Source organism: Tetzosporium hominis, from assembly GCF_002265435.1.
GTDB lineage: Bacteria > Bacillota > Bacilli > Bacillales_A > Planococcaceae > Chryseomicrobium > Chryseomicrobium hominis.
Genome location: NZ_NOKQ01000342.1, coordinates 1 through 57290 on the forward strand (window position 1 = coordinate 1; position 57290 = coordinate 57290).

At 45.2% G+C, this 57290-nt stretch carries 59 protein-coding genes, 1 rRNA gene, 1 pseudogene and 1 riboswitch (1 of these 62 running past the window's edge); of the genes and pseudogenes, 40 read left to right on the forward strand and 21 right to left on the reverse strand.

Going from position 1 to position 57290, the window contains the following annotated elements:
* Positions 1–113: ribosomal RNA gene (gene rrf, locus CF394_RS14190) — 5S ribosomal RNA — on the forward strand; the annotation flags it as partial.
* Between the two features lie 772 nt (positions 114–885).
* Here rrf and CF394_RS14195 read toward each other — a convergent pair.
* Positions 886–1086, reverse strand: coding sequence for a CsbD family protein (locus CF394_RS14195; RefSeq protein ID WP_094944455.1), 201 nt, complete (start codon positions 1084–1086; stop codon positions 886–888).
* Between the two features lie 163 nt (positions 1087–1249).
* Between CF394_RS14195 and CF394_RS14200 the strand changes: the two genes are divergently transcribed.
* From CF394_RS14200 to CF394_RS14220, 5 genes are read left to right on the forward strand one after another with little or no spacing between them, the layout of a single operon-like run.
* Entirely contained in the window at positions 1250–1453 is a 204-nt protein-coding gene (locus CF394_RS14200) for a PLD nuclease N-terminal domain-containing protein (protein WP_094944456.1), read from the forward strand.
* Positions 1450–2352: an ABC transporter ATP-binding protein gene (locus CF394_RS14205; RefSeq protein WP_094944458.1), complete on the forward strand. Its 903-nt coding sequence runs from the start codon at positions 1450–1452 to the stop codon at positions 2350–2352. The genes CF394_RS14200 and CF394_RS14205 overlap by 4 nt, the downstream gene beginning before the upstream one ends.
* Positions 2349–3131, forward strand: a complete 783-nt coding sequence (locus CF394_RS14210; protein WP_094944459.1) for a DUF2705 family protein — start codon at positions 2349–2351, stop codon at positions 3129–3131. The genes CF394_RS14205 and CF394_RS14210 overlap by 4 nt, the downstream gene beginning before the upstream one ends.
* Before the next feature lie 9 nt (positions 3132–3140).
* Complete coding sequence (locus CF394_RS14215) at positions 3141–3857, forward strand: CBS domain-containing protein (RefSeq protein ID WP_094944461.1); 717 nt, start codon at positions 3141–3143, stop codon at positions 3855–3857.
* Between the two features lie 36 nt (positions 3858–3893).
* Positions 3894–4697: a metallophosphoesterase gene (locus CF394_RS14220; protein WP_094944463.1), complete on the forward strand. Its 804-nt coding sequence runs from the start codon at positions 3894–3896 to the stop codon at positions 4695–4697.
* A gap of 11 nt (positions 4698–4708) precedes the next feature.
* Here CF394_RS14220 and CF394_RS14225 read toward each other — a convergent pair whose 3' ends face one another.
* The 4 genes from CF394_RS14225 to putP form a co-directional block, all read right to left on the reverse strand.
* On the reverse strand, positions 4709–5308 hold the full coding sequence (locus tag CF394_RS14225) for a response regulator transcription factor (RefSeq protein ID WP_094944465.1): 600 nt from the start codon (positions 5306–5308) through the stop codon (positions 4709–4711).
* Positions 5305–6435, reverse strand: coding sequence for a sensor histidine kinase (locus tag CF394_RS14230; protein ID WP_094944467.1), 1131 nt, complete (start codon positions 6433–6435; stop codon positions 5305–5307). Before CF394_RS14230 ends, CF394_RS14225 begins: the two co-directional genes overlap by 4 nt.
* Before the next feature lie 111 nt (positions 6436–6546).
* The gene (gene desA, locus CF394_RS14235; protein ID WP_094944469.1) at positions 6547–7566 is read right to left on the reverse strand and encodes a Delta(5) desaturase DesA; all 1020 of its coding nucleotides are present in this window, start codon (positions 7564–7566) and stop codon (positions 6547–6549) included.
* A gap of 135 nt (positions 7567–7701) precedes the next feature.
* A complete protein-coding gene (gene putP, locus CF394_RS14240; protein ID WP_094944471.1) occupies positions 7702–9192 on the reverse strand; it encodes a sodium/proline symporter PutP in 1491 nt (496 codons plus the stop codon).
* A gap of 134 nt (positions 9193–9326) precedes the next feature.
* Between putP and CF394_RS14245 the strand changes: the two genes are divergently transcribed.
* From CF394_RS14245 to CF394_RS14275, 7 genes are all read left to right on the forward strand, one after another.
* Complete coding sequence (locus CF394_RS14245) at positions 9327–10472, forward strand: exonuclease SbcCD subunit D (protein WP_094944473.1); 1146 nt, start codon at positions 9327–9329, stop codon at positions 10470–10472.
* Positions 10472–13519, forward strand: coding sequence for an AAA family ATPase (locus tag CF394_RS14250; protein WP_094944475.1), 3048 nt, complete (start codon positions 10472–10474; stop codon positions 13517–13519). Before CF394_RS14245 ends, CF394_RS14250 begins: the two co-directional genes overlap by 1 nt.
* 11 nt (positions 13520–13530) lie before the next feature.
* Positions 13531–13983: a YaiI/YqxD family protein gene (locus CF394_RS14255; RefSeq protein WP_094944477.1), complete on the forward strand. Its 453-nt coding sequence runs from the start codon at positions 13531–13533 to the stop codon at positions 13981–13983.
* Between the two features lie 63 nt (positions 13984–14046).
* The gene (gene trhO, locus CF394_RS14260) at positions 14047–15003 is read left to right on the forward strand and encodes an oxygen-dependent tRNA uridine(34) hydroxylase TrhO (RefSeq protein WP_094944479.1); all 957 of its coding nucleotides are present in this window, start codon (positions 14047–14049) and stop codon (positions 15001–15003) included.
* Positions 15004–15182: 179 nt separating this feature from the next.
* Positions 15183–15536, forward strand: a complete 354-nt coding sequence (locus CF394_RS14265; protein ID WP_094944481.1) for a hypothetical protein — start codon at positions 15183–15185, stop codon at positions 15534–15536.
* A 118-nt stretch (positions 15537–15654) separates the two neighbouring features.
* Positions 15655–16299, forward strand: a complete 645-nt coding sequence (locus CF394_RS14270) for a PAS domain-containing protein (protein WP_094944482.1) — start codon at positions 15655–15657, stop codon at positions 16297–16299.
* A 35-nt stretch (positions 16300–16334) separates the two neighbouring features.
* On the forward strand, positions 16335–16448 hold the full coding sequence (locus CF394_RS14275) for a hypothetical protein (RefSeq protein WP_243370910.1): 114 nt from the start codon (positions 16335–16337) through the stop codon (positions 16446–16448).
* 39 nt (positions 16449–16487) lie between these two features.
* Here CF394_RS14275 and CF394_RS14280 read toward each other — a convergent pair whose 3' ends face one another.
* On the reverse strand, positions 16488–16922 hold the full coding sequence (locus CF394_RS14280) for a peptidylprolyl isomerase (protein WP_094944485.1): 435 nt from the start codon (positions 16920–16922) through the stop codon (positions 16488–16490).
* Positions 16923–17007: 85 nt separating this feature from the next.
* Between CF394_RS14280 and CF394_RS14285 the strand changes: the two genes are divergently transcribed.
* Both CF394_RS14285 and nhaC read left to right on the forward strand, forming a co-directional pair.
* Complete coding sequence (locus CF394_RS14285; protein ID WP_094944487.1) at positions 17008–18105, forward strand: amidohydrolase; 1098 nt, start codon at positions 17008–17010, stop codon at positions 18103–18105.
* Positions 18106–18215: 110 nt separating this feature from the next.
* Positions 18216–19628, forward strand: coding sequence for a Na+/H+ antiporter NhaC (gene nhaC, locus CF394_RS14290; RefSeq protein ID WP_094944488.1), 1413 nt, complete (start codon positions 18216–18218; stop codon positions 19626–19628).
* Between the two features lie 32 nt (positions 19629–19660).
* On the opposite strand, the gene CF394_RS14295 is transcribed toward nhaC, so the two are convergent.
* The gene (locus CF394_RS14295) at positions 19661–20890 is read right to left on the reverse strand and encodes a hypothetical protein (protein WP_094944490.1); all 1230 of its coding nucleotides are present in this window, start codon (positions 20888–20890) and stop codon (positions 19661–19663) included.
* An 84-nt stretch (positions 20891–20974) separates the two neighbouring features.
* On the opposite strand from CF394_RS14295, the gene CF394_RS14300 reads away from it, so the two are divergent.
* The 6 genes from CF394_RS14300 (at position 20975) to CF394_RS14325 (ending at position 26889) form a co-directional block, all read left to right on the forward strand.
* The gene (locus CF394_RS14300) at positions 20975–22096 is read left to right on the forward strand and encodes a mandelate racemase/muconate lactonizing enzyme family protein (RefSeq protein WP_094944492.1); all 1122 of its coding nucleotides are present in this window, start codon (positions 20975–20977) and stop codon (positions 22094–22096) included.
* Positions 22096–22758 carry a GNAT family N-acetyltransferase gene (locus CF394_RS14305; RefSeq protein ID WP_094944493.1) on the forward strand — a complete coding sequence of 221 codons (663 nt, stop codon included), beginning with the start codon at positions 22096–22098 and terminating at the stop codon, positions 22756–22758. The genes CF394_RS14300 and CF394_RS14305 overlap by 1 nt, the downstream gene beginning before the upstream one ends.
* Before the next feature lie 72 nt (positions 22759–22830).
* On the forward strand, positions 22831–24711 hold the full coding sequence (locus CF394_RS14310; RefSeq protein ID WP_094944495.1) for a putative bifunctional diguanylate cyclase/phosphodiesterase: 1881 nt from the start codon (positions 22831–22833) through the stop codon (positions 24709–24711).
* 95 nt (positions 24712–24806) lie between these two features.
* Complete coding sequence (locus tag CF394_RS14315) at positions 24807–25610, forward strand: squalene/phytoene synthase family protein (RefSeq protein ID WP_094944628.1); 804 nt, start codon at positions 24807–24809, stop codon at positions 25608–25610.
* Positions 25607–25813 carry a hypothetical protein gene (locus CF394_RS14320; protein ID WP_094944497.1) on the forward strand — a complete coding sequence of 69 codons (207 nt, stop codon included), beginning with the start codon at positions 25607–25609 and terminating at the stop codon, positions 25811–25813. Before CF394_RS14315 ends, CF394_RS14320 begins: the two co-directional genes overlap by 4 nt.
* Positions 25810–26889 (forward strand): AI-2E family transporter, encoded by a 1080-nt coding sequence (locus tag CF394_RS14325; RefSeq protein WP_094944499.1) that lies wholly within the window; start codon positions 25810–25812, stop codon positions 26887–26889. The genes CF394_RS14320 and CF394_RS14325 overlap by 4 nt, the downstream gene beginning before the upstream one ends.
* Positions 26890–26918: 29 nt before the next feature.
* Here CF394_RS14325 and CF394_RS14330 read toward each other — a convergent pair whose 3' ends face one another.
* The 9 genes and pseudogenes from CF394_RS14330 to CF394_RS14370 form a co-directional block, all read right to left on the reverse strand.
* Positions 26919–27329, reverse strand: coding sequence for a VOC family protein (locus CF394_RS14330; protein ID WP_094944501.1), 411 nt, complete (start codon positions 27327–27329; stop codon positions 26919–26921).
* Between the two features lie 11 nt (positions 27330–27340).
* Entirely contained in the window at positions 27341–28015 is a 675-nt protein-coding gene (locus CF394_RS14335; RefSeq protein ID WP_094944502.1) for a hypothetical protein, read from the reverse strand.
* Between the two features lie 368 nt (positions 28016–28383).
* A pseudogene (locus tag CF394_RS14340) lies at positions 28384–28737 on the reverse strand (efflux RND transporter permease subunit); the annotation flags it as partial.
* The gene (locus CF394_RS14345; RefSeq protein ID WP_094944505.1) at positions 28725–29306 is read right to left on the reverse strand and encodes an efflux RND transporter permease subunit; all 582 of its coding nucleotides are present in this window, start codon (positions 29304–29306) and stop codon (positions 28725–28727) included. The gene CF394_RS14345 and the pseudogene CF394_RS14340, both read right to left, overlap by 13 nt.
* Positions 29307–29319: 13 nt before the next feature.
* The gene (locus tag CF394_RS14350) at positions 29320–29874 is read right to left on the reverse strand and encodes a TetR/AcrR family transcriptional regulator (protein ID WP_094944506.1); all 555 of its coding nucleotides are present in this window, start codon (positions 29872–29874) and stop codon (positions 29320–29322) included.
* An 85-nt stretch (positions 29875–29959) separates the two neighbouring features.
* Entirely contained in the window at positions 29960–30916 is a 957-nt protein-coding gene (locus CF394_RS14355) for a DMT family transporter (RefSeq protein ID WP_094944507.1), read from the reverse strand.
* Between the two features lie 18 nt (positions 30917–30934).
* The gene (gene pepT, locus CF394_RS14360; RefSeq protein WP_094944508.1) at positions 30935–32158 is read right to left on the reverse strand and encodes a peptidase T; all 1224 of its coding nucleotides are present in this window, start codon (positions 32156–32158) and stop codon (positions 30935–30937) included.
* Between the two features lie 19 nt (positions 32159–32177).
* The gene (locus CF394_RS14365) at positions 32178–33017 is read right to left on the reverse strand and encodes an STAS domain-containing protein (RefSeq protein ID WP_094944510.1); all 840 of its coding nucleotides are present in this window, start codon (positions 33015–33017) and stop codon (positions 32178–32180) included.
* Positions 33018–33114: 97 nt separating this feature from the next.
* Positions 33115–34815 (reverse strand): M3 family oligoendopeptidase, encoded by a 1701-nt coding sequence (locus CF394_RS14370; protein WP_094944511.1) that lies wholly within the window; start codon positions 34813–34815, stop codon positions 33115–33117.
* Positions 34816–34988: 173 nt separating this feature from the next.
* A riboswitch (SAM riboswitch) is annotated at positions 34989–35103 on the forward strand.
* Between the two features lie 99 nt (positions 35104–35202).
* On the opposite strand from CF394_RS14370, the gene CF394_RS14375 reads away from it, so the two are divergent.
* Entirely contained in the window at positions 35203–36501 is a 1299-nt protein-coding gene (locus tag CF394_RS14375) for an O-acetylhomoserine aminocarboxypropyltransferase/cysteine synthase family protein (protein ID WP_094944513.1), read from the forward strand.
* Positions 36502–36623: 122 nt separating this feature from the next.
* Positions 36624–37610, forward strand: coding sequence for a homoserine dehydrogenase (locus tag CF394_RS14380; protein ID WP_094944514.1), 987 nt, complete (start codon positions 36624–36626; stop codon positions 37608–37610).
* Positions 37611–38236: 626 nt separating this feature from the next.
* Here CF394_RS14380 and CF394_RS14385 read toward each other — a convergent pair.
* The 3 genes from CF394_RS14385 to CF394_RS14395 form a co-directional block, all read right to left on the reverse strand.
* A complete protein-coding gene (locus tag CF394_RS14385) occupies positions 38237–38809 on the reverse strand; it encodes a hypothetical protein (RefSeq protein ID WP_094944516.1) in 573 nt (190 codons plus the stop codon).
* A 159-nt stretch (positions 38810–38968) separates the two neighbouring features.
* Positions 38969–40501: an AbgT family transporter gene (locus tag CF394_RS14390; protein WP_094944517.1), complete on the reverse strand. Its 1533-nt coding sequence runs from the start codon at positions 40499–40501 to the stop codon at positions 38969–38971.
* A 167-nt stretch (positions 40502–40668) separates the two neighbouring features.
* Positions 40669–40899: an excisionase family DNA-binding protein gene (locus CF394_RS14395; protein WP_094944519.1), complete on the reverse strand. Its 231-nt coding sequence runs from the start codon at positions 40897–40899 to the stop codon at positions 40669–40671.
* A 59-nt stretch (positions 40900–40958) separates the two neighbouring features.
* Here CF394_RS14395 and CF394_RS14400 point away from each other — a divergent pair, with 59 nt between their 5' ends.
* The 6 genes from CF394_RS14400 (at position 40959) to CF394_RS14420 (ending at position 47143) form a co-directional block, all read left to right on the forward strand.
* A complete protein-coding gene (locus CF394_RS14400; RefSeq protein ID WP_094944520.1) occupies positions 40959–41843 on the forward strand; it encodes a DMT family transporter in 885 nt (294 codons plus the stop codon).
* 551 nt (positions 41844–42394) lie between these two features.
* Positions 42395–43255: a group II intron reverse transcriptase/maturase gene (gene ltrA / locus CF394_RS14405; RefSeq protein WP_243370913.1), complete on the forward strand. Its 861-nt coding sequence runs from the start codon at positions 42395–42397 to the stop codon at positions 43253–43255.
* A 53-nt stretch (positions 43256–43308) separates the two neighbouring features.
* Positions 43309–43680 (forward strand): group II intron maturase-specific domain-containing protein, encoded by a 372-nt coding sequence (locus tag CF394_RS16140; protein ID WP_243370918.1) that lies wholly within the window; start codon positions 43309–43311, stop codon positions 43678–43680.
* Between the two features lie 201 nt (positions 43681–43881).
* Positions 43882–45000, forward strand: a complete 1119-nt coding sequence (locus CF394_RS14410; RefSeq protein WP_094944522.1) for a hypothetical protein — start codon at positions 43882–43884, stop codon at positions 44998–45000.
* A 13-nt stretch (positions 45001–45013) separates the two neighbouring features.
* Complete coding sequence (locus tag CF394_RS14415) at positions 45014–46228, forward strand: hypothetical protein (protein WP_094944523.1); 1215 nt, start codon at positions 45014–45016, stop codon at positions 46226–46228.
* 12 nt (positions 46229–46240) lie between these two features.
* Complete coding sequence (locus tag CF394_RS14420; protein WP_094944525.1) at positions 46241–47143, forward strand: ATP-binding cassette domain-containing protein; 903 nt, start codon at positions 46241–46243, stop codon at positions 47141–47143.
* Between the two features lie 188 nt (positions 47144–47331).
* On the opposite strand, the gene CF394_RS14425 is transcribed toward CF394_RS14420, so the two are convergent.
* The gene (locus tag CF394_RS14425; protein WP_094944526.1) at positions 47332–47673 is read right to left on the reverse strand and encodes a LytR/AlgR family response regulator transcription factor; all 342 of its coding nucleotides are present in this window, start codon (positions 47671–47673) and stop codon (positions 47332–47334) included.
* Positions 47674–47841: 168 nt separating this feature from the next.
* Here CF394_RS14425 and aceA point away from each other — a divergent pair, with 168 nt between their 5' ends.
* From aceA to CF394_RS14475, 11 genes are all read left to right on the forward strand, one after another.
* A complete protein-coding gene (gene aceA, locus CF394_RS14430) occupies positions 47842–49125 on the forward strand; it encodes an isocitrate lyase (RefSeq protein WP_094944528.1) in 1284 nt (427 codons plus the stop codon).
* A gap of 22 nt (positions 49126–49147) precedes the next feature.
* Positions 49148–50773 (forward strand): malate synthase A, encoded by a 1626-nt coding sequence (aceB, locus tag CF394_RS14435; RefSeq protein WP_094944529.1) that lies wholly within the window; start codon positions 49148–49150, stop codon positions 50771–50773.
* On the forward strand, positions 50754–50876 hold the full coding sequence (yhfH, locus tag CF394_RS14440; RefSeq protein ID WP_094944531.1) for a protein YhfH: 123 nt from the start codon (positions 50754–50756) through the stop codon (positions 50874–50876). Before aceB ends, yhfH begins: the two co-directional genes overlap by 20 nt.
* A 453-nt stretch (positions 50877–51329) precedes the next feature.
* Positions 51330–52022 carry a response regulator transcription factor gene (locus tag CF394_RS14445; RefSeq protein ID WP_094944532.1) on the forward strand — a complete coding sequence of 231 codons (693 nt, stop codon included), beginning with the start codon at positions 51330–51332 and terminating at the stop codon, positions 52020–52022.
* Between the two features lie 19 nt (positions 52023–52041).
* The gene (locus CF394_RS16190) at positions 52042–52167 is read left to right on the forward strand and encodes a hypothetical protein (protein ID WP_279327668.1); all 126 of its coding nucleotides are present in this window, start codon (positions 52042–52044) and stop codon (positions 52165–52167) included.
* The gene (locus CF394_RS14450) at positions 52164–54284 is read left to right on the forward strand and encodes a sensor histidine kinase (RefSeq protein WP_094944534.1); all 2121 of its coding nucleotides are present in this window, start codon (positions 52164–52166) and stop codon (positions 54282–54284) included. Before CF394_RS16190 ends, CF394_RS14450 begins: the two co-directional genes overlap by 4 nt.
* 47 nt (positions 54285–54331) lie before the next feature.
* The gene (locus CF394_RS14455) at positions 54332–54703 is read left to right on the forward strand and encodes a DUF2750 domain-containing protein (RefSeq protein ID WP_165767576.1); all 372 of its coding nucleotides are present in this window, start codon (positions 54332–54334) and stop codon (positions 54701–54703) included.
* A 4-nt stretch (positions 54704–54707) separates the two neighbouring features.
* Positions 54708–55076 (forward strand): MmcQ/YjbR family DNA-binding protein, encoded by a 369-nt coding sequence (locus CF394_RS14460; protein WP_094944538.1) that lies wholly within the window; start codon positions 54708–54710, stop codon positions 55074–55076.
* A gap of 114 nt (positions 55077–55190) precedes the next feature.
* Positions 55191–55643, forward strand: coding sequence for a MarR family winged helix-turn-helix transcriptional regulator (locus CF394_RS14465; RefSeq protein ID WP_094944540.1), 453 nt, complete (start codon positions 55191–55193; stop codon positions 55641–55643).
* Positions 55644–55659: 16 nt separating this feature from the next.
* Positions 55660–56190, forward strand: a complete 531-nt coding sequence (locus CF394_RS14470; protein WP_094944542.1) for a GNAT family N-acetyltransferase — start codon at positions 55660–55662, stop codon at positions 56188–56190.
* Positions 56190–56810, forward strand: a complete 621-nt coding sequence (locus CF394_RS14475) for an FMN-binding negative transcriptional regulator (protein WP_094944544.1) — start codon at positions 56190–56192, stop codon at positions 56808–56810. Before CF394_RS14470 ends, CF394_RS14475 begins: the two co-directional genes overlap by 1 nt.
* 179 nt (positions 56811–56989) lie before the next feature.
* Here the strand turns inward: CF394_RS14475 and CF394_RS14480 are convergent, their stop codons facing one another.
* Positions 56990–57290, reverse strand: partial view of an aldo/keto reductase gene (locus tag CF394_RS14480; RefSeq protein WP_094944545.1) — the 3' portion only. It continues 512 nt past the right edge of the window; the window shows 301 of its 813 coding nt (coding positions 513–813); the start codon falls outside the window, past its right edge — the gene reads right to left on this strand; the stop codon is at positions 56990–56992.

A 57290-nucleotide genomic window follows, 5' to 3' on the forward strand; every position in this document is an offset into this window, starting at 1 on the left:
AGTGATGATGGCGAAGAGGTCACACCCGTTCCCATACCGAACACGGAAGTTAAGCTCTTCAGCGCCGATGGTAGTTGGGGGTCTCCCCCTGTGAGAGTAGGACGTCGCTGGGCAACACGAAGGTCATCCCGAGAGGGATGGCCTTTTTTGTATTCTTAGATGTGGAAGGCGTTCGCCCAGAAATGCTTCGGAGATCAGGCGTACCCATAGAGACGCACACTCTGCCTCTGTGGGTGCGAATGATCTTTGAATGTATTTCTAACGCCTGCAACTCGATTACGTGTCGATGCACAGCCAATTCTTAGGGCAAGACCTTTAATGGGGGAAGGGCCTTTCTAGCAAGGGCATATGTGGTGAAGACTGTTGGTGCAGATACTTGAAAGTGTGGCCGATATTCGAGCAACTGCGGCCGATAAGCCGCCATCTACAGCAGATACTCAATGAACTGCGGCAGATACCTGAAGAAGTGACCGATATTCGGGCAACTGCGGCCCTTACGCCGCCATCTGCAGCAGATACTCAATGAACTGCGGCAGATACCTGAAGAAGTGACCGATATTCGGGCAACTGCGGCCGATAAGCCGCCATCTACAGCAGATACTCAATGAACTGCGGCAGATACTTGGCGATGCGACTGAAACTCGAGCCACTGAAGTAGGTACTCCATTCTAGGTCTCGACGAAAACGTAGCAACTGCCGACGTAAAATCGATATCTGCCCCCACTTTTTAGATCATCGAAGTCATTTCCATAGCGAACCAATGAAAGACCTTCTCAAATGAATGAATACCCAAACCCGCCCTTTCTAGAAAAGCCACTATATATCCATCCTCTTACTAACATGAAAAAAGCCTAGAAGTCCTGAGACTCCTAGGTTTTCTGACTATTAATGACGATCTTTTGTCAGGTCTTCAAAGTTTTGTTGTGCTTGTCCAGCTTTTTCCTGAACATTTCCTTTAAGTTGTTCTTTCTTGCCTTCGCGCTCTAGTGATTTGTTATCTGTTGCATCGCCAACTGCTTCTTTGAATTTACCAGAAACTTTCTCAAGTTTGCCTTCTACTTTATTCGAAAATCCGTCTTTTGCCATTGTAAATTCCTCCTCTGTTTTCCGTGACTAGTTCTAGAATTAAGATACCCATGTTTCATGGATTCAAACAATAGTGAAATTTGTGCATATTCTTGTTCTAATATGAAACGCTCGCTTCTCCCAAACGTACTAAGTAGTAGACTTTGTAAAGGGAGGAACTTTTATGGAAGCTGCACTAACAGATATCCCTTGGGCACTGGTTGCCCCCATACTTCTACTTCAATTCGTATTAATTGTTGTCGCACTTATTGATCTCGTTCGTATTCCCGCAACAAATGGGCCGAAGTGGTTGTGGGCTCTGATTATTGTCTTTGGAAACATCATTGGGCCTATCGTATATTTCCTCGTGGGGAGGAAAACTCAATGAGCGGATTGATTCATGTAGAAAGCTTGACCAAGCGGTTTGGGAACGAGACCGTTGTTGATGACGTCTCATTCACTTTGGAACCCAACACAGCAACCGCTCTTATCGGACCTAATGGGGCGGGGAAGACAACAACCTTGTCGATGCTGACGCATTTACTTGAACCGACTTCAGGCACGATTGTAGTAGATGGAAAAGCCAATCAAGACTTTCGTAACAAGATTGGATTCTTATCGCAATATCCTAAGTTTTATGGCTGGATGAACCCTCTTGAGTATTTGGAGATGGCTGCTCGTTTAAGTGGAGTTGAGGCAAAATCAGCACGTCATGAGTCTGAAAAGGCGCTCGACTTCGTAGGACTTGGAGATGCGAAGAAAAAGAAGATTGGTGGGTTTTCTGGAGGGATGAGGCAACGTCTGGGCTTGGCTCAAGCTATAGTACATAAGCCGACTTTCTTGTTTTTAGACGAGCCTGTCTCAGCGCTAGATCCTTTAGGACGTCGCGAGCTTCTAAACTTGATCAAAGAACTACAACACAAAACGACAATTCTTTACTCTACTCATATTTTAAACGATGCAGAAGAGATGACCGATCAGTTGCTGTTTTTAAGAAAAGGGAAATTGATTGAACAAGGATCTCTAACAGATATTCAGAAGAAGTACGAAGAAGCACATTATGAAGTGCATTTCACTTCTGTAGAAGACGCCGCTCAGTTTGTTGACTCATCACCACTTCCTGCTCACCAAGAGAACCACTTGGTCTATATCTCGATTAATGAGGAGCAACCGGCTATGCAACAAGTGCTTGAAAGCATTGTGCAATCGGGTCTACCTATCAATAAGGTCGAGCGCGCCCGTGCGTCTCTTGAACAAATCTTCTTAAAGGTGGTGAACGGCAAATGAGTCAGTTCACTGTACTGTTTCAAAAAGAATGGAAAGAAAGTGTGCGCAACTTAAAATGGGTATGGATTCCGATTGTCTTTATCCTTTTGGGGATTATGGAACCCATCATGACGTATTTCTTGCCACAAATTTTAGAGTCTGCTGGAAATATGCCAGACGGAGCGGTCCTTCAGTTACCAGAGATGACCCCTGGACAAATTTTTGGTTCAGCGCTAGGACAATATCAATTTATCGGCATGCTGATTATTGCGTTTGCGTTCTCGGGACTCGTTGCCAAAGAACGTAAGAATGGGACTGCAGCATTCCTTTATGTGCGTCCGCTTTCGTATAGTTCTTATATTCTAAGTAAATGGAGCAGTAGCTTGCTTCTATTACTGGTAAGCTTTGTCGTAGGAATTAGTGCTAGTGCCTATTACATACATCTGCTATTTGGTGAGTTCTCACTGGCCAAGTTTTTTGGCATGATTGGGATCTATTCGCTGTGGATTGTCGTCGCTTTAAGTATGACGCTGCTCGTGAGTGCACTATTCTCGCCAGGGATTGCCACAGCGTTGTCCATCTTCTTGATTGTGTTCTTCCCAATGATAGATGGCTTGGTACTTCGTTATTGGCCGTGGACACCTTGGAAATTGTATTCGTACGCAGCGATGGTAATGGCAGGAGATGCGCCTAACTCTGATCTTTGGTGGACTATAGCTATTGCTGTACTTTTAGTGATTGTTTGCGTTACGCTGTCTATACTAATTGCACAGAAGCGAGCAGCAAAAGTCACGTTGTGAGGTGGTTTTATGGAGCAGGCGGCAAAAGAACGCAATTCAGACCGATTTATATCGGCTTATAACCGAATCGATCAAGAAATGAAAGAACTGTCAGGAGCCAAAGAACATCATTCGTTCTTTCGTTTAATTGATATGGCCAAAAAGAAAAGTGCGGTCATTCGTAGATATGAGGCGGATTTAAGAGAATATGGAGATTTGCGAAACGCCATCGTTCATCACCGGACGTCTACAGAGTATGTCATTGCAGAACCGCATGACGATGTGGTGGCGAAGATGGAAGAAATCGAACAGGCACTCATGCATCCGAATTCTGTCGGCGAGATCTTTCGGCGAGATGTATTGACGTTTCAAATCGGAGATTCACTAAGCTATGCGTTAAAAATCATTCGAGAGAAAAAGTTCAATCAATTTCCAGTCTATTTAGGTTCAGAGTTCAAAGGACTTGTAACACCTGTCGGAATTACGGCCTTTCTGGCAAGCAATTTGCGAGAAGATACGATTTCCTTACGTAAAACGACATTAGAAGACATTCTAGTTCACGAAAACAAGCGAGATAATCATCGCTTCATCAGTGGAGATACATCGGCTTACGTGGCAGAAGAGATGTTCAAGACCGAATTGACACGAGGCCATCGACTAGAAGCACTCTTAATCACGGAAGATGGAGAGGCATCTAGTGAACTGCTGGGAATTGTGACACCGTTCGATATTTTAAAACTCAATTAGCTATTTCCCGGGAAATAATTCAACAAGGACTGACATATGAAAAAACTTTTAGGATTTGTAGCGGTAATTGTCGCTTTCATCATCATTACCTATATTGGAAATACGACTATTGCGGTGACGCAGCAGGAGATTCGCCTTGCAGAACTTCCTCAAGAGCTAGAAGGGCTCCGAGTTGTGCAAGTATCCGACCTTCATGATGCAGCATTTGGCGAAGAACAGCAGGATCTGATTGCAAAAGTCGCGGAACAAGAGCCGGACCTGATTTTCGTTACTGGTGATGTCGTGGACAGCAATCGCTACAATCTAGAACAGAGTCTTCAGGCAGTGAAAGGGTTTGTAGAACTGGCACCTGTCTATTACGTGACGGGAAATCATGAAATTGCGACGGGGAAGGTCGATGAAATCAAATCAAGCCTTTCACAACTTGGCGTGACGGTTTTATCGAATGAAGTAGAGACCTTATCAATAGAGGGACAGACCATCGAGGTCTTCGGAATCGATGACCCGCTGAACGGAACTCCTATAGCGGACGCGCTTGCTAAGCATCCTCGAACAGATCTGCCACGTCTCACACTGTCTCACAGACCCGAAGTGTTTGAAGAGTATGTAAGGAGCGAACAAAGTCTGGTGTTCTCAGGCCATGCCCATGGAGGCCAAATACGAATCCCGGGTCTGGGCGGTCTTATTGCTCCAGGACAGGGGTTCTTCCCGAAGTATACAGCTGGTGTGTATGAAGAAGGCGAGACGCAGATGGTCGTCAGTCGCGGCTTAGGAAATAGTCTGTTTCCGGTACGCATTTTCAATCGTCCGGAAGTCGTCACGGTCATCTTATCGCCATGACAAAAGGCTGGTCACTTGAACCAGCCTTTTTCTTTTGCTTTGGAAATAGCCTCGATGCGATTGCTCACTTGAAGTTTGTCCAAAATCACGGATATGTAATTGCGGACAGTTCCTGATGACAAGAACAACACGGAAGAAATTTCTTTTGAACTTTTTCCTTCTGCCATCAATTCCATGATTTGAAGCTCTCGTTCTGTCAGAGGGTTTGGCGCATCAAATGCCAGCTCCATCAGCTCCGGAGAGTACATTTTGCGTCCTCCAAGAATGGAACGGATTGCATAGGCAAGCTCTTCACTAGGGCTGTCCTTGATCAAATATCCATCAACTTCTGCCTGACGAGCTTTCTCAAAGTAGCCAGAGCGCGCAAACGTCGTCAGAATCAACACTTTGCAGGGATGGTCCTTCAGTTTTTCTGCAAGTTCAAGCCCCGTCAAGTTGGGCATCTCAATATCCGTGATACAAATATCCGGTGACAAATCTTGCACTAATTGCAACGCCTCTTCGCCGTCCCTCGCAAGGCCAACGACCTCCATATCCTCTTCAAGTTCTAACAGGGAGCCTAGAGCACCGAGCAGCATGCGCTGGTCTTCGGCAAGTACAATCCGTATCATAACGATTCATCCTTTCTCTGTGGGGCTACGTGAGGAACGGCAATCGTCAGACGCGTTCCGCTGTGCTGTTCCACCGTGAGCGAGCCGTTGACAAATTCAATTCGTTCGCGCATACCCGCAAGTCCATTTCCTTCAATATAGCTTCTGGTTTCATCGCCGATCCCATCATCTTCAACTTGCAAAACCGTCAATTGAGAAGCACTGTTCAAGTTGATCCGGCAGTATGAAGCTCCACTATGTTTGACGACATTTGTTACGGCCTCTTTTAATGCCATACTCAAAATCGATTCCATCAGTAGAGGCAAGTTTTCATGCACACGTCCACCCTCACGAATGAACTGGATATCTGCAGCAGCTAGTAGTTGCGAGGCGGACTCCACTTCATCTTCAAAATGCACGGTTCGAATTGTTGAAACGAGCTCACGTACTTCTTTTAAAGCAAGACGAGACGTCTGTTGTACTTCTTTTAACTCTTTCTTTGCTCGCTCTGGATCCTTATCCATTAATTTTGAAGCCAGCTCACTTTTTAATCCAATCAAAGACAGTTTCTGTCCGAGCGTATCGTGCAAGTCACGAGCAATACGCTGGCGTTCTTCTATGACACTCATACGCGCAATCTTGTCATGGGCATCCTCTAATTCACCGGTCAAATAATCCTGACGAGCTTTAGAGAACGTGGCAAACGGCAATAATACAATCCCAATCAAGCTGATGATCAAGAAAGGCAAGTACGACATGAACACTTCAAATTCTAAGAAAAAGCCGAAGACAACGCTAAGTGTAACGGCTAAAATATGAATCCCGTAAAGTACGAAAAAGCGGGCCTTACTTTCAATAAAGCCAATGAAAAATGATAAGAAAATACTCAGATAGACGTAGCCAAACAGCAAGGTCATTGCGGAGGCTACTGCAATTTCAAGTAGCACGGCAATGTAAAAAAGCGTGCCTTTTAAGAAAAAGGAGAAGCGATACAATAAGAAAAACAATCCAAGTAAACTAAGTCCTAGAACAATCTCTTCCCAACCAGTTGAGCGGAACAAGAAGAAGAAAGGCAGGACACAGAACACGATCCAGGCATACAGACTGAGCCATGGAGACCGTGGGAACAGCTGATACCATTTCGGCATGTGTCCACCCCCCATAAAAAATAGCCTGGCCACAGAGTGACCAGGCAAGCACTACTCTGCTTCCTCTAGTATAGAGTGTTCTTCAGTATAGGGGAAGGGTCAGCCTTTGACTTAAGAAGTCGTTGTGCGAGTGCTCATTTGACGCTGTTTCCAATCTTTGAACGAGATGAATGTCTTAGCAGCCTCGTCATACAGACGGAACTTCAATGAAGTCAAGCTCGTTGCCAAAGTGATCGTCGTCGCTTTTTGAAGCGGTGGTGTTTTCTCGTGCGCTTCTTCTAGTAAATAATTCGGTACACGTGGGCTCAAGTGATGCACGTGGTGGTAGCCGATGTTTCCAGTCAACCACTGAAGAACTTTTGGAAGCTGGTAGTACGAGCTGCCGTCTACTGCAGCTTTTACGTAATCCCATTCTGCTTCTTCTTCAAAATACGAATCTTCAAACTGATGCTGTACGTAGAACAACCAGATGCCGAGTACGCCGGCTACATAAACAGTTGTTCCTTGAATGATAGCGAACTCTTTCCATCCAAGTAAGAATCCAGCAAGTGTGTAAAGTACAACAACAGCTAATGTAATAAAGTGTGTGTTCCAACGTTCTTTTGGGCGCGCATCCTTACGGTTAATGCGGCTTGATACCAAGAACAAGTAGATAGGTCCAAGGCCGAACATGACAAGCGGGTTGCGGTACAAGCGGTAAGCAAGACGTTGTCCTGGTGTCGCTTCTGTGTACTCTTCTACTGTCATGACCCACATGTCGCCTGTTCCTCGTTTGTCGAGGTTACTGCTTGTAGCATGGTGAATCGAATGTTCACGTTTCCACTTTTCGTAAGCGAATAACGTCAAGATTCCTGTGATGTTCCCCATGATGTTGTTGGCTTTTTTGTTTTTAAAGAACGATCCGTGTGTGCAATCATGGAAGATGATGAATGTGCGAACCATGAAGCCTGCTGCGATTACAGCCAGTCCTACACTTAACCATACCGAAATATCAAAGGCCAGATACGCAAGTGCCCAAACTAAAAAGAGGGGCGGGATGGTATTGATGACTTGGAAAATACTTTTATTAAGTTGTGATTTTTCAAAGGGAGCCACTTGCTTACGAAGCTCGCGAATGCGCTGTTTGTCCATGTGATGCCTCCTGTACGAAATCTTCTACAGTAAGCATACGAAAAATTAGGACCAGCTAGTAGAAACAGATGTAAGCAATCTGACATGACAACTGTCATAAAAAAAGCTCCCGCCGAAGCGAGAGCTTTATAAACCTTATTTGTTTTCATTAATTAAACGATTTGTTTCATTGAATTCTTCTTCGATAGCTGGGTTTGGTTTGTAAGTGATTATACTTACTACAACTGCTACGATTAAGCTCAAGATGAAACCAGGTACGATTTCATACATAGCTGATTTTAGTACTTCGATGTTAGCCCATACGACTACCACGATAGCACCTGTGATCATACCAGCAAGAGCGCCTTGAGATGTCAGTTTTCTCCAGTAAAGAGAAAGTAGGATGACCGGTCCGAATGAAGCACCAAATCCTGCCCATGCAAACTCAACTAGACCTAAGATGGTCTCATTTTGTTCCCAAGCAAGGAATCCTGCAAAGATAGAAACTGCTAATACAGCGATACGTCCATAAAGTACATATGTTTTATCTTCTGCGTCTGATTTGATGACTTTCTTGTACAAGTCTTCAACTAGTGCAGAAGAAGTAACGATTAATTGAGAAGAAATTGTACTCATGATAGCTGCTAAAATAGCTGCAAGCATTAGACCAGCGATGAACGGATGGAAGACAGCTTGACCTAATAAGATGAATACCGTTTCTGCTGTAGCTTTGTCAAGTGGTGTTTGACCAGCTTGGTTAAAGTACGCGACCCCAACTAATGCTGTAGCGATAGCACCAAGCAAGCTGAAGATCATCCAACCGATCCCGATACGGCGAGCTGATTTGGCTTCACGAGCCGACTTGATTGCCATGAAACGAACGATGATATGAGGTTGACCAAAGTAGCCAAGACCCCAAGCGGCTGTCGAGATGATACCAAGTACTGTAGTTCCTGCAAATAAGCTGAAGTGATTTGGTTCAACGGCTTGAATCGCATCAACCGTTTCACCGAATCCACCTAAGGCGATGATTCCGATGGCTGGTACAAGAATCAAGGCGATGAACATCATCAGACCTTGTAAGAAATCTGTGTAACTTACAGCAAGGAAGCCACCAAATAACGTGTAGGCTACTACAACTGCTGAAACGATCAGTAAACCAGTATGGTAATCTAAGCCGAACGAGCTTTCAAAGAATTTCCCACCTGCTACCATTCCAGACGATACATAGAACGTAAAGAATAGTAAAATGATGATACCTGAAGCAATACGAAGTAACGCGGATTTCCCTTTTAGACGGTTGTCTAAATAACTTGGAATTGTAATCGAGTTACTAGAAACTTCTGTATAGACACGAAGGCGTGGTGCAACAAACACCCAGTTCAAGTAAGCCCCAATTGTAAGACCGATAGCAATCCATGCACTCGTTAGACCTGAAAGATAGATAGCGCCAGGTAGACCCATGAGTAGCCAAGCGGACATATCTGCAGCCCCAGCACTTAAAGCGGTTACAGCGGGACCTAAATCACGTCCTCCAAGCATATAGTCGTTCAGGTTGGTTGTTTTACGGTACGCATAATAACCGATAACAAGCATCGCAACCATATAGATAATTATGGCAATAATCTGATAAATTTCTGCTGACATAATAAGAACCTCCTTTTCAAATTTCATAGTAACAAGTATATTGCATTCTGTATAGAGCATTTTGTATAGAAAAACTATTATATTCATATAGGAAAGAACCGAATGAAAAATGGGTTTACAGAAGGAGACATCACATGAAAATTTTACATACAGCCGATTGGCATTTAGGAAAATGGTTACAGGGAATATCACTACTTGATGATCAGCGTCATATGTTGTGGGAAATGCTACGTGTCATTGACGAGCAACGCCCCGACGTCATTATCATGGCGGGCGATATCTATGACCGCGCCATCCCACCAGTCGAGGCGATTCAATTATTTGGTGAGTGGCTCCATGAGGTGGTAGAAGTACGCAACATTCCGTTTCTTGCGGTGACAGGGAATCACGACAGTCCCGGGCGTGTGCATTTCGGGTCGAGCTTCATGAAATCCTCAGGACTACATCTTGTAGGTGACTGGGTACCTGGACAGCAAAAGGTTCGTCTAGAAGATGCTGCAGGACCCGTAGACTTTCACTTAGTCCCTTACCTCGATCCTGCACAGGTCAAGTTTCGATTAGAAGAAGAGCAGTCTATGAATCACCAACAAGCGATGGAGCGTATCCTTGATACATGTATACCTCTTGAAGAAGGAGTACGTCACGTATTTGTAGGTCATGCATTCGTGACGCCTTACGGGGAGCCGGAAGATAATACGAGTGAAGCTGAGCGTCCTTTAGCCATCGGAGGAGCGGAATATGTATCTGCCCAGTTGTTTCAGAAGTTCCATTATACGGCCCTGGGTCACTTGCATCGAGCGCATCATTGCGGGATGGACCATATCCGGTTTTCCGGTAGTCCGATGATCTATGCCTTGTCTGAAGCAGGAGCAGAAAAAGGTGTCCTCTTTGTAGAACTTGCTGCTGATGGATCTGTACAGATTGAATCAGTTGCTCTGACACCACGTCGGGCTATGCGCCGAGTTGAAGGGAAATTACAAGACTTGTTGCAACACACAATCAGTGACGATTACGTCATCGTCAAACTGCTCGATGAAGGTCCTATCTTGTCACCAATGGAACAACTGCGTACGGTATACCCAAACACCTTACATGTCGAGCGTCAGTTGCTCTCTTTCGATTCGCAGCAAGCAGTACCTTTAATAGAACGCCAGCAGCTCAGCGAGAAGGCCCTGTTCACGGCCTTTTTACAAGAAATCACAAGTCATGAACCAGACGATGCGATGACCGAGCTCTTCCAAGAAGCTTGGCATTATGCTGAGAAGGAGGGGGACAACTGATGCGTCCTTTATATTTAAAAATGACGGCTTTTGGACCTTACCGGGAGCAAGAGACTATCGACTTTTCTGAGCTGAACCCGCATACATTGTTTGTAATTGCAGGTCCTACGGGAGCAGGAAAGACGAGTATCTTTGATGCATTGTCTTTCGCTTTGTTTGGCACCGGAAGTGGAGAAGACCGTCAAGACACTCGCATGTTACGAAGCGACTTTGCACCGGACGATTTGCATACAGCTGTCGAGCTGACATTTGAAGTACGAGGCAAGACCATTCGTATCTTCCGTCAGATGGCTCACGTCAAAGCAGGCAACAAAACAGCGACGGGAGAGAAGTACGAGCTCGTTGAGCAGACAGAAGAAGGAGATATCCCTCTTGTTGAACGTTACACGGTAAGAGAAATCAATACGAAACTGCTGGAACTCGTAGGGATGACTGCAGATCAGTTCCATCAGATTGTCATGCTACCTCAAGGAGAGTTCCGGAAGTTTTTGACGTCGTCGACCGATCAAAAAGAAGTCATTCTCAGGAAACTATTCCGCACAGAGCGGTTCCAGAAAATGAACGACTTCTTGAAAGAACGTCGTCAGCAGCTCTTAGATTCCTCACAGCAACACCGGGCGGTACTCGCGACGCTCGTCAATCAAGCGGCAGGACTTTATCCGGAGCAAGAGACGTTCCGTCAGGCGGAACCGAATCTCTACCAAATTGACGCGGCATTTGGAGCAGGACTCGAAACGGCGCAGACAGAGTACACGCAGTCCATTGAGCAGGAACAGCAGGCGTGGTCTCACTTTCAATCCGAACAAAAGCTTCTGCAGCAACTCGAGTGGATGGTTGCAAAACGAACTCGTTTAGCCGAACTAATCGAAAAAGAGGAGAAGCTTGTAAAACAACGTCCACTAATCGAACAGGTACGCACTCGTTTAGAAGTAGCACAGCGTGCTCAGCAGATTCATCATGTCTATGAAGCTGGGCAAAAAGCTGTGCAACAGGTGGCGTCGAAAAGCGAGCAAGTGGCAGACTTAGAAAAACGCCTGAACCAAACGACAGAAGCGTTCCAAAAAACAGACACAGAGTATCAGACAGCGAAAGGGCAAGAAGAAGCGCGCCACGAGCTTCGTCTAGAAGTGGACCAACTGCAGCAACGGATTGCGCAACTGGAGGAACGGCAACAACTTGTCTTGCAAGAACGTCGCCTAGCCACGACTCAGCAGCAACAGCGTACTGAAGTCGAACAATTGGAACAGCAGCTACAGCAAATTGATGAGCGGCTGCAGTATTTGGTCGATCAATACCAACAGCTGCAGGACGAGAGCAAGACATTACCAGAAGAAACGGCAAAACTTACAACAATCAAAGAGCAGTTGCAACAAGTTGGACAGTATGAAAATCAAAAGAAGCAGCTTGAGAAACTGAATGTGGATTTAGCAGAAGCCACTCGCAGCAAAGAACTTGCAGCAAAAGCATGGCAAGAAGTGCAGCAGCAACAAGCAAATGAACTCGCACTGCAGCTTGTGACACATCTCCACGAGGGGCAGGCTTGCCCAGTATGTGGTTCAACGGAGCACCCGGCACCAGCAGTATCAGCAGACCGTGTGTCGCATGATGCACAGGCTACAGTAGAGAAGCGGCTTCAAGAAGCGACGGCTCGTCAGTTGCGTTTAACGATTGAACAGGAACGTTTGCAACAAGACATTCGCTCGTTCGAAGTAGCACATGCTGAAGTCATAGAGCAGAGGGCAGAGTTGGGAAATCAGCTAAATCGTCAGCAACACCTGATTGAAGAACTCAGCCAGAAGCAGCAGCAAGCCGATGCTTGCATGGCAGAAGGTCGTCCACTTCGCGCACAACAAAAGCAATTGAAAGAACAACTTCCGGAGAAACAATGGAAGCTTGCCTCGCTGTCAGAAGAATGGCAACGTCTCAAAGGTCAGTTACAAGCGTTAGGAGATCAAACAGACGATAACGCATTAGATGAAACGAAACGCCATTTGGCAGATAAGCAGCAGCAAGTTCAGCAAGTGATGCAGGAGTGGCAACGACTACAAGAGCGCTATAGCCAGCTTAAAGACGCCTTCCAGTTACTGCAGCAGCAGACGGCATGGGAACGCAACCAACTTCAGGAATTAACTGCTGAACAGGAGCGCACTACAACAGCTTGGCAACGAGCCCTTGAGGAACAAGGATTTAGTCAGGAAGCCGATTTCCAACAAGCAGTCGTTCCTGAAAATGAGCTGATTCGCTTCAAGCAAGACATTGAGGATTACGACAAACAAGTACACCAAGTGGCTACGGAACGCACAATTCTTGAGCGCGAATTAGAAGGGCATCAAGAAGAACTACCTCTTGAAGATCAGCAACAAAAAGTAATCGAGGCGAAAGCCACATGGGACGGGCTCAAAGAACTGTCTCAGTCACTGCAAAGTAAAATCCAAGCGACCGAACGTCTTATCTCGCAACTGAATATCCTTAAAGAAAAAATGGGCGATACGGAAGCGAAGCTCGCTACTACGACGGCTCTTTATGATGCGCTTCGGGGACAGAATACCAAAAAGTTATCCTTCGAGCGCTACATGCTCATTGCGTATTTGGAACAGATCACGGAAGCAGCGAATCAGCGCCTGGAAACTCTATCAGGAGGTCAGTTCCGCTTGGTTCGAAGTGATCGCCAAGAGAGTCACGGCAAGCAGAGTGGCCTGCAACTGGACGTCTACGACGGGTATACGGGCCAGTTCCGTGATGTCAAGAGCTTGTCTGGTGGCGAGAAGTTCCATGCTTCGCTCAGCTTAGCGCTTGGAATGGCGGATGTGATGCAAGAAATGAACGGCGGGATTCAGATTGATACGATGTTTATTGATGAAGGATTTGGATCTCTTGATGAAGAATCCCTTCAAAAAGCCATCGAAGCTCTCGTGCAATTGCAGCGAACAGGCCGTTTGATTGGTGTCATCTCGCACGTCAAAGAATTACAGGCTGCCATTCCGGCACAACTGCGAGTAAAGAAATCAGCAAGTGGGACGAGCTCGACCTACTTTCAGATAGGATAGGAGGAGGCGCCATGCGCATTTTAGTAGATGCAGACGGCTGTCCTGTCGTCACCGAAGTAATTGAAAGCGGACAGAAACTAGGTGTCCCCGTGCTGTTAATTTGTGACACAGCTCATGTAATGGAGCGTCCCGGAGCAGAGACGATTACCGTCTCGAAAGGGGCAGACGCCGTGGATTTCGTACTCGTCAATCATATGGATAAAGGAGATATTGTCGTGACCCAAGACTACGGGCTCGCGGCCATGGTCCTTGCTCGCGGTGGGTACGTCATCGATCAGAACGGTTATGAATACACGAACGACAACATCTTAGGAATGCTTGAACGCCGTCATTTGGCCAAAAAGATTCGGCAGGCTGGTGGGCGAATGAAAGGTCCTAAGAAGCGCAGCAAAGAAGCCAATCAGCATTTTCAACAAAAATTTGAACATTTGGTGTTCCGCCTACAAAATAAGGAATTCATCTAGAAATTTTGATGAACTTTTGATATACTACTATGATGAATAAAACTAAAGGTGGAACAAACGAAAATGGAACAGTATCGTGTATTACTTTATTATAAATATGTCGCAATCGAAGACCCGGAAACATTTGCTGCAGAACATTTAGCAGCATGTAAGGAGATTGGCTTGAAAGGCCGTATCCTTGTCTCTCACGAAGGAATCAACGGTACATGCTCTGGTACAATCGAGCAGACTGATGCTTATATGGAAATGATGAACAACGACGAGCGCTTCAAAGACATCATGTGGAAAATGGATGATGCAGAAGGTCATGCATTCAAAAAGATGCACGTCCGTGCAAAGAAAGAAATCGTTCATTTAGGTCTAGAAGACGATATCAACCCGAATGAATTGACGGGAACGTATTTGTCACCTAAAGAGTTCTACGAGCAGATGCAACAAGAAGATACAATCGTTTTAGATGCTCGTAATGACTATGAGTACGACCTTGGCCACTTCCGTGGATCGGTACGTCCAGATATTCGCAACTTCCGTGATCTGCCACAATGGATCAAAGACAACAAAGACAAGCTCGAAGGCAAAAAGATTTTGACGTATTGCACAGGCGGTATCCGCTGTGAAAAGTTCTCTGGCTGGTTGAAACGTGAAGGCTTTGAAGATGTAAGCCAATTACACGGTGGTATTCACACATACGGAACAGACCCTGAAGTAAAAGGACAGCTATGGGATGGTCAAATGTACGTATTTGATAATCGCATTGCGGTGCCAATCAACCGCGTAGAACACGTAATTGTCGGAAAAGACATCTTTGACGGCACGCCATGTGAGCGCTACGTGAACTGTGCTAACCCAGAATGTAACGACAAAATCCTATGCTCAGAAGAAAATGAACACAAATACATGCGCTCTTGTTCGCACGAGTGCCGTACGCATCCACGTAACCGCTATGTAGTCGAGCACAACATGACTCCAGAGCAAGTGGAAGAGCGTTTAGCTGCACTTGAAACAGCGGACGTGAACTAATTTCCTGACTCAACTCTCCCTCCTTGGGGGAGTTTTTTTTATGCCTAGTTATTTCCAATTTGTCAGAAAAGTGGCTTATTATACACAAACGTTTAAACAATTGCAAATAAGGCTATACTAATAATAATTAAGCGGGATATGATCCACCGCAACACAAGGATCTAGCAGGAGTGAGGGTAATGGAGAAAATCGGATTTTTTATACAAAACTTTATGGAAGTGTTAATGGATCAAGCGGCCATTGTCGCCCCTGACGGCACCATTTTATATACAAACCCGGAGTGGGACCTCTACCATCTCAATCAAGTAGAGACAGCTCCGTTGTTTACAGGAGAAAATATTTTTGACTTGAAAACGTCAACTGAAGTGGAGCAATTGTCAGAAGGACTAACCAATTTGAAGCAGCGCACTACAGACGAAGTGAAAATTCGTATCGATGCGGCGCACCAACTCGTAGCACGTCGTTGTTTATTAGACTCGGACAAGGAAGGATTTGTACTATTCAACCGTGAAATCACAGCATATGCCAACTAATCTTACCTAGCCTTTTCTTATTCACTACATGAATGAAGAGAAGGCTATTTTTTTGTCCTCACTAAAAGATTACAAACGCTGAAATGAGAAGTACAATGGGACAAAAGGAGGGGAGAAGATGCAGCAGGCTCTGTTAGATGCATTTCAAGAAAATATTGCGCTAATAGATACAGACGGTATAATTTACGCTACCAATGCAGCTTGGAAGAGATTTGCGCGTCAAAATGGCGCAGCTCCAGACTATACAGACATCCATCGCAACTATCTTTCGATATTGACAGACGCTGGCTCTTTAGAAGAAGTAAATGGTATACAAGCCGTACTTGATGGCAAACTGGCTTTTTACGATTCGAGCTATGCATGCCCTTCTCCCCAAGAAAATCGTTGGTATTTGATGCGAGTCACACCATTAAAAGAAAATGAGAAAGTAGTGGCGGCGGTTATCTCGCATCGAAATATCACATTAGAAGAACAACAACGCCGAGAAGTTTATGATGTGTTAGAAAGTATGACGGATGCCTTTTATGCATTGGATACAGATTGGCGATTCGTGTATCTGAACGATCAAGCCGCTTGTCTTCTTCGTCGTACCAAAAAAGAGCTACTTGGAGAGACTATTTGGGAAGCCTTTCCGGAAACATTGGAAACGGATATTTATAACGCCTATGTCTCAGTTGCAACCTCTCAAAAAAGTCACGTCATTGAACAATACTACCCCCCACTAGAAACGTGGTTTGAGATACATATCTACGACTGGGCATAGACTTAGTAGCGGAAGGAGTAGAAACTAAAGCGCAAGTGCATTACCTACAACTTAGAGAATGCATGGTGATGCAAGGATATTATTTTTCTAAACCACTGCCAGCAAAAGAAGCGACAAGTTATCTCAACCGTCTCTTAGTAAATGAATAAAACCAGTTCAGGCAGCTGCCTGAACTGGTTTTTTGTGGTTTAGCCGTTTACACGAACTTCTTTCATTTTGTCGCCGTTTGACATACTGCGGGCTGCTTCTAAACCAGAAGTCAATTTCCCGAATACTGTATGAACGCCGTCTAAATGTGGTTGAGACTCGTGAACGATGAAGAACTGGCTAGAGCCTGTATCACGGCCTGCGTGTGCCATTGATAGGCTGCCTGGCTCGTGCTTGTGTGGGTTGCCTTCAGTCTCACATTTGATTGTTTTGCCGCTACCGCCCATACCTGTACCAGTTGGGTCTCCACCTTGAGAAACGAATCCTGGAATTACGCGGTGGAAAATTACGCCGTCATAAAAACCAGAGTTTGCAAGCTGCTCAAAGTTTGCTACTGTGTTCGGTGCTTCGTTTGGAAAAAGTTCGAATTCTAGCTTGTCGCCAGATTCCATTAAAAAGTAACCTGTTTTCGCCATTGAAAAGTCCTCCATTTCAAATTATCATCAGAACTAGTATAGCACGGAACGCGAGCGATACAAAAACGAGACACGGGGGAAGACGATGAGCAGAGAACAGCAAATCTTAGAATGGTATCATCATTTTCATACGAATGCAGAAGTCAGTTGGAAAGAGATTAAGACGACGAATAAGCTAGCGCAGATTATGGACGAGTTGGACGTGCGCTACCGTACGTTTGAGGACGTGACAGGACTTGTCGCAGAAATAGGAGAAGGACAAGAAGTGATTGCCATTCGTGCAGATATCGATGCGTTGTGGCAAGAAGTAAATGGTGTGTTCCAAGCGAATCACTCCTGTGGGCATGATGCTAATATGGCCATGGTACTAGGAGCTCTAGTAGAAGTGAAGGACGAATCGTTTTCGAAGACCATCCGTTTTATCTTCCAGCCAGCTGAAGAAAAAGGCAATGGGGCCAACTCTATGATTGACCGAGGAGCAGTGGACGGCGTGACGCACTTATTTGGTGTGCATCTGCGACCATCAGAAGAACTCGAGTACGGAAAGTATTCGCCAGCTATTCATCATGGAGCGGCGATGTTTTTACAAGGAAAGATCAACGGGGTAGATGCGCACGGCGCTCGTCCTCATCAAGGAAAGAACAGTATTGATGTCAGTTTTGCTATCCATCAGATGCTAAAAAGCATTTACTTCTCACCTTTTGAATCGTACTCTGTAAAGCTGACGAACATTCATGCAGGTGGAGACAGCTTGAATATTATTCCAGGACAAGCTTCCTTTGCAATTGATGCTCGTGCCCAGAAAAATGACGTGCTGACAGAAATCAAAGAACAAGTGGAGCGAAAGTTACGTGCTATAGGCCAGCAGTTTGATGTCACCATCGAGTGGGAGTGGCAGGATATGACACCAGGAGCAGAAGTGGATAAGGAAGCAGCTGAGCTGGCTCGTCAGGGGATCTTGGATGAAGTGGGCGATTCTGTTTTGGAGCCGGAGATCCAAACGTCGGGAAGCGACGATTTCCATTTTTACACGATTCGTCGACCAGAAATTAAAGCAGCTATGATTGGAGTTGGAGCAGGAATGACGCATGGTCTGCATCACCCGGACATGTCGTTTGATACATCTATCTTGCCTCAGGCTTCACGTGTATTAGCAAGTGTACTACGTCGAGCTGCAAAATAAAAAGAGAGACATCGTTCACAAAACGATGTCTTATTTTTATATTGACAAAATTCTGTCACACTTATATGATTACTCCATTAACGACATATTAACGACAAAGGGGTGTTTGTATGGAGAAACCAAAAATTGAGAAAAAAGACATGGCGCTAGGATGGGCTATCTTGCCACTGGTATTAATGATTTTAGTGATGTTTTATACTATCGTAGAGCTTGAACAGGGTCCGCATATTCCGCTAATTATCGGAACGTCCATTGCGGCGATCGTAGCTTGGAAGCATGGTTTTAAATGGGCGGAAATTGAAGAGATGATGTATAAGGGGATTCGCTTAGCGCTTCCAGCTGTCGTCATCATTATTTTGGTAGGGCTTACAATTGGGGCTTGGATAGGAAGCGGCGTCGTGGCCACGATGATTTTTTACGGCCTGAAAATTATTTCTCCAGCCTTTTTCTTAGTAACCATTACCGTGATTTGTGCGGTCGTATCATTGGCAATCGGTAGTTCTTGGTCGACGATGGGGACGATTGGTGTAGCTGGTATGGGGATTGGTCTTAGTATGGGAATTCCAGCACCGATGATTGCGGGAGCTGTCATCTCAGGAGCTTACTTTGGAGACAAGATGTCCCCATTATCGGACACGACGAACTTGGCTTCTGGATTAACAGGAACGGATTTATTTGTACATATTCGCCACATGCTCTATACAACAATACCGGGAATCATCATTGCGCTTGCTGTTTACTGGGTACTCGGTCAGAACTATGCAAATGGAGCCATCGATCAACAAGCTATCAATCAAACAATCATCGAGTTGAATCAACAGTTTGATATTTCTGCATGGTTGTTGTTGATTCCACTTGCTGTTATTGTGCTTGTTGCCTTTAAAGTGCCGGCTATTCCCGCACTGATTGTAGGGATCGTACTTGGTGTACTTGCTCAAATCTTTGTTCAAGGTGGTTCTTTAGCAGATGCAGTATCTGCCCTGCAAGCTGGTTATGTGATTGACAGTGGAAATGCTCTAGTTGATGACTTGTTTAACCGGGGTGGACTGGATTCGATGATGTACACCGTCTCGATGACGATTGTAGCTATGACATTCGGGGGGATTCTAGAGTATTCTGGTATGTTGCAATCCATTATGAACCACATTCTACGCTTAGCTAAATCAGCGGGATCTCTAGTTGCTACAACGATTGCGGCAGCTATTACTACAAATGCGACATGTTCGGAGCAATATATCTCGATTGTAGTACCTGCGCGTATGTTTGCTGAGAGCTATGAGAAGATGGGCTTGGATTCTCGCAATCTGTCTAGAGCGCTTGAGGACGGAGGGACGTTGACTTCGGTGTTCTTCCCGTGGAACACATGTGGTGTCTTCATTCTAGGAACACTTGGGGTTGGTGCATTTGAATATGCCCCATACGCTGTGTTGAACTTTGTGGTGCCATTGTTGTCGATTATCTATGCATTTACTGGATTTACGATTGTTAAAATACGTCAACAAACTGCATTACAAAATGCATAAAAGAAATCCGACCTATTACGGGTCGGATTTTGTTATCGAGTAAGAAAATCAGGTAATGTAAACGTATAAATTGTGCGAGGTCGCCCTTGTTGATAGGTCATTTCTTCTCCTGTAGCCATGACTAACTTATGATCCACACACTTCTTGATGATGCGTTCTGTTGATCTGCGCGTGACACCTAAGTACATCTCTAAATCTTGTGCAGTGAACTGATTAGAAGGATGAATTTCATAAAAACGAAGCAGGCGTGACAAGTTTGCTGGACTTAGACCCATCTGTTTTGCGAGCATTACTTGGTTGGGCTGAGTCAACTGCAGTGTAATGCGTTCAGAAGACAAGGGACTCGACAAACTCTTCTGAGCATCCATCACATAGATGCCACCTTCTTCACTGAAGTCCAGTGCATCTTCTGCATGACGAGTGGCAGTCAAAATGTCTAGACCGTAGCCGATCCCAGTGCGAGCTTTCGAGGTTTCTAGAAATTCCCGAAACTCGGATTGACTTAGAACGTGTTCAACATGCTTACGTGTAGTAATGAACTGGACGGTATCGTCGTTGTATGGAAACCACGAGCCTTGAACATGACGTCGAATGGTTGCATTAAACGGATCATCTGCATGTTGCTTACTGATTAACATGACAGCAGGCTCTGCTTTTTGACTCTTGGTCAATCGTGCCAAGTATGCCGTCTGAGCGAGTGCGCGTGCCAACGTACGTTTCAGTTCTCGCATGTAGACAGAGCGGTAGCCTTTTTGGATCAGTTCTTCATGGACAGCATGGATGCTTGTGATGGCCACTTTCGTTTTCCTACTTTGCTGTGAGTGGGAGTGAAACTGTACTACAGCTCGTTGGGAGATGTTCGGGTCGATCTGTAAGACGGTCCCCAGTGCATCTCCTGGTGAGATTTCTTCTACGATTTCATGAATCAGCACAGGATCGGTCAAATCGATGGAGATTTCAGAAGGACTGACATGATACAACCAGCCTGCCTGCAACAACGTGGCGGTAACGACCGCTTCATCTTGACGCATGACGTATACAGGTACCTCTTTCTCTTCTAGTACTGCTTTTGCATGGTAATAGGGGAAAGTACCTGCGAAAAATACAGCATCTACATTTGGTAATTCGCTGGCGATGGCTCTTGCTTCAGTTGAATGTTTATACGTATAATAAATAAAATGGATATCTGAGAATTCAGAAGATAATTCACGAATTCTTGGAGCAAATAGTTCCGAACTAACTACAGCAACGGTTAATGCCATAAAAATCAACTCTTTCCACTTATATAACGACTATTTAACGACAACTATAAATTAAACCTATTTCTTTGTAAAGGACGAGATAAAATGAAAATTACTAAAATTGATTTGTATGCCATTCGACTACCTCTAATTACGCCATTCGTTGTCAGCTATCACAGTTATGCCGACATGCCTTCGCTGATTGTCAAAATCACGACCGATGAAGGAATTGTAGGATACGGGGAGGCCGTAGCAGACGATCACGTAACAGGAGAGTCTTGGGAGAGTACCTTTGCTTTAATCGAGCATTCGTTGGCACCTGCTCTTATTGGACACAACCCAATGCACTTTGAAGCACTGCATGACTTAATGGATTCTCTCGTTTATCAAGCTCCAGCAGCAAAAGCGGCTCTGGATATTGCTTGTTTCGATGCTGTCGGTAAAAAGCTAGGGGTCCCTGTCTACGATTTGATTGGTGGACGTTATCATGAACGTTTCCCGATCACTCACGTATTAAGTATCGGTGAGCCAACTGCGATGGCAGAAGAAGCACGTGAACGGATGGAGCAAGGATACAGCTCGTTCAAAATGAAAGTCGGTCGCGATGTGCTAAGTGACGTAGCTCGTATTCGTGCCGTTCGTGAGGCCGTTGGAGACGACATTGCCATCCGTGTAGATGTCAACCAAGGCTGGGTCAATGCATCGTCTACTTTGCAGGCCGTCGAACTGATGAAAGGCTTGAACATTGACTGGCTGGAGCAGCCGGTGAAAGCAGACGATATTGAAGGAATGGTCGAAATCAAAGCGAAGTCTACGATTCCTCTAATGATTGATGAAGGAATGAAGTCAAAGCGCGAGATGCGTCAAGTCATTCAACAAGGGGCAGCGCATAAAGTGAACATCAAACTAATGAAGTGTGGCGGTATCTATCCAGCTGTCAAACTTGCTCATATGGCGGAGATGGCAGGACTCGATTGTCAGATCGGTTCTATGGTCGAGTCGTCAGTCGGATCTGCAGCAGGATTCCACGTGGCGTTCGCGAAAAAAGTGTTTTCAAGTGTGGAATTGACAGGACCTCTAAAGTTCTCAAAAGATATTGGGAACCTGCATTATGACGTGCCATTCATCGCGCTGAACGATCAAGCAGGACTTGGAGTAGACGTAGATGAAAGCGTTTTGGAAGAATTGACAGTGCGACGCACTACAATTGGTCAGGGGGATGTGTGATGAGGTTCGACAGAGACGGGCTTCATATGACACTTTTGAATGTGCAGCATCTAGAAGACATTGAACAACTTCAAGACCGAGTGGCTGCCAATTTGGAGCAAGTAGACCAACTTCAAAAGTTGACACAGGACGAGATCCGAATCATTTTGCATCAAGAACTGTTTGCGGGTGTCTGGGTAAATGACCAGTTGGTGGCGGCTCGCGCTTTTCTCTATACTCCTGAAGATGAAGAACATCTAGCAAAAGATGTGGGAATACCATTAGACGAGTGGAAAGACGTCATTTATTCAGAAATTTCGTTAGTAGATCCTTCTTATCAAGGTCATGGCCTTCAAAAGCAGATGGGAGCATGGTGGATGGAACGTCTCCAATCCGCTCCTTATCGCTATGTATGCGCTACTGTAGCTCCATTCAATATTGCAAGTATGAAAGACAAGTTCCAATTAGGAATGTCTATTGGAGCGTTGAAAGTAAAATATGGAGGTAAGCTGCGCTATATTTTTGTACGTGATTTTCACCACACTCCGGAGGTGGGGACAGTTCAAACTGTGCCTATGGCCGATACAGAAGCGCAGCAACGTCTGATAGCTAGTGGAGCTCGAGGAGTAGGAATTGTGCAGCAAGATGGGGAATGGCTGGTACAATACAATTTTATTGACTGACAATTCCCTCTATTCAAGAGAGTTAAATTCCGTTAAACTGAGAATAAAAGCTCGTAAGGCGGTGACATTCACATGACGATCAAAACATCTATGCTGGTTTTTGGTCTTGTGCTGTCTGTTGCTGCCTTTTTCTATGCCTTTTTTTGGGCTAATGTCGATACTTATCATATCGTGATTGACGTGGTAGGAGCAGGCGCTGTAGGAGTAGTACTTGGTTGGTTGTTTGCGAGTCGGCGCAAGTTATCAGACCAGCAGCGTCTGTCGATTGAAGAGATGGAGATAAAACGCAAAGAGCTAGAAGATATTCAGCGAGAACTCGATGCTTTGTATTTTAATAGCAGTGCCTGGATCTGGAGCATTGATTTAGAGCGAGAGAAATTAAAAGTTTCGACAGGAATTTTAGAGCTCTTTGGCTACTCGCAACAAGAAATCGAAAGCGACTATCAGATATGGCTGACCAAAGCATTAGAAAGTGACAAGTACATTGTTGAACGGCACCTGGAAAAGCTACTTAGAGGCGAACGGTCTGAAGTGGAATGGAGACTGTATAAAAAAGACCGCTCTATCGCTCATATCCGGTCAATCGGAGAGCCGATTCGGAATGATGAGGGTAAGATTACTCGAATCGTAGGGGTTACATTTGACTTTTCAAAGGAAATCGAGCTACAAGAGACGATGAGTAGAATTGCTATGACGGACACTTTAACGCAGTTGCCGAACCAAATGTACTTCAATCGTCAGCTCGAGATGCGAATTGAGGAAGGTGAAGAAGACGATCAACTTGCTATCATTTACTTCAACGTAGACCGTTTGAAGTTTATTAACGATATGCTAGGGTTTGAGACGGGAGACGAGATATTACAGCTGATAGCGGAGCGGATGCCAATGTATTTTGGCCACGATACTTTGATGGCGCGGTACGGGGGAGATGAGTTTATTATCGCCTATCCTCATCATGACCGAGAAGCCATGCAGTTGAAAATCAATCAATTCATGGAATCATTCCATACACCGTTTCACACAGCTGAAGACGAATTGTTCGTCAGTGTTAGTATTGGGGTAGCACTTTATCCGGATGATGCGAAAAACGTCAATAGTCTTCTGTCCAAGGCAAATGCCGCTCTGAAACGAGCCAAGCGAAAAGGAAAGAACAACATTCAGTTTTATATACGTGAAAATGAAGAGCTTCAAAAGCGGAAGCTTCGGATTGAGCACGACTTAAAACGGGCACTCGAGTTTCAAGAGTTTGAGCTCTATTACCAGGCAAAAGTCTCCTTAATGTCCCATAGTGTTCAAGGTGCTGAAGCACTCATCCGTTGGCATCATCCGATTTTAGGGGAGATCTCACCTGCTGAATTTATTCCTATTGCTGAAGAGTCCGGCCAGATTGTTCCCATTGGAGACTGGGTATTGAAACAAGCGATTCATCAAGTGAAGTTATGGGAGGAAGCGGGAACACCTCTGCGTGTAGCGGTCAATGTCTCGAGTGCTCAACTGGAAGTGGCCGATTTTATGGACCGCTTGCAGTTGCTTCTTTTGGAAAGTGGGATTACACCGAATCTTCTCGGGATTGAATTGACAGAGGGTATGGTCCAGAACGTAGAGGCAGCCGTTCCGATTCTGTTTGAGATGCGGCAACTCGGTGTGAGTATTTATATCGATGACTTTGGAACCGGCTATTCGTCTCTAGGCATCTTAAATCAATTACCTATCGACTTCATCAAAATCGATAAGTCTTTCATCCAAGAAATCCCTCACAATAAAGGGCAAGCCACCTTGGTTAAGACGATTATTGAAATGGGCCGAAATCTAGGATTTGAACTTGTAGCAGAAGGGGTCGAACGTGAAGAACAAGCCGAGTTCTTATTACAAAACGGCTGTACAAAAGGACAAGGTTTTTATTTCTCTCACCCCTTACCAGTTCATGAGTTTGAACAACGCTATTTACGCTAACCTCTCCGTATGGAGGGGTTTTTTGATACAATAAGAGTTACGATAGTGGAGAATGGAGGATTTTTGTGAAGGCCAGTCCAGAAACACGTGATGCGATGCGCGTTTTAAAAGAAACGAGTCGCACGTTCTATATACCGATTACTTTTTTGCAGCGCGATTTAAAGAAAGCTGTCGCTTCAGCTTATCTATGCATGCGTGCAATTGATGAAATAGAAGATCATGAAGACATCCCTAAAGAACTAAAAGCAACCATTTTAACAAAGACAGCCAGTCTACTAGAAACATCTTTTGATGAAGAGGCGTATTTACAAGCACTTGAACCGATTCAACACTTGATGCCAGAAGTTACGCTTCGCTTAGCTGACTGGGTCGCTTATTGCCCAGCAGGAGCCAGAACTCGAATGCAGCTAGCAACTGCTGAAATGGCTGAAGGAATGGCCAAATGGGCACTGAAAGAATGGAAAGTGGAGACGCAAGAAGACTTAGATGACTATACTTATTATGTGGCGGGTCTTGTAGGTGTCATGCTATCGGACATGTGGGAATGGGATTCGGGAATTCGGACAGACCGAGATCTCGCAATAGGTTATGGTAGAGGGTTACAAGCGGTCAATATCTTGCGCAATCAAGAAGAAGACTCAGAACGTGGAGTCGGCTATTTTCCGAAGCAGTGGACGCGTGCTGACATGTTCGCTTACGCGGAAGACAATTTGGCAAAAGCCGATGCTTATATGGAGGACATCTCCAAACGGAGCATCCGCTTATTCTGCCAGCTGCCTTTAACGTTTGCTCACAAGACGATGGACGCCATGAAACATGGGCGTGAAAAAATGACTCGAGCAGAAGTAGAGCGAACGGTTCAAGAAGTCGCAGGGAGCGATTGGGAGGAGCAAACATGAAAAAACTGAAATGGTTGATTCCAATCATGGTGATCTCTGCATTTTTCTCTGTACTGATTTTACGAGATCATCCGGATGTAACGTTTTACAATAAAGTGTTGATCACTATTGGAGCTTCCCTGTTATCAGCACTCATTGGCTTTATCTTGTTACGACAAGACATCGATAAAGTCGATCCGAAACCAAAGGAGAAAACAAAATGACTAAAAAACTATGGTTTCAAGTAGGAATCGCGATTTTACTGACTCTTGTGATCATCCGAATGATTGTTGAAGTGCAAGCGATTTTCAATCCGTTCTTTGTAATTTTGCGAACTATCTTCTTGCCGCTTCTAATCGGGGGTGTGTTGTTCTATCTGGCACGACCACTTGTGAAACTGATTGAGAAGAAAGGGATGCCTCGTTGGGGGTCCATTACGACGGTGATTCTTATCTTGCTTGCTTTGATTGCAGGCTTTACTTCCGTAGTTGGACCAGCACTAACGAAGCAAATCAATGACGCGGTGGATAATGGTCCTGCCATTGTTAAAGAAGTAGAAGCGATGACGGAATATGTTCTTGAACAACGGGATCGCTTGCCTGAGGCAATGCAAAAGTCGATTCAAGATGCAGTAGGCCGAGCAAATGAATTTGCGGTTTCAGGTGGGACGTTATTGATCAACTTCTTCCAAGGATTGTTCCAAGGAATTTTTATGTTGGTATTAGTGCCATTCTTCTTAATCTATATGTTGAAAGACCATGAGAAATTTGCGCCATTTGTTGCTAAGTTCTTTAGAGGCGAACGCAAGACGTGGATACGTAAAACGCTTGCAGATATCGATGAGACATTAAAAACGTACATACAAGGACAACTATTGGTTAGTTTCTTGGTAGGAGTCATGTTGTTGATTGGGTACTGGATCATCGACCTGGACTATGCTTTACTGCTTGCTTTATTTGGTATGCTGACGAACGTCATCCCGTTTTTAGGTCCTTATCTTGCGGTCATTCCGGCGATGATTATTGCCTTTATTCAAGATCCGATTATGGCTGTCTGGGTCGCTATCATCATGTTAGTGGCTCAACAGATTGAGAGCAATCTGATTACACCGAATGTTATGGGGAAATCACTCGATATCCATCCGCTGACGGTTATCACCATCATACTGTCTGCTGGAAGCCTCGCAGGTCTTTGGGGAATTATTTTAGCAATTCCGGCGTATGCAGTGGTGAAATCGATTCTTCAGAATATCTACGCGCACCGAGAAGAGATTCGGGATACGGCGAATAAAGACGTATAAAAAAGGCAGCTCACGTGAGCTGCCTTTCGTTATTCCGAGACTTCATGGCTGAATTGCCACTGGATTCCGTAGTGATCTTGTACGATTCCATAAGCTTTGCTCCAAAACGTTTCTTGGATTGGCATGAGGACACGCCCTTTTTCCGCAAGCTTATTGAACTGTTGTATCAATAGCTCGGCATCATCGTTGACGATAGCCAAAGTGATTCCGTCCCCGTGGGTGACTGGGTTTTGAGGCATCGAGTCTGAAAAGAAAAGTGGCGAACCATGAACCGTGATTCGAGCGTGAAGAACCCGATTTCCTAGCTCAGAATCCGCTTCATGTCCTGGCATGTCTCGGAAGTATTGAATGTGAGGAGCTTCCGTAGCAAACACCTCATGATAGAAGCGTACAGCTTCTTCTGTGTTTCCATTAAAGTTCAAATACGCAATAACTGGCATCTTTTTTCCTCCTAATCGATTGGACAAAATCCACATTTGAGTTGCCCAGGAATATCTTTTGCAAGACAACAAGTTGATCGAACTGGCACGCGAGTCAAATCTACAGCGGATCTTCCCGCAACAAACTCGGAGAACTTCGCCGCCCCTTTTCCTAAATCCGCCTCTTGTAGTAACATCCAGTCCTTTAACGCCTTTTCCCATAAATCGGCTTGCTGAAGAAAGACGGAATAATGCCAAACCGTATATCCAAATATATTCTCCCAGTGAATCTGTTGGATAGCAGATGAGGGTGAAAGAGACGAGATTACGATTTCAGCTAGGCTCCAGATAGCTTCTACAGCTTGACGCCGTTCCGCGTCACTTTGTAGGGGAACATAGTGCTCTTCCTGTACAAAGGCACTAATAGCCGGATTCCCATATTCACGGACCAGCAACCACTGCAGATCTTCCACATCTCCTACCCATCTCTCGTCATAAAGAGTTAGATTCCAAAATTGCATCGATAAAAACAGACCAAGACGGCGTGTAAGATAGGACGCTGCTGCGGTTTTGTGAGGCGCCTGGATGATTTCTTGAACGTTTGTCAGATGCTCTTTCCATTCTCCTGTATGAAAGAGGACAGGGCCAGCCGGCTGCAGGTAGACACTGTATTGAGTTAGTTGATGGCGCTGAGAAGTAGTTAACATAGCTTCAGTATAAAAGATTTTTTAGAACTGTGCTTGACTTTATAATTGAAAATGATTATCATTACCATAAGGTCAACAAGCCGTCGTGCTTTTCTCCAAAAAGGACACGATTGTCTCGCCCCCCTCAAAAGTGAGACACAAAACGAAAGAGGCTGGGACATAACTTATTTAATTATAAAAATGAAGTTAAAGGTAACAAAATTAAAAGTGTGTAGGGGTGACTCCAGCGGGATTACAAGCGGAAGCTGAGACCTTGGCTCAGCCCGCGCCCGCGGAACGCTTCCCCTACACACAATAGAACATACAAAACGGAGTTTCTCATATAACGAGAAACTCCCTTTACTGGGATTTGTCCCAGCCTCTTATTTTCATGCTTTTTTTGTTTCGTGGCGTACATCTCGGAAGAAGAATTCATAAATTACAGGCACAATGATCAGTGTTAACAATGTAGATGACGTCAATCCACCGATTACGGTAATAGCCAGTCCTTTTGAAATCAACGTTCCAGAAGATGTAGTGAGCGCAAGAGGAATCAACGCCGCAATTGTAGCAAATGCGGTCATCAAGATCGGACGCAGACGCGTCTTTCCAGCTTCCACTAATGCTTCCCGAATCGGCATTCCTTTATCGTAGCGGTTCTGGTTGATTCGGTCCACCATAACAATGGCATTTGTCGTTACAATCCCTATTAACATCAAGAATCCGATCATCACACTAACTGCTCCGCAGCTGCCTGGTCTACGGTGATTTGAAGTTCTGAATCCGTTAGACCCCCGACAGATACGGAGTTCACACCCGGAATTTTCGAGAGTTCCGGAATGACATCGGTGTCGAGCAACTCATCTAAATTGACGCCTTCTTCAGCGAAAAGTGAGATGTTGAAAATCGGGAAAGCACCAAATGAGAGGCGACTGATTTCAACAGTTGCTTCCTCAGGTATACCGGCTTCTGCAATCGCAGTATCCGCTTGTTGCTCAAGTCGATCTAAATCAGTATCAAAAGGGAACACCAAGTTAATGACACCAATTGTGTCATAAGACGCGCTTTGAATCTCTTGCACACCTTCTAATCCTTCAAATGCTTGCTCGAGCGGTGTGATGACTTGCTCGTTGACATCATCGGGAGATGCGCCTGGATAGACGATTTGTGCGGAAAGTTGCGGGAACTCAATGTTTGGTGGTAAATCAATTTTCAGACGGCTGAATGAAAACAAACCGAGTAAAATTAGTAAAAATGCGAATATAAATACGGCAACGGCGTTACGTAGACTGAATCTTGTAATCCAATTCATTACGTCTCCTCCTTTAAAATCCTGTAATGACAATCTGGTCAATCTGCTGACGGATCTCTTTTAAGCGTTCTTCGTTGAACGAAGGATCCATGAAAATCTCATTTCTAAAACTATCGAGCATGCCTACATAAAGTCTGGCCTTAGTGGCGGCATTTTCAATCCCGTGCTGCTCGAAAAACTGACCAATCAACTCAATATACGCCTCGATGAAGTCCATCAATGCATTCATCGCTTCCTCATGTTTATGATTGAGTTGCAGATACATTCCTGACCGGTGACGTTGCTTCCAGATATTCTGAAGGTGCTCTTGCGAGATGGCTTGAAGCGTCTCTGGAAATGTGCGCTGGTTTTGGATATGGCGTTCAACTGTTGTTAAATACATAGAAAACGTGAACTTCATCATATCGGTATAGAGCTCTTCTTTCGAAGGGAACATAGCGTATAGAGTAGACTTTGATATTTTTGCGAGTCGAGCAATGGTCAGCATCTTAGCTTCGAAAAAGCCTTCTCTACCAAAGGTTTCTAATGCCGCAAATAAGATGCGTGATCGTAGTTCTTGCTCCGTCATGTCTCTCCTCCTTTTGTGAGTACCCGTGAGTACTCTGAATGTACACCCTCTGTATAAAGTTTGTCAAACAAAAACCACATATCTATTAAGATATGTGGTTTGAGGTCGTATGAAGTTTTTGTTTTTGCTCCCAAATAGTATGTAGACTGTGGGCGAGAAGGCCAAGAACGATAATTCCCATGCCTGCAAGTGCAATGGGTGCAGGAAGAGGGAGCTGCAATAGCAGCATCTCGCCAGCTACCACGAACAAAATCTCTGTCGATTGTGTAGCTTCAACACTCGCCAATCGACTTTGGCTGTGGCGAACCATATCCGTCGCCATGAAGAACAACACAGTCGCAATGACTCCGGAACTTACGCCGACAAAGAAGGACTGCAATACTTGACTTCCAGAAGGAAGACCGACTGTCATCCAAGCATAGCCGGCTAGTAGAATCCATGCAGGGAGCGATGCTATCGTCATCCCAAGAACGCGTTGATAGGAATCTAGACGACTACCGACGTGCTGCATCATCTTTCGATTTCCAAGAGGATAAGCGAATGCTGCCACCATGACTGGAAGGGATCCTAGCAGTAACGTCGCTACCGGAACGGATTCCGCTTGGGGAAGGTGAAGCAGGAAAATACCTAGTAAGATCACTCCAGAAATGAATAGCGCAGCGCGAGGAATCACTTCACGATTTCCTTCGTTCGAAAGAAAGAGAGGAGCCAGTAAAATTCCTGCAACAATCGTCAGCTGCCACATGCCCGCAACGAGCCATCCAGGACCAAAGGCTGCCGCATAGGTAAGGGGAGCGTAGAACAAGACGAAGCCGACAAAGCTCCAGATGAGCCAAGGGCGTGGCGAAATCTTCATGTCACCTACTAAAGATGAAATGCCACCGCGCATCCACACGATGACTAGTAGAAAGGGCGCCATAAAGAAGTAGCGCAACGACGCGCTCCACATCCAGCTCCCACCTGATAGTTCCATCGCATGATTCAATACGAACGTCACCGCAAAAAATAAGGCGGCAACAATTCCTAGACCAATAGCCTTCATCTCCGTCCCGCCCTTTCGTTACTTCAATGCAGCGCGCTTGATGATTTCTTGTACAACTTGAGTTGCTTTTTCCATATTTTCAATCGAGATGTATTCAAATTTTCCGTGGTAGTTTTCACCGCCAGTAAAGATGTTTGGTGTCGGCATTCCCATATACGAAAGTTGAGAACCGTCAGTTCCCCCCCGAATCGGAATGATGAGTGGTTCGATTTCTAAATCTTCCATGATAGCTTTCACATGATCGACAATTTCCATAACTGGCGTGATTTTTTCACCCATGTTGTAGTATTGATCATTTAGCTCCACTTCAATTGCATTGTCTCCGTACTGTGCGCGAATCGCTCCTGCTGCATCATGGAAACGTTGTTTCTTCTCTTCAAACTTCACTTTGTCGAAGTCACGGATGATGTAATCCATCACGGTTTTCTCGACTTTACCGTGGATATCCATCAAGTGAATAAAGCCTTCGTACCCATCTGTTTTTTCTGGAACCTCCTGAGGAGGCATATGCGACTGGAACTTCATCGCCATTGTGATGGCATTGACCATTTTGTCTTTTGCAGAGCCTGGGTGAACGCTCACGCCGTGTGTCGTCACGCGAGCGCCTGCTGCATTGAAACTTTCGTATTGAAGTTCGCCAAGAGGACCGCCATCCATCGTGTAGGCATAGTCGGCACCGAATGCAGCAACATCGAACTTGTGAGGTCCGCGGCCGATTTCTTCATCAGGTGTGAAGCCGACACGGATCTTTCCGTGCTCAATCTCAGGATGCTTTAAGAAGTAGTCCATCGCCGTCAAAATGATAGCAATCCCAGCCTTGTTGTCAGCACCAAGAAGCGTTGTACCGTCTGTCGTCATCAAGGTGTGCCCTTTGTATTTAGTCAATTCAGGGAAATCGGCAACTTTCATAGTTGTGGCTGCATTTAAGACCAAATCTTGCCCGTCATAGTTTTCGACAATCTGTGGTTTCACGTCTTTACCTGTGTAATCTGTCGCTGTATCGACGTGAGCTAAGAAGCCGATAGTCGGAACGTCTTTTTCCGTAGTGGCAGGAAGAGTGGCAAACAAATATCCATTGCCATCTAATGTGATTTCGGTCATTCCCATTGATTGAAGCTCTTGTTCAAGTAAGCGAAGCAAGTCCCATTGTCCTTCAGTAGAAGGCGTGGATGTACTTGCAGCGTCGGACTGCGTATCAATTTTAGCGTAGCGCGTCAGGCGCTCGATTAGCGTTTGTTTCATAGCCAGGATGGCCCCCTTGTTATTTTTCAGTAAATAAGCGCTGAACTGCGCGCTCAATTGTAGAAATCGTATTGACGTCTTGGAAGCTGATGCCTAGTTGAACAGCCGTTTGCGCAATCTCTGGTCGAATACCAGACAAAGTAGATTTTACGCCGAGCAAACGAAGTGCCTCGATTAGTTGGAAAATTTGTTGAGCGACCATCGTATCGATGATAGCAACTCCAGAAATATCGATCAGTAAGCTTTCCACACGTTTTTGTGTACATTGAGTCAAAGCGTTTTCGAAGATATATTTGGCACGATTTGTGTCGATATCACCAACTAAAGGCAAGAGTGCCACTCCTCTACTTAGTGAGATAACAGGTGTACTTAGTTCGTTGATCATCTCTTGCTGTGCTCGAAGTTTGGATAACGAATAGTTGTGATGCTCCTCTGTGAACCAGGTCATTAATCTACTAAAAGTTTTAATGACTGTGGCAATCCATTCTTGAACTGTATCGTGAGACAGGTTATTTGCTTGTCGTTCGTATCTATACAATAAGTGAATGTATTGTTGTTGCGTGTTAAAGAATTCCTGCAAAATATGGTGCAGTGGCGTATTGAGGTGTTCGGGATCTCGAGCGATTTCAAGGACCCATGCCTCAAATTCCTTTAAAAAGGTAGCTTCATCTTCTACAAATACTTTACAAAAGCGTTCATGAAAGCCGTGGTTTTGTTGCTTGATTGTCTCTATAACAGTGGCATCATTCGATGCATAGACCCCGCTAGTAGCTTCTTTATCTAGAGCTGCATACCATTCTTCCGTTAAGTCCCACGTGTGTTTTTGTAAATACTCATATAGCTCTTGATTGGGTGTCATTTGCGTTTCTCTCCTTTAAATTCGAAGTTCCTACGCTCTAGTGTAGTAGACAGAGAAGACAATAGGCAAGTCCGCACTGGACCTGCCTAAAGAATTGTTATAAAGATTCGTCATCCACACTGTTCAGATACGCTTCAATTTCTTCCACAACACCTTCGATGCTGCCTGGTTCAAATGGAGATTTGAGGTTGGCTGCTTCAACAAGCTTTGTGAATGGAAGGGACCCACCTAGAGTACATAGGTACAGATAATCTTTCCATGCACCGTCGAAATCTTCACGTGAGCGTTTCCAGAATTGGAACGCGCAGATCTGAGCTAGTGTGTAGTCGATGTAATAGAATGGAGACGCATAGATATGGCCTTGACGCTGCCAGAATGCACCTTCTTCTAAATAAGGATTGCCATCGTAATCACGGTGAGGCAAGTACGTCTGCTCAATCTTTTTCCACGCAGCTTTACGCTCAGCTGGAGTCATCTCCGGATTCTCATAGACGACGTGTTGGAATTCATCAACTGCTACACCGTATGGCAAGAACAACAGACCGCTCATCAAGTGTGAGTATTTGTATTTCTCTGTCTGGTCTTTGAAGAAGTTCTCCATCCACGGCCATGTGAAGAATTCCATACTCATCGAGTGGATCTCTGCAGACTCAAAAGTCGGCCAGATATACTCAGGAATTCCGATGTTGCGGCTAGAATACACTTGGAACGCGTGACCCGCTTCGTGTGTTAACACGTCGATGTCGCCTGATGTTCCGTTAAAGTTCGAGAAGATGAACGGAGAGTCGTAGTTCTCGATGAACGTACAGTAACCGCCTGCTTCTTTACCTTTTTTCGCAACTAAATCCATTAAGTTGCGGTCAAGCATGAACTGGAAGAACTCGTTTGTCTCAGGAGACAGTTCTTCGTACATCTTTTTCCCGCCATCAATGATCCATTCTGGAGAACCTTGTGGAGTCGCGTTTCCAGTCAAGAAAGTCAAAGGTTCGTCATAGTGCTTCAATTTCTCAACACCAATGCGTTTTGCCTGTTTTTCATAAAGTTTTGTAGCTACCGGTACGATGTAATCGCGGACTTGGTCGCGGAACGTCTTGACCATCTCTGCATTGTAATCGATCCGGTTCATGCGGACATAACCAAGCTCGACGAAGTTTTTGTAGCCCATCTTGTGTGCAATTTCCGTACGAACTTTGACAAGCTCGTCATAGATGGCATCAAATTTGTCGGAATGGGATGCGAAAAAACCAAAAGAAGCTTCTTTTGCCTTTTTGCGTGTATCGCGGTCTGTAGATTCTGCAAACGGTCCAAGTTGTGCAAGAGTCAACGTCTCGCCATTAAATTCCACTTGTGCAGAAGCAACCAGTTTCGAGTAATCAGAAGCCAGTTTGTTCTCTTTCTGTAGTAGCGGCATAATCTCAGGAGAGAATGATTTGATCTGGAACTCTGCAAGGTCGAATAATTGTTGTCCCCAACGCTCTTCAAGGTCGGAGCGGAAAGGCGAGTCAATCAATGCTTTGTAATACTCTGTCACGATTTCTTCCATCTCTGGTGAGATTTCATCAAAGTAGTCGCGCTCACTTTGATAGAAGTCGTCATTCGTATCGATAGAAGCACGAATGTAGACAAGATTGGCCATCGTCGAGAAGTCAGCGCGCAGCTGGTTCAAAGTTTGAATAGCTTCATTTTGCTCCTCATAAGAAGAGGCTTTTTTAAATGCTTCCAAGGCTTCGTGTGCTTTCGTTTTCAGAGCAGACATATCTGGACGTTCATATGTATACTCTTGGAATTGGGTTGTCATTCGAAAATCCTCCTTAGATTCTTCGGTAACCGAAGGTCTCATCGTCTATTGTTTCGCAATTCAGAGTGTTTGGCAAGCGATTTTCAGCTGAAAAAACAGAAAATTTCAAATCGGTGGTTGACAGACGATTCCCAGCTGTTTTATACTTCAATGCAACAGACAGACGTATATGACTCTTATCCAGAGTGGCGGAGGGACTAGGCCCTGCGAAGCCCGGCAACCAACAAGCAATTTTGCTTGGAAAGGTGCTAATTCCTACAGATCAATTGTTGATCTGGAAGATAAGAGGAGGACAAGCATTCGCCCCTCTTCTTAATTGAAGAGGGGCTTTTGTATTGTCACTTCCTCTCTGGATGTCTGATCTGACACACAAAGGAGGAAGTTATTATGACAAACTTACGACCAGAAACGATTCTACTTCACGGAGGCCAACAGCCAGATCCAGTGACCGGTTCACGGGCGGTACCGATCCACAAGACGACATCATTTGTTTTCCAAAGCACGGAGCACGCACAGAACTTATTTGCATTAAAAGAAGCGGGGAACATCTACACACGTATTGGAAATCCGACAGTAGACGTGTTTGAACAGCGTGTGGCACAGCTAGAAGGCGGGACGGCTGCTGTGGCGTTATCTTCTGGTATGTCCGCTATCGCATTTTCGATTTTAAATATTGCCGGAGCAGGCGATGAGATTGTCGCAGCTTCGAACCTATACGGTGGCACGTACAATCTGTTCGCACACACTTTACCTCGCTATGGAATCACGGTGAAGTTTGTGGATTCGACTAATCCTGAGAATTTCCGCGCGGCGGTGACTTCTAAGACGAAAGGATTTTTCGCAGAGACGATTGGGAACCCGAGCCTGAATGTCCTCGATATTGAAGGGGTAGCTCGTGTGGCAAATGACGTGGGAGTGCCCCTACTCATCGATAACACATTCGCAACGCCTTATGGCACACAGCCGATTCGTCACGGTGCGCATGTCGTTATCCATTCAGCTACGAAATGGATCGGTGGGCATGGGACGACGATTGGTGGGGTGGTTGTAGATGGAGGCAACTTCGACTGGAACTCTGAGAAGTTCCCAGGATACACAGAGCCAGATGTGACGTATCACGGACTTCGTTACGGCATCGATGTACCGCAGGTGGCTTTTGCGATTCGACTTCGCGTGCAGTTGTTGCGTGATTTTGGACCAGCACTGAGTCCTGAAGCAGCATTTTCTTTCCTGCAAGGACTAGAGACACTTCACTTACGTGTCCCGAAGCACAATGAAAATGCGCAAGCAGTAGCAGATTACTTGAAGCAGCACGAGGAAGTAGAGTGGGTGAACTATCCTGGGCTTGAAGAGCATCCATCGCATGAGCTAGCGAAGAAGTACTTGTCACAAGGAGCCGGCTCAATCTTGACGTTTGGGGTAAAAGGCGGAAAAGAAGCAGGACGTTTACTGATTGACTCGATTCCGTTGTTCTCACACGTGGCGAACGTTGGGGATGCGAAATCCCTGATCATCCATCCGGCTTCTACAACACATCAACAACTAGGCGAAGGGGAAGAACTAGCACGGACGGGTGTGACACCGGAACTAGTGCGCCTATCGATTGGCCTCGAGCACATTGACGACATTCTAGAAGCATTAGATGTTGGATTGCAAGCTGTGAAAAAGGCCGCTCTTCCGGTCTGATTTGTCCGTATAAGAAAAACAATTGTACTCTAGAGAAAGATTTTTCTTGTTTTCTTTCATAGCTTCCTCTAGAATAGGAAAAATAATACGGCGAATGGACGCACCGAGTTGGAGGAATGAACATGGCAAAATTACGCGCAGCAATTTTAGGATATGGAACGGTGGGACAAGGTATCTACCGGATCTTACAGGACAAACGAGAAGAGCTTCACCGCTCACTCGGCCTCGACATTGAAGTCGGTGCGATCCTGGTGAACGATCTAGAAAAACCGCGTCCAGACACGCCAGGCGTACTCATCACGGATAACTTCGACGACATCTTAGCCATCCCAGGATTGCAAGTCGTGTTTGAAGCCATTGTAGGAGAAGAACCCGCATACGGTTATTTGTGCCGTGCTATCGACAAGGGTTGTCATGTCATCACGGCGAACAAAGTGATGTTCTCTCGCTACCACATCGATTTGCATGAACGAGCAAAATCAAAAGGCGTGTATATCGGGTACGAAGCAACGACAGCTGGTGGTGTTCCTGTCATCAAGACACTGAAGAACCTGTTGCAGGTGAATTCTGTGCAGCGCATCCAGGGGATCTTGAACGGGACATCGAATTACATTTTGACGTCTATGCGCACAGATAACAGTGCATTCGACGAGGCGCTTCGTGATGCGCAGGCTCTTGGCTACGCAGAAGCGGACCCCTACAATGACGTATCTGGTATGGATGCCTTTCACAAGCTGATGATTTTGAGTGCACTGGCATTTGAAGAACAGCCGGAGCGCGAGGAAGTAGAAGTCAGAGGAATCGATACGATTACATTAGAAGATGTAAAACGCGCTGAGCAGGAAGGGTTACGCTACCGTCATGTGGCAGAAATTGTCCGGCATCCAGACGGCCGTTTAGAAGCATCAGTCGGTCCACAGCTTGTAGGGCCGGATCATCCTCTTTATGCCATCGAAGGAGTAAACAACGCCGTCGCTGTCGACACGAACTACATCGGCACTTTGACTCTCGTCGGACCAGGGGCTGGTATGTATCCTACAGCTAGCGTTATGGTCGAAGACTACGCTGAGATCATCGGCAAGCGGGCGGGGTTCATGATCTCGATTTAACTTTTAGATGTGGAACAGGCTCGCCCAGAAGCTCCTCGGGAATCGGGCGTGCCCTGTGAGGCGTTTTGTGCCTCATAGGGTGCGTTCGATTTTTGAGTGTGCTTCTAGCCTGTGCAACTCGATTTCACTTAGATGTGGAAGGCGTTCGCAACTCGATATCACCTAGATGTGGAGAGCGTCGCTTTAATGTTAAAATCGTGCCTGACTTGGGGCTGTTTCCAAAAGGGCCGTGCCGAATCTTCCCAATCGCTTCACCGGTGAAGCGACACGGGTGATATCCGGCATCGACCTGATCCTTCAGGAAACAGCCCCAAGATCTACGGCACGCTTTTTCACAACATTCTTTGCAGCTTTCAATAGAGGTGAGTGTGAAGGAAAAGATGCGCGTTCCGTGGCTTCAGAGTGGTTTGAAGAACCCGCAGCGGAGGCCAAAGCGCAAGCTTTGGTATGCCGCGAGGATTCTGATGGCCACTCCCACAGATAAGCGTGTCTTTTCCAAGCGCTCTCAGCTAAGAGGCTTCTCAAATGAAGTTCGCAACTCGATATGATTTAGATGTGGAGAGCACCATCAAACCCACACAAAAAATCCTTGTCCTCCCCACACGTGTGAGAAGACAAGGATTTTTTTAGTTCAAACCTTCAATGATTTGCTCGGCAAATGAGAACGCTTCTTCAACAGATTGGTTCTGTGCCAAATGATACTGAATCATGTAGCCCGCGCCTTCTTTGTCAAAGCCAATGTACGCTGTACTGCGAGTAGATCCCGGAATCAGTGAATAGTCCACTTCTTCGCCTGCAATTTCTCGTTTTTCAGCATTGTCTAGAGTTCCGTATGTCTCTGGATAGATGTCTAGTTCAACTAATGGTGCATCTTTGAACAGTTCTCCGTGTAAGACTTCCACGTCGTTTTGTTTGCCCCAAGTCTCAGCAGTTAAGCCTTCCATAGGCTTTTTCGTTGTTTGGTAGATCAAGTGTGCGGACGTTTGGTCTGCTTGTTGCACACCTTCTTCTAAATACGCTAAGCCGATTTCGTGGTTATTCAAAGTAGGAATGGCTACATCTGTACCCAATGCCTCTTCGATTTTCTGTTCCACTTCAGAAGAAGGACCTTCTGTTTCTTTCGGTTGCGTTGTCTCGTTGTCATCTTGGCAGCCTGCAAGCATGCCAACAGCCGCTGCTGCTAAAAGCCATTTCTTCATGTTGTTCGATTCCCCCTCTAGACGTTACTTTATCACTGATTGAATAATCTGAAAAGAGGGCAGTGGACCTAATTGGAAGAAGTGACCTAACTTCTCAAATTTTCGACAAAAAACTGCAGCCACACCCGACAATTCGAGCGAGACTGCAGTTTAGATGTTCTATTCTTGTGGCATATAGATTCCAGAACCAGGTCCGAGGTCGATACCAAGTGCCATCCAAACGAACAACATGATTGTCCAGACGATGAAGAACGCAATGGAATATGGAAGCATTGTAGCGATAAGCGTTCCAATTCCGACCTTCTTGTCATACTTCTGAGCAAACGCAATAACGATTGCGAAGTATGGCATCAATGGAGAGATGATGTTCGTTGAAGAATCGGCAATACGGTAGACGACTTGGGTCAATTCTGGTGTGTAACCAAGGTCCATCATGATAGGAACGAAGACTGGAGCCATAATCGCCCATTTTGCAGAAGCACTACCAATAAACAAGTTGATGAAACCTGTGATCAATAGGAACGCAATAATTAATGGATAACCAGTAAAACCAGTGCTCTCCAATAATTCTGCACCGTTAACTGCTAGGACAAGACCTAAGTTCGATGTCGTGAAGTACGCAACGAACTGAGCCGCTACAAATGCTAGGACGATATAAGATCCCATCGTCTCCATTGTTTCAGATAACTGATTCGCAACATCCTTGTCATTTTGAATCGCTTTCGTGATCTTCCCGTATACGAAACCAGGTACGATGAACAGAATCAAGATAACTGGAACTAGTACATGGAAGAACGGTGCATCTACTAAGTTCTCAGCGCCAGCACGAAGTGGTCCCCAAGATGGGATGACAAGAAGTGCTAGACCGATTGAGACGATAATGATTGAAATCAATGCGCCCCAAAGACCTTTTTTCTCCAGTGGAGACAAGTAATCGACTTCTTCTTTCACGTCTCCTTTATAAACTCCAAGACGTGGTTCTACAATTTTCTCAGTAACAAGTGTACCGACGATTGTAATCATGAATACAGAAGCAATCATGAAGTAGTAGTTCATCGCATAATTAATAGTTTCTGCATATTCAGGATTTAGAATAGCGGCAGCATCTTGCGTCAATCCACCTAGAAGTGGATCGAGTGACGTCAGTAGCAAGTTCGCACTGAATCCACCAGAAACCCCAGCGAATGCAGCAGCAAGACCTGCAAGTGGGTGACGACCCATACCTGCAAATAGCACTGCACCAAGTGGTGTTAATACTACGTACCCTGCATCGGCAGCCATAGAAGACATAACGCCACCGAATACTAGAGCAGCTGTTAACAATTGTTTAGGTACTGATGTGACCAATCCGCGAAGTGCTGCACTGATTAAACCAGAGCGTTCCGCAAGACCGATACCAAGCATCGTCACAAGTACTGTTCCAAGAGGAGCAAATCCTGTGAAGTTCGTGACCATGCTCTCGAACAGGTAAAGAATTCCTTCCGAGTTCAATAAGTTTTTAACCGTTAACGTCTCGCCCGGATTCATTGGATCTTCTACACTGACACCAAGTGTCGAGAAGATAGCGGAAAGGACTAAGATGATGACGGAGAAAAGAGCAAAAAGTGTGACCGGATGTGGCAATTTGTTACCAACTGCTTCGATCCCATCGAGTGAACGTAGAATGAACCCACGTTTTTTCGTAGTTTCCATTTCATAAACCTCCAAATCATATCACTATTCTGACAATTACCTATATAGGCATTTACTTATTATAAGGAGGTTTAAAGTGAATAAAAAGGCTTTGCGGAATATCCGGAATTGCAAAAGGATTGCGAATAGGGGGAACAGTAAAAATCCCAACTACTCTGTAGTTGGGATCAATCTTCATCTTTAATGTCGGGATCTTCAGGAATGGGTGTGTTGCGCCATTCATCAATCAAAGCTTTTACTTGCTCTAGTTGCTCAAAATGACGGTTGAATTGCTCGTCGTTAATTAGAAATTGGTCACCGTCATGGACGGCCTTGATTCGTTTTTCAAGCACATAACGCCGAACCTGCTCCTCTGGCATCTGGAGGTAAGCGGCGGTTTCTTCAATCGTTCTATACATGCGAACAGACCTCCTTGTATACTGAATAGGACGAACCACTTTGGCAAGGAGCGATTTCATTGTCTAGTTTACCATATTTACTTGTATTGCTTGGAGCGATTTTGTGGGGAACAACGGGGACGGCTCAGACGTTTCTACCACCAGACGCTCATCCATTTGTTGTGGCAGCAGCTCGCTCAGCAGTAGGCGGTCTGACACTACTTATTCCTTTGCTAGTCCTTCGTAAAATCAATTTAAAACAGTGGTCTTGGAAAGAGACATTACTTGCAGCAATCTGTATTGGCCTGTTCCAGATGCTATTCTTTAGTAGCGTCAAACTGACCGGTGTGGCCATCGCCAGTGTAGTCGCCATCGGAAGTGCGCCAGTATTTTCTGGTCTTGTAGAGTGGAGTATCTTTCAACAACGTCCGACGCGTGTCTGGTTGATCTCAACACTGTTCGCTTTAGTCGGCTGTGTCTTCTTGTTCTTGAATTCGGGTACGGTGACGGTCAATCCAGTGGGTGTGCTATTGTCGTTAGGGGCAGGAATCGTTTTTGCCATCTACACGATGTCGAGCAAAGCACTTGTTGCGAAGCACGATGCAGTCTCAGCTGTAGCGATGACATTTAGTATGGCGGCGCTGTTGCTAACTCCTTTCTATTTCATCAACGGAGCGGCGTGGACAGTGGAACCTATCAATGCCGCAATTCTGCTGTATCTCGGAATTGGCACGACAACGCTTGCTTATGTATTCTATACGACCGGACTGCGAAAGATTCCTTCAAGCTCTGCACTCACCTTATCCCTTGCTGAACCGACGACTGCTGCTATTTTAGGAGTTGTAGTAGTAGGAGAAGTGTTCACGTGGAATTCGTGGGTGGGGATCGCGCTACTGCTTGGAAGTATCGTAGTGCTGACGGTCGGATCCCGCTATTCAAAGCCAGTAGTATATACAAAAACCTGAGTCTGCACGCGGACTCAGGTTTTTTCGTTGTGCGCCCGGCATGGGCGATAACTTGGTGGTGAAAGTCCACTACAGGCTTGGCAGTAGGAACTGTTAGCGAATGACAAGGGTGTCCTCCGTGAGGAGGAATCTGAAGGAAGTCGGACGCAAATTCTCGAACTGACGAACAGAAACTATATAGAAGGCTGAATCAAGGTGGATGAGTTAGCAATGCATAACGAAGTCCAATACTGCCCGAACCTTGTACAGTAAATATAGCAGTTACATGAGAAGAAGGTTATCGTCCTTACCCGGGGAGGTCTCACAAGGGCTGTCGTATCAGCAATCCCTCTAGTGATAGAGAGATGAATTGTGAGAAGTCAGCAGAAGTCATAGTAGCTCCCTTACGGGAGTGAAGGACCGAACAATCTAAAATCTTGGAAAACAAGGAGGTGGAGACATCCGCGAGAGAGCAGAAAACATCGTGGTATTGACCGAAAAGGTGGCTGTCTATAGAAGGATAGGTTGGAAACCGAAAGATATATAGAAGTGCTCAGGATGTCGACATGGATATGAGAGAACAAGATGGTATCAGAATCATTGATAGAATCATCGCAGAAAACAATATATGGTCAGCCTATGAAAAGGTTCGCAAGAACAAAGGTGTACCGGGAATTGATGGAATGACGGTATATGAACTTCACATGCACCTTGAAGAACATATGCCAGAAATCAGAGAATCCATCCTAGATGGCTCCTATAAACCACAGCCCGTCAAACGAGTTGCGATTCCCAAACCGGACGGCTCGAAAAGGAACCTTGGAATCCCGACGGTCATAGACCGTACAATCCAACAGGCAATCCTTCAAATCATTGAGCCGATCATAGACCCGCACTTCTCGAATCACAGTTACGGTTACAGGAAGGGCAGAAATACCCACCAGGCAATCGAGCAAGCCCAGCAGTATTACGAAGAGGGGTTCAAAGTGGCCGTCGAATGTGACCTTAAAAGTTACTTCGACACCATCCATCACCAAAGACTCCAAGCCTTTCTCGAGGAATTCATTCCAGAACAACATGTATTAAAATTAATCTGGAAGTTCCTACGCTCGGGAATCCTAGACAAAGATATATATATCGAGACGACTAAGGGTGCTCCGCAAGGAGGCCCACTCTCACCGCTCCTCGCAAACATATATCTTAATAGATTAGACCGCGAACTTGAACAGAGAGGACATCGTTTCATCCGGTATGCGGATGACTTCGTCATCTTTGTGAAGAGTATTCGCGCGGGTCAGAGAGTCTTCGAGACAACCACGAGATTCGTCGAGGGTAAGCTAGGTCTAACTATAAACCGTAAGAAGAGCAAAGTGGGAGGAGCGACAAACTGTACCATATTAGGCTTTCACATTCAGAATCTGATGGGAAAGTAGGTTGCCGACCTTCTAAATCCGCCAAACAACGCCTAAAGCAAAAGTTAAAGACTCTGACGAGTCGTAAAAGACCTGGTACTTTTGAGGAAATCGTCACTAAGATAAACCAGGTGACAACTGGATGGATTAACTATTATGGAATCTCGAGAATGAAGAAATTTATCTTAGAAACCCAACAATGGCTAAACCATCGATTGAGGCAATTGATTTGGAAGAGATGGAAGAAAACCGGCACAAGGTATCGTATGCTTCGTAAATATGGAATCGCCCATGATGATGCGATGAAACTAGCCAATTCCCGTAAGGGATATTGGAGAATCTCCAAAAGTGAGATTATCCATAGAGCACTATCAAACGAAAAGCTCATATACTGGGGACTGAAAGAAATGTCCGCAATATATAAGCGTAGATACTCAATAGATTGAACCGCCGTATACGAGACCCGTACGTACGGTGGTGTGAGAGGTCGGGAGTAAATTAATTACTCCCTCCTACTCGATTGTAAAAACAGTGCATCCTATAACATATTTGATGAAAGTTTAACTAAATTTAACTAATGGGTACTCAGAGAGACTATTTTTTGAGATGATAGAAAAGTGTGAAAATTAAAGTGAGGGGTCATCAAAATGATTCGCATGTTAAAAACCATTTTTCTTGTCGAGCGAACAGATAAAAAGACGCTCTTTGCATTACTGGCTATTGCGATTTTCTCGCTAGCTATCAGCATCTATTCGTATCAGATTGATTTAGGCAATCCGATTGCTGAGAAATCAAACGAGTCTCTGACAGTAAAAGTAGCTCTGAACAAGTTTCAGGTAGTCGATGCTACCGAAAACGGTCCAGGTAGTCCTCTTTATAAAAATGTCGTGCAACAAGATCATGCCTATACGAAACAGGGGATGGCATTGAAAGTAGAACGGCCCGAGCTCTATTTAGAGTCTGCTCTTCGCTTGACCCAGCTGCGCAAAGACGCATTCACGATGGATGAGTATGACAAGGTTGCGGACATCATGCCACAAATGATTGAAAACGAGCTCGATTATTACTATTACAGTTATTTGGCGCAATTAGATTCGCCGCCACCTTTTGAAGCATATTCGTATACGCAGTTTTTAATGTATCTGCTCGGATTCGTCGGAGCGTTTTGGTTCCTAATCATTGCCGTTTATTCTTCCAATATCATGATTGAAGATTTTCGCCATACGACCCTAATCAAAGGCTATCCGATTGCATTTGACCGGTATGTACTCGCAAAAGTGCTCGTGACTTGGAGCATCACATGTCTATTCGTTTTGACATTGCTAGTGTTCAGTCTGCCTTACGGGTTCCTTGGAGACTGGGGGGCTCTTTCTAGTGTCATCTCCGTATGGAACGGAGAGGTAGAGATTCACTCTGTGCTATCGTACAGCAGCTTTGCCATAGGTTATATGCTGTTGTTATCTCTTGTGGCCATCGTCAGCTCGGTGATTTTGAACGTGTTGGTGCGGAATGTCTACATCACGGTCTTTATTCAACTGGGCCTCGTGGCATTACCATTAATGTTTCCACGTCTTGCATCGCTTGTGCCTTGGTACCCGTATCACTATGTCAATTTCCCGGCTCTCTTGCGAGGAGAGAGTCTTATGGGAGCGTACCCAGAAGAACTATCTGCTTCGATGGGACTGCTCATCTTGAGCATCTATTTGGTGCTTCTGCTCGCCCTCGTCAAATGGTTCTTATCAAGCGGGAAATTACAACGAGCGTAAGGAGGGGACAGCTATGTGGAATTTTATCAAATGGGAAGCCCTACAATTTATCGGCAACAAAAAGAACCAAGCGGTGTACATCATCTTGCTGCTCCTCAGTCTCTATTATGCAGTTGCAGTAGCACCGAACTATGAACCAATCGAAAAAGTGAGTCGTGACGAGATGCAGGCGGCGTATGATACGCGGGAAGCGTTTTTAGAAAGTGTAGAAGGAAGAGATCAGCTCTACCCACTCGTTGAATACGCGAAGTTTCTGTTTCCTGATTGGAATAAGCTCGAGTTGCAACGAATCAATGCACTTGATGAACAAGACCTTGCAGCATATGCTTCGGCAACTGCAGATTGGTACGAATTTTCAAATCAAACGATCTATAGTAATGGAGACTTGTTCTACTACAATCCTTTGTACTATACCTACGGAAATCGTTTTGCAAAAGATGACGGCTTCTACGGGTACGGCTACACAGCAAGCCGATTTCAAGATTACACCGAAGGGGAGCATAAACTCTCGTATGAACTCTTCGAAGAGCGAACAGCCATTCAGACACTCCAAAGACTCCTATCCGATTTTTTGCCTTTTGTGATCCTTATTAGCAGTGTCGTTCTAACAGCTGACATCGTTTTGAAAGACCGGCGTAATCCAAGTCTAGTCAAAGGTTTCCCATTAGCTGATTGGAAGCGGATGTTTGGAAAAGGCATCGTGGCGATTGTAGGGAGTATCGCTGCACTCTTTCCATTAGGGGCTGGTCTATTCCTCATTGGTTTGAGAGAGGGGTTTGGAGACTTTATGCTAGGGGTGCCTATATACAACACAGCTACGAATATTTTCAATCCGGGTCCTGAACTATTTACTCGAATTCCGATGTGGGAATTCTTGTTGCTCAATTTGGCATTTTTGACTCTATGGTTTGTAGCGCTAGTAGCAGTCATCATTCTTTTAAGCATTACGGTGCGTCTGGAATTCATCAATATCGCCGTAGGTCTGGGCATCATCTTTGTCGAGTTCTTGTATTTCGAGCGAGCCGTCAGCCCATTCACCGATGCGTACTGGTATCCGACATCATATATCCAAGTCGGTCAAGTTATCTCCGGAACGCGAGACTTCTTATACGCTTCCCAGCTCTTCACAATGGAGCGAGGCATGCTACTCGTAGCTGGTAGCGCTGCTCTCTGTATCTTATTCATCTTGCTCATTACCACTAATAAACGTTTTTCGTATACCAAGTAAGGAGGGAATTGAATGCTTGAGCTGAAACAGATCGGTATGCAGTTTCAAGAGAAGCGCGTGCTCGATGATATCTCGATTACATTTGAATCAGGTCAGATTATCGGCCTGGTAGCACCGAACGGAACAGGAAAGTCCACGTTGATGAACGTCATCATGAACTATCTGTCTCCTAAACAAGGGCAAGTAATTGTTGGTGGCGGTCTGAAGTACACAAGTAAACCGAATGAAGTAAAGATTCATCAAGTGATGTCGATGATGCCAGACCAGAACGACCTGTACAACCATGTGTCAGGAAAGAACCATATGAAGATCTACCAGACCATGTGGAACAGCCGTCCAGAGTTGATTGAAGATACGATTACCAAGCTAGGTATGGCCTCTTATGTAAAGAAGAAGACAGGGACGTATTCTCTCGGGATGCGCCAGCGTCTCTGTTTTGCGATGCAGATCGTCTCGGATACAAAAATCATGTTGATGGACGAAGTCATGAACGGTCTAGATCCAACCCACGTCGAGATGATCTCACAGATTCTCGTCGAGAAAAAGCGTGAAGGCAAGACCGTCATCATTGCCTCCCACTTACTTGAGAATCTCGAGCAGTATGCAGACAAGATCTACTTCTTCAAAAACGGCAAGCTGCATTTAGCGGATGACTTAGCTCCAGGCTTCTCCGCAGAAACAGTGACGACGATCCGTCTTCCGAAAGTAACAGCAGAAGAGACAGCGAAAATAGCTGCGAAGTTTCCGAAGCTTGCGATGCAGAAGTTACCGAATGATAAGATCTTGATTGATATCCAGCAACAAACAGACGAGCAGATCACGGCGCTCGTGTCTTTCCTTGTCGCATCCCATATTTCAGATTTCCATTTCGGCAAAGTGTCACTTCACGACCTGTATTCAATGGAATACCAATGATACAGAGTAAAAGCCCTCCGATTGGAGGGCTTTTGTTTTGCGGTCGAGAGGGAATTGGGGTTGATTAGTACACTAATTGAAATGATTAGGTCTCTAACTCGAATGATTCGACCTCTATTAGATTTCATTCTACATTCGAAGTGTTATCAAGATCCCCCATGGACATCTTTGAAGACAACAAACATTCATCACATCCCCAACACCCTCTTCACTTCCGCCACGTACGACTGACCTACCGGCAACTCGCTACCATCCACAAGCACCATCACCAAATTCGAAGCAAGATCTCGCGTGATCCGTTCAACTGCCAACAAGTTAACTATGAAAGAGCGGTGGATTCGAACGAAATCCTCAGGCAATCGGCGCTCCAGGTCCTTTAGAGGGTGAGAGACAGAATACGCTTCTCCGTCTGCGTAGACCCATGTCTTCTTATGTAGACTCTCAACGTGTGTGATAGCAGAAAGACGCAGAGGCTTCCAATCTTCTTCTTGGCGAACGGTTAAAAAACGAGATGCGGTCAGCTGTTCCATTGTGTTCCTCCTCTAGATTCTTAGTTTGTCGTGAAAAAATGGGGGTTCATCATGAAAATTCCACTGTTTATCAAAAAGCCGTGTCAGTTTGAATTTTCTGTTATATATTAAGTTACAAGATTTAAAACTGTTATGCAACAGAAACTTACGCGAAGGGTGAGATAGAAGATGATGACACGACAAGAGCAGGTTGAACAATTACGTAAAGAATGGAACGAAAATGAGCGTTGGCAGGGCATTGAGCGTCCATACACAGCTGAAGAGGTCGTCAAACTACGAGGTTCCGTTGTCGTAGAGCAGACATTGGCACGTCGAGGAGCTGAACGTTTATGGAACTCACTTCATACAGAAGATTTTATTAACGCGCTGGGGGCACTAACTGGGAACCAAGCCGTACAACAAGTCAAAGCAGGCTTACAAGCTATCTATTTAAGCGGTTGGCAAGTAGCAGCAGACGCTAACCTATCTGGACAAATGTATCCAGATCAGAGCTTGTACCCAGCAAACTCGGTTCCAGCAGTGGTGAAGCGGATCAACCAAGCTTTGCAGCGCGCGGACCAAATTGATCACGCAGAAGGTCGGAATGATGGGTTTGACTGGTTCGCTCCAATCGTAGCAGACGCAGAAGCAGGATTCGGTGGTCCACTGAATGTCTTCGAACTGATCAAAGGAATGATTGAAGCAGGAGCAGCAGGTGTCCACTTAGAAGACCAACTCGCTTCCGAGAAAAAATGTGGTCACTTAGGCGGGAAAGTCCTTCTTCCAACACAGAACGCTATTCGAAACCTAGTAGCGGCTCGTTTAGCAGCAGATGTTCTAGACGTTCCAACGCTAATCGTAGCGCGTACGGATGCAGACGCAGCGGACATGGTGACAAGCGATATCGACGAGCGCGATCATGCGTTCATCACAGGCGAACGCACTCCAGAAGGATTCTTCAAGACGAACCCGGGTATCGAGCAAGCCATTGCACGTGGACTTGCTTACGCACCATATGCAGACCTTGTGTGGTGTGAAACATCTCACCCAAGCCTAGAAGAAGCGAAGCAGTTCGCAGATGCAATCCACGCGCAGTTCCCAGGTAAGATGCTTGCATACAACTGTTCGCCATCGTTCAACTGGGAAGCAAACTTGGATCAAGAAACGATTGCTAAGTACCAAGTCGAGCTTGGCAAGATGGGTTACAAATTCCAATTCGTTACACTTGCTGGTTTCCACAGCTTGAACCACGGCATGTTCGAATTAGCACATGCATACAAGACAGAGGGCATGGCAGCATATTCTCGTCTACAGCAAGCAGAATTCGATTCAGAGGCGAAAGGCTATACTGCGACGAAGCATCAACGTGAAGTCGGAACAGGCTACTTTGATGAAGTATCTCAGATTGTATCAGGCGGTATGTCATCGACGACAGCGATGAAAGGATCTACGGAAGTCGCGCAATTTGCGTGATGACCGGGAAGGGGTGGGACAGATGACACAATTGACGACGTCACTTGAGATCAAAGGACTCCAGGACGAGGCCACGGAACGTGTGCTGACTCCGGAAGCCCTGCAGTTTTTAGAGGGGCTCCACCGAACATTCAATGAACGCCGTAAAGAGCTACTTAAGGCACGTGAAGAACGGCAGCAGCAGCTCGATGCAGGCGGCAAACTGGATTTCTTAGAAGAGACCAAAGCAATCCGGGAAGGCGACTGGACGGTCGCCGAGCTCCCGAAAGATTTGCAGGACAGACGCGTCGAAATCACTGGTCCGGTCGACCGCAAAATGGTCATCAACGCACTCAACTCAGGAGCGAAGCTCTTCATGGCCTGTTTTGAAGATGCGACTGCACCGACCTGGCACAACATGATTCATGGGCAAATCAATATGTACGATGCGATTCGCAAGACGATCTCGTTCACACAGTCCGAGACAGGAAAGACGTATCAACTGAATGAAGAAGTAGCCGTACTACAGATTCGTCCGAGAGGCTGGCATCTTCTCGAAAAACATGTGGAAGTTGATGGAGAGCCGATGTCAGGAGGTCTGTTCGACTTCGGACTCTATTTCTTCCATAACGCTAAGGAACTATTAGCTCGAGGAAGTGGCCCGTACTTCTATCTGCCAAAGCTAGAGCATTATCTGGAGGCTCGTCTTTGGAACGACGTGTTTAGATATGCACAAGAGACACTCGGTGTCCCACAAGGTTCGATTCGAGCTACTGTGTTAATTGAAACGATTCCAGCAGCGTTCCAGATGGACGAGATCTTGTATGAATTGCGAGAGCATTCAGCGGGTCTGAACTGTGGTCGTTGGGATTATATCTTCAGCTATATCAAGCGTCTGCGGAACCAACCCGATGTTATCTTGCCAGATCGCAGTCAAGTGACGATGACGTCACCGTTCATGAGAGCCTATACTTTGCTCGCTATTAAGACATGTCACAAACGAAATGCCCCTGCAATGGGGGGCATGGCCGCGCAGATCCCAATCAAAGGAGACGAAGAAGCAAATGCCGCCGCTTTTGATAAAGTTCGAGAAGACAAGCGTCGTGAAGTGACCGATGGACATGATGGTACATGGGTTGCACACCCTGCACTCGTCGCTGTTGCACTTGAAGAGTTCAACGAGTATATGACGGAACCGAATCAGATTGCACGAAAACGCGATGACGTGGAAGTAACGGCTGAGGGCTTAGTGGAAGTTCCAACGGGCTCCATTACAGAAAATGGTTTACGAGTAAACTGTTCAGTCGGCGTTCAGTACATCGCTTCGTGGCTCCGAGGAAACGGCGCAGCACCCATCAATCATTTGATGGAAGACGCAGCAACTGCCGAAATCTCTCGAACACAAGTATGGCAATGGATTCGCCATCCAGAAGGAAAGCTTGAAGACGGTCGCAAGATCACAGGCGAGCTTGTGGATCAAGTGCTCGAAGAAGAGTTGCAAAAGCTACAGCAACAGTTTGGAAAAGATGTTTATGACACAGGACGATTTGAAGAGGCTGCCGGTCTCTTTAGACGATTAGTTCTAAACGATGATTTTATCGAATTTCTCACAGTACCTGGCTATGACCAGTTGGAGGAGGTGACTGACCATGAATCAACCGAATCGTGAAGCGAACCCAAAAGTATGCCGCGAGTGTGGCACTGTCATTCGTGAGCAAGTCGAGTCTCAACTATTTGAATGTGAGCGCTGTCTAAACAACCAGCCGGAATAATAGGAAGTGCCCCATCTTAGGATGGGGTTTTTTCTGCGGATGAACGGATGAAGTAGTTTCCATAAAATCAGTTGGGGCGTTGAAGGAGGAAGTATGGTCTTTAATGAGGGAAGTACGGGCGTCAATTAGTTCTTTTGGGTCGCTAATCAAACAAGCTTGGGCGCTAATTCAAGTTTTCAGTCTAACGTTGGCCACTACTGTCCATACTGTCAGGTAGAGGTGATTCCCTATGTGGACGGAAGACAACAACGCACTCGAAATGATCCTACGCAAATCTTCTACGCCGAGCTCCAAGAGAACGGCAAACTCTACATTGATAGCGGCAATGACGACTGATCTCTTCGCAACGTGCGAGGGGATTTTTTCGTTCTTAAGAATTTCTTCAGAAATCTCCCCCTTACTTGTTAAGATTTGAAAGGTACAATAGAAACAGAAGGAAGGAGGCGGTCGACGATGACACCATTTACAATTCTTGTTACAGACGATGACCAAGAGATTCGAGACGGAATCGAAATCTACTTGAAAAACGAGGGGTATCAGGTGGTCAAGGCCGCTAACGGAGTAGAGGCACTAGAGGCTCTTGAAAAGCACGACATCCAGTTGGTGATCATGGACATCATGATGCCACAGATGGATGGCATTCAAGCGACATTCAAAGCACGGGAGACAAAAAACATCCCGATTATTATGTTGTCTGCCAAGTCGGAGGACGGAGACAAAATCCACGGCTTGTCAGTAGGAGCAGATGATTACGTTACTAAACCATTCCACCCGCTGGAACTGGTGGCACGAGTGAAATCGCAACTGAGACGCTTTACAAAGCTCGGTACATATGAAGGCATTCAGGCAGTAGTCGAAAAAGATGGTTTAGTTCTAGACCAAGACTCGAAAATCGTGACACTGGACGGGGAACCGCTCAAGCTCACACCGACTGAATTTAAAATCACAGAACTTTTCATGCGTAATCAAGGACGTGTGTTCTCGATTTCCGAAATCTACGAGCGAGTCTGGCAAGAGCCGGCGTACAACGCAGAAAACATTGTAGCCGTCCACATCCGAAAGATTCGCGAAAAGATGGAAGCAGATCCGAAAAATCCAAGATATATCAAGGTGGTGTGGGGCGTTGGCTACAAAATGGACAAGTAAATGGGAGACTAGAATATCTATGATTGTTATGCTGATTGGCATCATCACCATCGGATATTGCAGTTATTGCTTCATGCAGGCAGCAGAATCATCGGAGTGGCTCGCACAGCTGAAGCGGTTTGTAGATCGAGGAGGATTAGGATGAAGAAAGAACGACATTTAGGAAAATGGCTGACTCTTGCCTTGTTACTGACTCTCATTCTGGCCACTATTTTTAGTTGGGCTGGACAAGGAAGAGAGCTATTGAAAGAGTTTCAAGAGACAGATGAATTTTATCACACCTTCGAATCCGAAATTGTGACGCGGTTACCGGCCCTAGTCACAGAACCTTTAACGAAAGAAGAGCTCCTGGAATCGTATACGGTAACGAATGCAGACATAGAAGAATACCGCTTTCGTTACGGCAATTTAAGTACGCAAATCGAGAATATTAACAGTCAGTATGAGACAGAGCGTGGAGAGGAACTGAGTGAAGAACTCGCTAAAGAGCGAGACGAGAAGATTGCGGATATTCGCAGAAATTTTAAAGAGGACTCCTACGTGGAAGCCAAGCTCAGGGCGGAGTGGGAAACGAAAGTCGACAATTATCTGCAAGGGCTTGCAAGAGAGCGGAAAATCTATTCAGCAAACTATCCAGGTATCGGCTATTCTCTTACGAATACCGGAAGTAATGAAACATTTGATATGGAAGGATTTTCTTCCAACTTCCTTCAATTAACTTATGGAGGAGGAGCGGAAGGGCTCTATGCCGATCGTATCGATTATTATACACAGGACAGCGATCCTATATCAGCAGAGTTAGGTTCAATCCCTGTCAATTATAGTGGTACCGTATTTCTACCGGAATCGTATGTGTCTTCCCAGCTTGAAGATTTTAAACAACGCAAAATCATCTTCTGGGTGCTGACGATTTTCGGAATCATTGCAGCCTTTGCGAGTGTGGTTCTTTGGAAAAAATGGAAACAGGAGTTATTAGCAAGTACATTCATGGACGAGTTTGCAAAACTACCTCATGAATTACGGGCAGCTATGGTAGGGTCTTTAGGTTTCTTTAGTTATGTTATGTTGTGGCAAGTGTCTAGAGGGCTTAATACTTATTACGGCTTTGATGACTTCACATTCTTTTTGTTCTTAGTTCTCATCGCCATCAATGCAATCATTTTGCAAAGTTTTATAAGTCTAGTACTTACGATGGACGACTTTACTTACAAAAACTCGATTTTGAATCGTTTAGTACAGAACATGAAAGGTTTGTTTTTAAACCGAAGTTTGGCGGTTCAAATGATTCTGGTTTTAGTTGTGGTGTTTTTCTGGGGGTTAGGTACTGCCTTATCTGGAGTGATCGGTGGATTGGTTTTTATCTGGATTCCCGCTACTCTATTCATCGGAATTCCAGCGTTGTACTTTGTGTTTAGTCGTATTGCCTATCTGAATCGTACGATGGCACGTACGGAATTAGTGGCAGAAGGGTTCGTAAGTGAGCCGTTTCAGGAAAAAGGTCGGTCTCGCTTGGCTGCACATGCGCGAAAGCTAAATGAAATTCGTCAGCAGCTGATTTACTCGCATTCTTCGCAAGTGAAGAGTGAACGATTGAAGTCGGAGCTGATCACCAATGTGAGTCACGATTTACGGACGCCTTTAACATCCATCATTACGTACACAGATCTATTGAAAAATCCAAATCTAACACTCGAAGAGCGCGCTCAGTATGTCGATGTGTTGGAACGCAAGTCAGCCCGTTTGAAAACTTTGATAGAAGACTTGTTCGATGTTTCGAAGATGGCCTCTGGCAACATTGAGCTTCAAAAAACGCAAGTCGACTTAGCATCATTACTCCAACAGTCTATAGCTGAACAGCAAGAAGCACTTGATAAGCAGAACTTGGACTTACGAGTATCTATTGCATCACAACCAATAATGGTACAGGTGGATGGACAAAAGATGTGGCGTGTGATGGACAATTTACTTCTAAACATCAGCAAGTATTCGATGCCAGGAACTCGAGTCTATGTAGCGCTTCAAGAATCGTTTGGAGAAGCCGTTTTAACATTCAAGAACGTATCGCAATATGAACTCGGGGATGATACGGCAGAACTTACAGAGCGCTTTAAACGTGGCGATCAATCGCGTCATACAGAAGGTTCTGGGCTCGGCCTTGCGATTGCACAGTCTATTGTCGCTTTACATGAAGGGCAGTTTGAACTGGATCTCGATGGAGATTTGTTTAAAGTGACGATTCGAATTCCTAAAGGGACGGTCTGACGGCTTTCTCGTATTGTGGTACGATGAGAGAAAAGGAGGCGGTTCGGATGAAGAAAGAATTGCATGAACTGACACGTCTACCGGCAGATACGCGGTATGAAGTCTTTTTACACACAGTAGTAGAGAGCAAACAAGTATGGGGACTCTTTCAAGAAGGCTGGGCAACAGCAGAAGACTCGAAAGGTGCACAGCGCATCTTCTTCTGGCCTTCAGAAGAATTTGCACAGCAACAAGCTACTAAAGAATGGCCTGGGTTCACACCTAAACCAATCGCTTTGGATGAATTCATGGAAGCTTGGCTACCAGGTCTTGAAAAAGACGAGATTCAAATTTCTGTATTCTCTACAGCAAAAGACGAGATTTTAGTAGAAGCAGAAACACTGCTCGAAGATTTGGAAGATCTAGAGAGCGAGGCGTGAGCACATGCTAAACGATAACGAAGCACTCCATGCGTTCTTTCTTGCCTTGCCTGGTACAACCCATGATTACAAAGAAGAGTGGACTGCTGATCGCTACATGATTGGCGAAAAGATGTATGCGATGCTTGGTGGCGACAAAGAGGGAAAGGCCATCTTGACGCTGAAAGCAGAGCCCTCTTATGCAGAAGAGCTTCGCACCGAACATGATGCGATTGTTCCTGGGTACTATATGAACAAAACGCATTGGAACTCGATCTACCGAGATGCAGAGTTACCGGATGAGTTGACTGCGAAGTTGATTCGCCATTCGTATGAGCAGGTGTTGGAGAAACTTCCAAAACGTACGCAGCGTGAAATTTTAGGTGATTACTAAACCAAATCCTCTTTCTCTTTTCGAGAAGGGGGATTTTCTTCAACTATTTTTGTTGCATTTACAACAATAATGGTTTAGATTAACTATAACAAATGACAGATCAGAGGTGAGTAAATGACGGAGATTCTTAGAGAGATTGGAATGATTGCTAGAGCTCTTGATTCCATCAGTAACATTGAGTTTAAAGAGTTTGATTTAGCAAAAGGCCATTACTTATACTTAGTCCGAATTTGCGAGCAGCCTGGCATAATTCAAGAGAAAGTAGCGGAACAAATCAAAGTTGATCGTACTACCGCAGCTAGAGCTATACAAAAATTAGAGCTTAATGGTCTGATAGAAAAACGAGTGGGAAAGTCGAACCGTAAAAATAAATATTTATACCCGACCGCAAAAGGTTTAGAAATATACCCTAATATTCTTAAAGAGCATAAGTATTCAGAGGAAGTGGCATTGAACGGCCTGAATGCGGATGAAGCAAAGCTATTAGAAAAAATGTTGGTTAAAGTTAGAGGGAATATCGAAAAAGACTGGGAAACTGTGAAAAAAGGAAACAAACGAATCTATTAAGAAGGATTGATTGAAGATGCCATTCACTATAAGACAATGCACAATAGAAGATGCAACCGCTATTCAACAGATAGGTCGCCAAACGTATTTTGAGACGTTCGTAGCCTACAACACAGAAGAGAATATGAACGACTATCTAGAGAAGGCATTTGCTGATGCCAAGATTCGTCAGGAATTGGAGAATCCGCATTCTGAATGTTATGTAGTAGAAACAGATGGAGTAGCCGCCGCTTATTTAAAAATCAACCAGTTGGCTGCACAGACAGAGCCTATGGACGCTGATCATCTAGAAATCGAACGGATTTATGTTTTGCAAGAGTTTCAGAAACTTGGGTTAGGTAAACTACTTTATGATAAAGCGCTGGAGAGAGCGAAGGAACTAGGGAAATCAAAAATTTGGCTTGGTGTCTGGGAAAACAATAACAATGCTCTAGCTTTTTACAAAAAGATAGGATTTGAACGGATAGGTCAGCATTCTTTCTTTATGGGTGATGACGAACAGATTGATTACATACTCGTAAAAGTGGTGAAAGAAGAGGTGCGCTGATGTATATTCCTAAACGATTCCATATAAAAGACTCGGAGGAAATTTGGTCATTCCTGAAAACGCATAGCTTTGCGACACTTGTAACTACAAAAGAGGGACGTCCTTTGGCCACCCATGTACCCGTGATTGTTCGAAGGGATGGTGAGAACCTGCTAATCAGTGGACACGTTGCATATGGCAATTCTCAATGGAAGACATGGGAAGAAACGAAGGAAGCACTTGTGATCTTTCAGGGACCTCATTCCTACATATCATCTTCTTGGTATGAAGAAGAGCAGGTGCCGACGTGGAACTATCAAGCCGTTCATGTTTACGGTCCGATTCGAAAACAGACCGATGAGGAACTACGAGACGACTTGAAACAGTTGATGTTTACCTATGAACAGCATAGGGAACATCCTGTTCTTTGGGAGACGGTAACACCAGAACTTCTTGAGCGAGAAATCAAAGGGATTGTAGGCTTTGTAGTAGATGCTACGGAAGTACAAGCTGCTTATAAGATGAGTCAAAATCGAAAGGATCATGACTACGCCAACATCATTGACCAATTGAAGGAAGAGCCCGATACTGGAGCTCGCCAAGTCGCTAGTGAGATGGAACGACTAAGAACGAGCGATTAGTTCCCATAAAATCATTTGGGGCATTAAATGGAAGCTCGCAGGGCACTAAACGTCGCCTCAAGGTCGTTAAATCACCAGCTTCAGTCGCTAAACTCAGCCTACCGGTCGTTAATTAAGAAATCCTCACATCAAAAACCCCGAATCCATTTAAGATTCGGGGTTCATTTATGTGTATTTAATTAAAAATCAATTTCGTCCGGATCTGGACCTAGACGGACATCCGTTGCGATGGCATCGATTGCTGCCATGTCGTCAGCAGAAAGCTCGAAATCAAATACAGCTAAGTTTTCGTGGATACGAGCAGGTGTGACGGATTTTGGCAACGCAATGTGACCGTGCTGCAAATGCCAGCGAAGTACGACTTGAGAAGGGGCTTTGCCATGCTTTTCTGCAAGCTCTTCAAATAGTGGGAACTCTAAGAACTTCCCTTGCATCAAAGGACTCCACGCTTCTACGTGAATGCCAGCCTCTTGTAGAGAC

Coding starts and splice junctions, on each gene's coding strand:
- CF394_RS14195 (WP_094944455.1), bottom strand. CDS start 1,086: ATGGCAAAAGACGGATTTTCGAATAAAGTAGAAGGCAAACTTGAGAAA.
- CF394_RS14255 (WP_094944477.1), top strand. CDS start 13,531: ATGCGCATTTTAGTAGATGCAGACGGCTGTCCTGTCGTCACCGAAGTA.
- CF394_RS14200 (WP_094944456.1), top strand. CDS start 1,250: ATGGAAGCTGCACTAACAGATATCCCTTGGGCACTGGTTGCCCCCATA.
- desA (WP_094944469.1), bottom strand. CDS start 7,566: ATGGACAAACAGCGCATTCGCGAGCTTCGTAAGCAAGTGGCTCCCTTT.
- CF394_RS14245 (WP_094944473.1), top strand. CDS start 9,327: ATGAAAATTTTACATACAGCCGATTGGCATTTAGGAAAATGGTTACAG.
- CF394_RS14465 (WP_094944540.1), top strand. CDS start 55,191: ATGACGGAGATTCTTAGAGAGATTGGAATGATTGCTAGAGCTCTTGAT.
- CF394_RS14225 (WP_094944465.1), bottom strand. CDS start 5,308: ATGATACGGATTGTACTTGCCGAAGACCAGCGCATGCTGCTCGGTGCT.
- CF394_RS14385 (WP_094944516.1), bottom strand. CDS start 38,809: ATGAAGAAATGGCTTTTAGCAGCAGCGGCTGTTGGCATGCTTGCAGGC.
- CF394_RS14270 (WP_094944482.1), top strand. CDS start 15,655: ATGCAGCAGGCTCTGTTAGATGCATTTCAAGAAAATATTGCGCTAATA.
- CF394_RS14220 (WP_094944463.1), top strand. CDS start 3,894: ATGAAAAAACTTTTAGGATTTGTAGCGGTAATTGTCGCTTTCATCATC.
- CF394_RS14325 (WP_094944499.1), top strand. CDS start 25,810: ATGACTAAAAAACTATGGTTTCAAGTAGGAATCGCGATTTTACTGACT.
- yhfH (WP_094944531.1), top strand. CDS start 50,754: ATGAATCAACCGAATCGTGAAGCGAACCCAAAAGTATGCCGCGAGTGT.
- CF394_RS14335 (WP_094944502.1), bottom strand. CDS start 28,015: ATGTTAACTACTTCTCAGCGCCATCAACTAACTCAATACAGTGTCTAC.
- CF394_RS14300 (WP_094944492.1), top strand. CDS start 20,975: ATGAAAATTACTAAAATTGATTTGTATGCCATTCGACTACCTCTAATT.
- CF394_RS14425 (WP_094944526.1), bottom strand. CDS start 47,673: ATGGAACAGCTGACCGCATCTCGTTTTTTAACCGTTCGCCAAGAAGAA.
- CF394_RS14365 (WP_094944510.1), bottom strand. CDS start 33,017: ATGACACCCAATCAAGAGCTATATGAGTATTTACAAAAACACACGTGG.
- CF394_RS14460 (WP_094944538.1), top strand. CDS start 54,708: ATGCTAAACGATAACGAAGCACTCCATGCGTTCTTTCTTGCCTTGCCT.
- CF394_RS14470 (WP_094944542.1), top strand. CDS start 55,660: ATGCCATTCACTATAAGACAATGCACAATAGAAGATGCAACCGCTATT.
- CF394_RS14420 (WP_094944525.1), top strand. CDS start 46,241: ATGCTTGAGCTGAAACAGATCGGTATGCAGTTTCAAGAGAAGCGCGTG.
- CF394_RS14390 (WP_094944517.1), bottom strand. CDS start 40,501: ATGGAAACTACGAAAAAACGTGGGTTCATTCTACGTTCACTCGATGGG.
- nhaC (WP_094944488.1), top strand. CDS start 18,216: ATGGAGAAACCAAAAATTGAGAAAAAAGACATGGCGCTAGGATGGGCT.
- CF394_RS14250 (WP_094944475.1), top strand. CDS start 10,472: ATGCGTCCTTTATATTTAAAAATGACGGCTTTTGGACCTTACCGGGAG.
- CF394_RS14265 (WP_094944481.1), top strand. CDS start 15,183: ATGGAGAAAATCGGATTTTTTATACAAAACTTTATGGAAGTGTTAATG.
- CF394_RS14395 (WP_094944519.1), bottom strand. CDS start 40,899: ATGTATAGAACGATTGAAGAAACCGCCGCTTACCTCCAGATGCCAGAG.
- CF394_RS14320 (WP_094944497.1), top strand. CDS start 25,607: ATGAAAAAACTGAAATGGTTGATTCCAATCATGGTGATCTCTGCATTT.
- CF394_RS14315 (WP_094944628.1), top strand. CDS start 24,807: ATGCGCGTTTTAAAAGAAACGAGTCGCACGTTCTATATACCGATTACT.
- aceA (WP_094944528.1), top strand. CDS start 47,842: ATGATGACACGACAAGAGCAGGTTGAACAATTACGTAAAGAATGGAAC.
- CF394_RS14450 (WP_094944534.1), top strand. CDS start 52,164: ATGAAGAAAGAACGACATTTAGGAAAATGGCTGACTCTTGCCTTGTTA.
- CF394_RS14230 (WP_094944467.1), bottom strand. CDS start 6,435: ATGCCGAAATGGTATCAGCTGTTCCCACGGTCTCCATGGCTCAGTCTG.
- aceB (WP_094944529.1), top strand. CDS start 49,148: ATGACACAATTGACGACGTCACTTGAGATCAAAGGACTCCAGGACGAG.
- CF394_RS14285 (WP_094944487.1), top strand. CDS start 17,008: ATGAGCAGAGAACAGCAAATCTTAGAATGGTATCATCATTTTCATACG.
- CF394_RS14330 (WP_094944501.1), bottom strand. CDS start 27,329: ATGCCAGTTATTGCGTATTTGAACTTTAATGGAAACACAGAAGAAGCT.
- CF394_RS14350 (WP_094944506.1), bottom strand. CDS start 29,874: ATGACGGAGCAAGAACTACGATCACGCATCTTATTTGCGGCATTAGAA.
- CF394_RS14345 (WP_094944505.1), bottom strand. CDS start 29,306: ATGAATTGGATTACAAGATTCAGTCTACGTAACGCCGTTGCCGTATTT.
- trhO (WP_094944479.1), top strand. CDS start 14,047: ATGGAACAGTATCGTGTATTACTTTATTATAAATATGTCGCAATCGAA.
- CF394_RS14375 (WP_094944513.1), top strand. CDS start 35,203: ATGACAAACTTACGACCAGAAACGATTCTACTTCACGGAGGCCAACAG.
- CF394_RS14475 (WP_094944544.1), top strand. CDS start 56,190: ATGTATATTCCTAAACGATTCCATATAAAAGACTCGGAGGAAATTTGG.
- CF394_RS14210 (WP_094944459.1), top strand. CDS start 2,349: ATGAGTCAGTTCACTGTACTGTTTCAAAAAGAATGGAAAGAAAGTGTG.
- pepT (WP_094944508.1), bottom strand. CDS start 32,158: ATGAAACAAACGCTAATCGAGCGCCTGACGCGCTACGCTAAAATTGAT.
- CF394_RS14410 (WP_094944522.1), top strand. CDS start 43,882: ATGATTCGCATGTTAAAAACCATTTTTCTTGTCGAGCGAACAGATAAA.
- CF394_RS14280 (WP_094944485.1), bottom strand. CDS start 16,922: ATGGCGAAAACAGGTTACTTTTTAATGGAATCTGGCGACAAGCTAGAA.
- ltrA (WP_243370913.1), top strand. CDS start 42,395: ATGAGAGAACAAGATGGTATCAGAATCATTGATAGAATCATCGCAGAA.
- CF394_RS14305 (WP_094944493.1), top strand. CDS start 22,096: ATGAGGTTCGACAGAGACGGGCTTCATATGACACTTTTGAATGTGCAG.
- CF394_RS14295 (WP_094944490.1), bottom strand. CDS start 20,890: ATGGCATTAACCGTTGCTGTAGTTAGTTCGGAACTATTTGCTCCAAGA.
- CF394_RS14310 (WP_094944495.1), top strand. CDS start 22,831: ATGACGATCAAAACATCTATGCTGGTTTTTGGTCTTGTGCTGTCTGTT.
- CF394_RS14415 (WP_094944523.1), top strand. CDS start 45,014: ATGTGGAATTTTATCAAATGGGAAGCCCTACAATTTATCGGCAACAAA.
- CF394_RS14355 (WP_094944507.1), bottom strand. CDS start 30,916: ATGAAGGCTATTGGTCTAGGAATTGTTGCCGCCTTATTTTTTGCGGTG.
- CF394_RS14445 (WP_094944532.1), top strand. CDS start 51,330: ATGACACCATTTACAATTCTTGTTACAGACGATGACCAAGAGATTCGA.
- CF394_RS14455 (WP_165767576.1), top strand. CDS start 54,332: ATGAAGAAAGAATTGCATGAACTGACACGTCTACCGGCAGATACGCGG.
- CF394_RS16190 (WP_279327668.1), top strand. CDS start 52,042: ATGATTGTTATGCTGATTGGCATCATCACCATCGGATATTGCAGTTAT.
- CF394_RS14215 (WP_094944461.1), top strand. CDS start 3,141: ATGGAGCAGGCGGCAAAAGAACGCAATTCAGACCGATTTATATCGGCT.
- CF394_RS14205 (WP_094944458.1), top strand. CDS start 1,450: ATGAGCGGATTGATTCATGTAGAAAGCTTGACCAAGCGGTTTGGGAAC.
- CF394_RS14380 (WP_094944514.1), top strand. CDS start 36,624: ATGGCAAAATTACGCGCAGCAATTTTAGGATATGGAACGGTGGGACAA.
- putP (WP_094944471.1), bottom strand. CDS start 9,192: ATGTCAGCAGAAATTTATCAGATTATTGCCATAATTATCTATATGGTT.
- CF394_RS14370 (WP_094944511.1), bottom strand. CDS start 34,815: ATGACAACCCAATTCCAAGAGTATACATATGAACGTCCAGATATGTCT.